Annotated in this window: 54 protein-coding genes and 1 pseudogene (1 of these 55 running past the window's edge); 9 read left to right on the top strand and 46 right to left on the bottom strand. The window is 39.2% G+C overall.

Annotation, left to right across the window (positions count from 1 at the left end; all coding sequences use genetic code 11):
• The 11 genes from CWB80_RS09925 to CWB80_RS09875 all read right to left on the bottom strand — a co-directional run.
• Positions 1 to 1,495, bottom strand: partial view of a tetratricopeptide repeat protein gene (locus CWB80_RS09925; RefSeq protein WP_138600873.1) — the 5' portion only. It extends 185 nt beyond the left edge of the window; only the first 1,495 of its 1,680 coding nucleotides appear in the window; the start codon lies at positions 1,493 to 1,495; its stop codon lies beyond the left edge, outside the window.
• 356 nt (positions 1,496 to 1,851) lie between these two features.
• Positions 1,852 to 4,899, bottom strand: a complete 3,048-nt coding sequence (locus tag CWB80_RS09920) for a DEAD/DEAH box helicase (RefSeq protein WP_138600875.1) — start codon at positions 4,897 to 4,899, stop codon at positions 1,852 to 1,854.
• Between the two features lie 22 nt (positions 4,900 to 4,921).
• Complete coding sequence (locus CWB80_RS09915) at positions 4,922 to 6,103, bottom strand: restriction endonuclease subunit S (protein WP_138600877.1); 1,182 nt, start codon at positions 6,101 to 6,103, stop codon at positions 4,922 to 4,924.
• A gap of 2 nt (positions 6,104 to 6,105) precedes the next feature.
• Positions 6,106 to 7,686, bottom strand: coding sequence for a type I restriction-modification system subunit M (locus CWB80_RS09910; protein WP_138600879.1), 1,581 nt, complete (start codon positions 7,684 to 7,686; stop codon positions 6,106 to 6,108).
• A gap of 200 nt (positions 7,687 to 7,886) precedes the next feature.
• Complete coding sequence (locus CWB80_RS09905; protein WP_138600881.1) at positions 7,887 to 9,455, bottom strand: GTPase family protein; 1,569 nt, start codon at positions 9,453 to 9,455, stop codon at positions 7,887 to 7,889.
• Positions 9,442 to 10,539 (bottom strand): YcjF family protein, encoded by a 1,098-nt coding sequence (locus tag CWB80_RS09900; RefSeq protein ID WP_138600883.1) that lies wholly within the window; start codon positions 10,537 to 10,539, stop codon positions 9,442 to 9,444. The genes CWB80_RS09905 and CWB80_RS09900 overlap by 14 nt, the downstream gene beginning before the upstream one ends.
• A 205-nt stretch (positions 10,540 to 10,744) precedes the next feature.
• Positions 10,745 to 14,197: a DEAD/DEAH box helicase family protein gene (locus CWB80_RS09895; RefSeq protein ID WP_249362558.1), complete on the bottom strand. Its 3,453-nt coding sequence runs from the start codon at positions 14,195 to 14,197 to the stop codon at positions 10,745 to 10,747.
• A gap of 46 nt (positions 14,198 to 14,243) precedes the next feature.
• Entirely contained in the window at positions 14,244 to 15,362 is a 1,119-nt protein-coding gene (gene csm6 / locus CWB80_RS09890) for a CRISPR-associated ring nuclease Csm6 (protein ID WP_138600885.1), read from the bottom strand.
• A gap of 372 nt (positions 15,363 to 15,734) precedes the next feature.
• Positions 15,735 to 16,181, bottom strand: coding sequence for a hypothetical protein (locus CWB80_RS09885; RefSeq protein ID WP_138600887.1), 447 nt, complete (start codon positions 16,179 to 16,181; stop codon positions 15,735 to 15,737).
• A gap of 111 nt (positions 16,182 to 16,292) precedes the next feature.
• Positions 16,293 to 16,616 (bottom strand): hypothetical protein, encoded by a 324-nt coding sequence (locus CWB80_RS09880; protein ID WP_249362556.1) that lies wholly within the window; start codon positions 16,614 to 16,616, stop codon positions 16,293 to 16,295.
• A gap of 1,005 nt (positions 16,617 to 17,621) precedes the next feature.
• On the bottom strand, positions 17,622 to 18,638 hold the full coding sequence (locus tag CWB80_RS09875) for an IS110 family RNA-guided transposase (protein ID WP_138600889.1): 1,017 nt from the start codon (positions 18,636 to 18,638) through the stop codon (positions 17,622 to 17,624).
• A gap of 272 nt (positions 18,639 to 18,910) precedes the next feature.
• On the opposite strand from CWB80_RS09875, the gene CWB80_RS09870 reads away from it, so the two are divergent.
• On the top strand, positions 18,911 to 19,954 hold the full coding sequence (locus CWB80_RS09870; RefSeq protein ID WP_138600891.1) for an IS110 family RNA-guided transposase: 1,044 nt from the start codon (positions 18,911 to 18,913) through the stop codon (positions 19,952 to 19,954).
• A gap of 486 nt (positions 19,955 to 20,440) precedes the next feature.
• Here CWB80_RS09870 and CWB80_RS09865 read toward each other — a convergent pair whose 3' ends face one another.
• The 3 genes from CWB80_RS09865 to CWB80_RS09855 form a co-directional block, all read right to left on the bottom strand.
• Positions 20,441 to 21,286 carry a hypothetical protein gene (locus CWB80_RS09865; protein ID WP_138600893.1) on the bottom strand — a complete coding sequence of 282 codons (846 nt, stop codon included), beginning with the start codon at positions 21,284 to 21,286 and terminating at the stop codon, positions 20,441 to 20,443.
• A gap of 497 nt (positions 21,287 to 21,783) precedes the next feature.
• Positions 21,784 to 22,068 carry a hypothetical protein gene (locus CWB80_RS09860; RefSeq protein ID WP_138600895.1) on the bottom strand — a complete coding sequence of 95 codons (285 nt, stop codon included), beginning with the start codon at positions 22,066 to 22,068 and terminating at the stop codon, positions 21,784 to 21,786.
• 625 nt (positions 22,069 to 22,693) lie between these two features.
• A complete protein-coding gene (locus tag CWB80_RS09855; RefSeq protein ID WP_138600897.1) occupies positions 22,694 to 22,966 on the bottom strand; it encodes a hypothetical protein in 273 nt (90 codons plus the stop codon).
• A gap of 165 nt (positions 22,967 to 23,131) precedes the next feature.
• On the opposite strand from CWB80_RS09855, the gene CWB80_RS09850 reads away from it, so the two are divergent.
• From CWB80_RS09850 to CWB80_RS22540, 4 genes are read left to right on the top strand one after another with little or no spacing between them, the layout of a single operon-like run.
• Positions 23,132 to 24,268: a PD-(D/E)XK nuclease-like domain-containing protein gene (locus tag CWB80_RS09850; protein ID WP_138600899.1), complete on the top strand. Its 1,137-nt coding sequence runs from the start codon at positions 23,132 to 23,134 to the stop codon at positions 24,266 to 24,268.
• 60 nt (positions 24,269 to 24,328) lie between these two features.
• On the top strand, positions 24,329 to 25,114 hold the full coding sequence (locus CWB80_RS09845) for a recombinase RecT (RefSeq protein ID WP_138600901.1): 786 nt from the start codon (positions 24,329 to 24,331) through the stop codon (positions 25,112 to 25,114).
• Positions 25,114 to 26,028, top strand: coding sequence for a hypothetical protein (locus tag CWB80_RS09840; protein WP_138600903.1), 915 nt, complete (start codon positions 25,114 to 25,116; stop codon positions 26,026 to 26,028). The genes CWB80_RS09845 and CWB80_RS09840 overlap by 1 nt, the downstream gene beginning before the upstream one ends.
• Entirely contained in the window at positions 26,029 to 26,205 is a 177-nt protein-coding gene (locus CWB80_RS22540) for a hypothetical protein (protein ID WP_155950874.1), read from the top strand.
• A 94-nt stretch (positions 26,206 to 26,299) separates the two neighbouring features.
• Here CWB80_RS22540 and CWB80_RS09835 read toward each other — a convergent pair whose 3' ends face one another.
• The 9 genes from CWB80_RS09835 to CWB80_RS09795 all read right to left on the bottom strand — a co-directional run bounded on the left by CWB80_RS09835 (position 26,300) and on the right by CWB80_RS09795 (position 36,607).
• The gene (locus CWB80_RS09835) at positions 26,300 to 27,535 is read right to left on the bottom strand and encodes a type II toxin-antitoxin system HipA family toxin (RefSeq protein WP_138600905.1); all 1,236 of its coding nucleotides are present in this window, start codon (positions 27,533 to 27,535) and stop codon (positions 26,300 to 26,302) included.
• Positions 27,528 to 27,803, bottom strand: a complete 276-nt coding sequence (locus CWB80_RS09830) for a helix-turn-helix domain-containing protein (RefSeq protein WP_036973834.1) — start codon at positions 27,801 to 27,803, stop codon at positions 27,528 to 27,530. Before CWB80_RS09830 ends, CWB80_RS09835 begins: the two co-directional genes overlap by 8 nt.
• A 554-nt stretch (positions 27,804 to 28,357) precedes the next feature.
• Complete coding sequence (locus tag CWB80_RS09825) at positions 28,358 to 29,062, bottom strand: hypothetical protein (RefSeq protein WP_138600907.1); 705 nt, start codon at positions 29,060 to 29,062, stop codon at positions 28,358 to 28,360.
• A 307-nt stretch (positions 29,063 to 29,369) separates the two neighbouring features.
• Complete coding sequence (locus CWB80_RS09820; protein WP_036973833.1) at positions 29,370 to 29,969, bottom strand: methyltransferase family protein; 600 nt, start codon at positions 29,967 to 29,969, stop codon at positions 29,370 to 29,372.
• Positions 29,970 to 30,094: 125 nt separating this feature from the next.
• Positions 30,095 to 33,205 (bottom strand): efflux RND transporter permease subunit, encoded by a 3,111-nt coding sequence (locus CWB80_RS09815; RefSeq protein ID WP_004588582.1) that lies wholly within the window; start codon positions 33,203 to 33,205, stop codon positions 30,095 to 30,097.
• Between the two features lie 60 nt (positions 33,206 to 33,265).
• Positions 33,266 to 34,201: an efflux RND transporter periplasmic adaptor subunit gene (locus CWB80_RS09810; RefSeq protein WP_036973832.1), complete on the bottom strand. Its 936-nt coding sequence runs from the start codon at positions 34,199 to 34,201 to the stop codon at positions 33,266 to 33,268.
• 14 nt (positions 34,202 to 34,215) lie between these two features.
• Positions 34,216 to 35,535, bottom strand: a complete 1,320-nt coding sequence (locus CWB80_RS09805) for a TolC family protein (protein WP_051501955.1) — start codon at positions 35,533 to 35,535, stop codon at positions 34,216 to 34,218.
• Positions 35,536 to 35,607: 72 nt separating this feature from the next.
• Positions 35,608 to 36,003 (bottom strand): hypothetical protein, encoded by a 396-nt coding sequence (locus CWB80_RS09800; RefSeq protein WP_004588585.1) that lies wholly within the window; start codon positions 36,001 to 36,003, stop codon positions 35,608 to 35,610.
• Complete coding sequence (locus CWB80_RS09795) at positions 35,990 to 36,607, bottom strand: cation efflux transmembrane domain-containing protein (RefSeq protein ID WP_036973831.1); 618 nt, start codon at positions 36,605 to 36,607, stop codon at positions 35,990 to 35,992. The genes CWB80_RS09800 and CWB80_RS09795 overlap by 14 nt, the downstream gene beginning before the upstream one ends.
• A 78-nt stretch (positions 36,608 to 36,685) precedes the next feature.
• Here CWB80_RS09795 and cadR point away from each other — a divergent pair, with 78 nt between their 5' ends.
• Positions 36,686 to 37,075, top strand: a complete 390-nt coding sequence (cadR, locus tag CWB80_RS09790) for a Cd(II)/Pb(II)-responsive transcriptional regulator (RefSeq protein ID WP_004588587.1) — start codon at positions 36,686 to 36,688, stop codon at positions 37,073 to 37,075.
• A gap of 128 nt (positions 37,076 to 37,203) precedes the next feature.
• The gene (locus CWB80_RS22535; RefSeq protein WP_036973830.1) at positions 37,204 to 37,770 is read left to right on the top strand and encodes a hypothetical protein; all 567 of its coding nucleotides are present in this window, start codon (positions 37,204 to 37,206) and stop codon (positions 37,768 to 37,770) included.
• Here CWB80_RS22535 and CWB80_RS09785 read toward each other — a convergent pair.
• From CWB80_RS09785 to radC, 9 genes and pseudogenes are all read right to left on the bottom strand, one after another.
• A pseudogene (locus CWB80_RS09785) lies at positions 37,730 to 38,155 on the bottom strand (tyrosine-type recombinase/integrase); the annotation flags it as partial. The gene CWB80_RS22535 and the pseudogene CWB80_RS09785 overlap by 41 nt on opposite strands.
• 134 nt (positions 38,156 to 38,289) lie before the next feature.
• On the bottom strand, positions 38,290 to 38,970 hold the full coding sequence (locus CWB80_RS09780) for a hypothetical protein (RefSeq protein WP_036973829.1): 681 nt from the start codon (positions 38,968 to 38,970) through the stop codon (positions 38,290 to 38,292).
• On the bottom strand, positions 38,963 to 40,003 hold the full coding sequence (locus CWB80_RS09775; protein WP_036973828.1) for a DUF262 domain-containing protein: 1,041 nt from the start codon (positions 40,001 to 40,003) through the stop codon (positions 38,963 to 38,965). The genes CWB80_RS09780 and CWB80_RS09775 overlap by 8 nt, the downstream gene beginning before the upstream one ends.
• 665 nt (positions 40,004 to 40,668) lie before the next feature.
• On the bottom strand, positions 40,669 to 40,818 hold the full coding sequence (locus tag CWB80_RS22530) for a hypothetical protein (protein ID WP_161805764.1): 150 nt from the start codon (positions 40,816 to 40,818) through the stop codon (positions 40,669 to 40,671).
• An 87-nt stretch (positions 40,819 to 40,905) separates the two neighbouring features.
• Entirely contained in the window at positions 40,906 to 41,133 is a 228-nt protein-coding gene (locus CWB80_RS09770) for a hypothetical protein (RefSeq protein WP_138600909.1), read from the bottom strand.
• Between the two features lie 66 nt (positions 41,134 to 41,199).
• Positions 41,200 to 41,442, bottom strand: coding sequence for a class I ribonucleotide reductase maintenance protein YfaE (gene yfaE, locus CWB80_RS09765; protein ID WP_036973826.1), 243 nt, complete (start codon positions 41,440 to 41,442; stop codon positions 41,200 to 41,202).
• Positions 41,439 to 42,563 carry a toprim domain-containing protein gene (locus CWB80_RS09760; RefSeq protein WP_138600911.1) on the bottom strand — a complete coding sequence of 375 codons (1,125 nt, stop codon included), beginning with the start codon at positions 42,561 to 42,563 and terminating at the stop codon, positions 41,439 to 41,441. The genes yfaE and CWB80_RS09760 overlap by 4 nt, the downstream gene beginning before the upstream one ends.
• Before the next feature lie 109 nt (positions 42,564 to 42,672).
• On the bottom strand, positions 42,673 to 42,831 hold the full coding sequence (locus CWB80_RS22525) for a hypothetical protein (RefSeq protein WP_171041514.1): 159 nt from the start codon (positions 42,829 to 42,831) through the stop codon (positions 42,673 to 42,675).
• A gap of 81 nt (positions 42,832 to 42,912) precedes the next feature.
• Complete coding sequence (radC, locus tag CWB80_RS09755; protein ID WP_138557223.1) at positions 42,913 to 43,407, bottom strand: RadC family protein; 495 nt, start codon at positions 43,405 to 43,407, stop codon at positions 42,913 to 42,915.
• 329 nt (positions 43,408 to 43,736) lie between these two features.
• Here radC and CWB80_RS09750 point away from each other — a divergent pair, with 329 nt between their 5' ends.
• A complete protein-coding gene (locus CWB80_RS09750) occupies positions 43,737 to 44,708 on the top strand; it encodes an IS481 family transposase (RefSeq protein WP_055022414.1) in 972 nt (323 codons plus the stop codon).
• On the opposite strand, the gene CWB80_RS23230 is transcribed toward CWB80_RS09750, so the two are convergent.
• Positions 44,663 to 44,878 (bottom strand): GNAT family N-acetyltransferase, encoded by a 216-nt coding sequence (locus CWB80_RS23230; RefSeq protein WP_408003019.1) that lies wholly within the window; start codon positions 44,876 to 44,878, stop codon positions 44,663 to 44,665. The two genes, CWB80_RS09750 and CWB80_RS23230, sit on opposite strands and share 46 nt — an antisense overlap.
• Positions 44,879 to 45,091: 213 nt before the next feature.
• Positions 45,092 to 45,958, bottom strand: coding sequence for a DMT family transporter (locus CWB80_RS09740; protein ID WP_055022413.1), 867 nt, complete (start codon positions 45,956 to 45,958; stop codon positions 45,092 to 45,094).
• 137 nt (positions 45,959 to 46,095) lie between these two features.
• On the opposite strand from CWB80_RS09740, the gene CWB80_RS09735 reads away from it, so the two are divergent.
• Positions 46,096 to 47,001 carry a LysR family transcriptional regulator gene (locus CWB80_RS09735; protein WP_055022412.1) on the top strand — a complete coding sequence of 302 codons (906 nt, stop codon included), beginning with the start codon at positions 46,096 to 46,098 and terminating at the stop codon, positions 46,999 to 47,001.
• Between the two features lie 258 nt (positions 47,002 to 47,259).
• Here CWB80_RS09735 and CWB80_RS09725 read toward each other — a convergent pair whose 3' ends face one another.
• The 12 genes from CWB80_RS09725 to CWB80_RS09675 all read right to left on the bottom strand — a co-directional run.
• Entirely contained in the window at positions 47,260 to 48,840 is a 1,581-nt protein-coding gene (locus CWB80_RS09725) for a VWA domain-containing protein (protein ID WP_171041513.1), read from the bottom strand.
• Positions 48,841 to 48,943: 103 nt separating this feature from the next.
• Positions 48,944 to 50,041: a DUF3150 domain-containing protein gene (locus CWB80_RS09720; RefSeq protein WP_138600917.1), complete on the bottom strand. Its 1,098-nt coding sequence runs from the start codon at positions 50,039 to 50,041 to the stop codon at positions 48,944 to 48,946.
• Between the two features lie 96 nt (positions 50,042 to 50,137).
• Positions 50,138 to 50,662, bottom strand: a complete 525-nt coding sequence (locus tag CWB80_RS09715; RefSeq protein ID WP_138600919.1) for a hypothetical protein — start codon at positions 50,660 to 50,662, stop codon at positions 50,138 to 50,140.
• Positions 50,663 to 50,724: 62 nt separating this feature from the next.
• Positions 50,725 to 51,777 (bottom strand): AAA family ATPase, encoded by a 1,053-nt coding sequence (locus CWB80_RS09710; protein WP_138600921.1) that lies wholly within the window; start codon positions 51,775 to 51,777, stop codon positions 50,725 to 50,727.
• An 85-nt stretch (positions 51,778 to 51,862) separates the two neighbouring features.
• Positions 51,863 to 52,183: a hypothetical protein gene (locus tag CWB80_RS09705; protein ID WP_138600923.1), complete on the bottom strand. Its 321-nt coding sequence runs from the start codon at positions 52,181 to 52,183 to the stop codon at positions 51,863 to 51,865.
• 9 nt (positions 52,184 to 52,192) lie between these two features.
• The gene (locus CWB80_RS09700; protein WP_036973819.1) at positions 52,193 to 52,804 is read right to left on the bottom strand and encodes a hypothetical protein; all 612 of its coding nucleotides are present in this window, start codon (positions 52,802 to 52,804) and stop codon (positions 52,193 to 52,195) included.
• An 89-nt stretch (positions 52,805 to 52,893) separates the two neighbouring features.
• A complete protein-coding gene (locus CWB80_RS22520) occupies positions 52,894 to 53,034 on the bottom strand; it encodes a hypothetical protein (RefSeq protein WP_155950871.1) in 141 nt (46 codons plus the stop codon).
• A gap of 268 nt (positions 53,035 to 53,302) precedes the next feature.
• Positions 53,303 to 53,896 (bottom strand): single-stranded DNA-binding protein, encoded by a 594-nt coding sequence (locus CWB80_RS09695; RefSeq protein ID WP_036973818.1) that lies wholly within the window; start codon positions 53,894 to 53,896, stop codon positions 53,303 to 53,305.
• A gap of 170 nt (positions 53,897 to 54,066) precedes the next feature.
• Positions 54,067 to 54,255 carry a hypothetical protein gene (locus CWB80_RS09690; protein WP_138600925.1) on the bottom strand — a complete coding sequence of 63 codons (189 nt, stop codon included), beginning with the start codon at positions 54,253 to 54,255 and terminating at the stop codon, positions 54,067 to 54,069.
• Positions 54,256 to 54,334: 79 nt separating this feature from the next.
• The gene (locus tag CWB80_RS09685; protein ID WP_036973816.1) at positions 54,335 to 54,652 is read right to left on the bottom strand and encodes a hypothetical protein; all 318 of its coding nucleotides are present in this window, start codon (positions 54,650 to 54,652) and stop codon (positions 54,335 to 54,337) included.
• A 566-nt stretch (positions 54,653 to 55,218) separates the two neighbouring features.
• The gene (locus CWB80_RS09680; RefSeq protein ID WP_138600927.1) at positions 55,219 to 57,051 is read right to left on the bottom strand and encodes a UvrD-helicase domain-containing protein; all 1,833 of its coding nucleotides are present in this window, start codon (positions 57,049 to 57,051) and stop codon (positions 55,219 to 55,221) included.
• Positions 57,052 to 57,059: 8 nt separating this feature from the next.
• Positions 57,060 to 57,671 (bottom strand): hypothetical protein (locus CWB80_RS09675; RefSeq protein ID WP_212751494.1); only part of this gene is annotated, 612 nt, incomplete at its 5' end.

Raw genomic sequence — 57,671 nt, 5'->3', positions numbered from 1 at the left:
AATCTGCTTGTTCGTATTCACCTGTTCCATAAAACCCATGATTGAATTCTGGTATATTGCGTTCATGTAATCTGTAGTTAAACAAGTATTTAGCGAACGCCGGAAAGCACTTTCTTAAAACACCATGGCTAAACCAAAGCTCAAACTCATGCTCAAGAAAATCATATACCTCCTCGAGTTCAGGTATCGACTCAAAAACTCGCAGTAGTCTAAGCGCCTGGCTCCAACTGCAATGACGACAGGTCGCATCGGTTGATTCACCAGGCCCATATGCACGACTGAATGTGATCCAATATCTTGATGATTGCAGCCACAATGTTTTAATTTCAAATGCTAATTGCAGCTCTTCAAAAGTGGCACCCGCATTCACCTCACGTTCCAAGGCTGTCTTGATATTGCTCCAACCTCTCGAAGTAAACACTTCTGTGAAAAATGCTAAAGTGCTTTTATCCCAATTAACTGAATCAACAAACTCAACCGCAACTAACTTTGCTCGCGCTTCGGGTTTTAATGTATCGGCTAAAACACCTCTTTCTTCTTCTGCTTCATCACATTCGTCAAGTGCATCATCCCATAAGTCATAAAAACTTAATTCATTAGCTGACTCGTTCTCTTCAAATGACGAGACCTCAAAGTCATCAAAATAGTCTTCTTCTATTTGTTGTTCAGATACAGACTCAAAATCATTATCAAACCAATCAAAATCACTGGTTGCTATGTCGTTTTCTTCGGTCCCATCAAGCTCTTCTTTGGCTAGTGGCAAACTTTTCAATTGTGTGTCACTTTGCTCGGTCGAATTGGATGACCCTTCATCGGCTTGCGAATGCTGCTTATTGTCTTGCTTTGACGTTACAGAAGTAATGGTGTCAGCATCATTTTGCAGCTCTAGCTTAGTCGGTTCACTAGGCTCAGAGCTAACAGGTGTCGATATGCTACCTTTGGTGCTATATACACCAGCTTGCTCACTATGAGCAGCAACCTGCGTTTGGCAAGCAACATCAGGTTTAAATGTGTCTTGGAAAGCACGTTCAGACTTAGGTTTGTTGTTATCTAGTGCATGTTTAAATTTGTTTTTAACAACAATTTTTGACTTTTCATCATGATCTTTTGGCTGAGGTTTAGGCTTTGTTTTTAAACTTAATGTTTTTCTGGGTGCAGGAGTCTCAACCAAAGGTTCGTCAAAACTGTACTCTTCTTCGCTTAGTTCGAGCAATTGCGCATCTAGATAGTCGAAATCGCTATCGGTAGGTAAATCCACTTGTGTACTTTGTAGATTTAGCAAGGTTTGTGTGTATTTACGAGCAACATCTAGCTGGCCGAGTTGTTTATATAAGTTAATTAAACTATTCAGTATCAACTCTGAATGAGTGTGTAACTCAAGAGCTTCTTGCAACAGTATAATTGCCTTTTGGTTTTCACCTTTATCAACTTTTTCGGCAACTTGCTTAAGCAGCGCCCTCTCTGCATGTGATTTATCTAACGTAAAATCAGCCATACGCACTCCCTGTTTGAAAGCAGAGTGTGAGCATCTTATGATTTTTAAATTTCGATAAATCGTACATCAAACAACCTTGTTATTTTTGCCAGAATCAACGACTCTGAGCACAGTTCTTCCCTTATTCCAATATGCCGAGTGTGCTGGAAGCAACTTTGCCAACTGTAATGCAGTTATGCCAATCTGAATTTGCATGTTCAATCCTTATCTTCTTATACAGTTTCCATACTAACTGAGTAGGTTCTCTATTAGTTTTTCTCAAGCTTGAGAGGTTGTCTTTGTGCCAAATCAACTCTACTTCAAACAGCCCTAAGGAAGTGATTGATTCTACTAACCTCTATTAAGACTTACCGAAACTATGGTGAAACAAAAACTTTCAACTCAATATCATTATCATGCGCCGTAGCTAGCCAACTATTTAATAATTGAAAAGCTTGCAAGGTTTCGCCATTCGCCTCTGAACCTAACTTTAATTGCCGCTCAAAATGGTTGGCAGAAAAGCTATTGGCAGCAACTATCCAAATTTCCTTTTTTACTGCTGTTGAGCGTCTTCTCATTGCAACGGTATCCCACAGCTCATTTAGCTTTTCTAATCTTTCCTGTTCATTTTGAGCCACGAAAGTAGCACCTTGGAAAATTCTAATTCTTTCAGCGATATTTTGTGCTGCTTCTGGAGCTGGCCAAGCTGTATGTAGCCTATTCCAATTTGAAGGCTTCAGTTCAGCATCGCTACTGATTAGCATTTCGATATTCTTTATGGCTTGAGACCCTACTTCAGCAAGTGCTCCTGCCGATGAACGCGGGTTTATTGAACTACCACATTTAACATGAACGAATGCTAACTTGTTTTTTGACGATACTATAAAGTCAGCAGGCTCGGTTCCCATATCCGTGTTAATTAGCAAGTTTGCATCAGGTATGTAGGGAGAAAATGGACCTAGTTCGCTTTTTGTTGGGTTGTCTAAACCATTAGCTTTTAACTGATCCACTAAATAGAAAATCGAATCACCGCTAAAGCCTCCATCAACAACCTGATGAGCACCATTTTGATATCCTTTCTCATCTAAGTTTGCGCCAGCAAGAGACTCTAGCCCGATAACAACATTTGCAAGGTTAGAAGCACCTAATTCAAAGCTATCAGCCACAGGAAGCGTTAATTGATAGAACTTACCATTTGAATAACTAATTCCATTCGCTAAAAGTGCTTTATGTAAGTGCTCGTTGAGAAAGTCTGTTATGTCTTGGTGTTCTCCACCTGCAAGTGAATATAGTATTTCCGCTTCTGGTGTAATTTCTAAATAAGGCTCCTCTTGCTTAAAGTTGACTAAGACTTTGCTTTCCTCAACACCATCTACAAGTAAAGCGCCGTTATCATAAATTAAATACAAAAACGAATTATCGAGTGTATATTCACTCCCTGCTATAAAAATACTTATCGGAGACTCAAACTCTGTTAAATCAAAAATCAGGCTGTGAGCTTCAAAATGTTCATCAACAGATATTGGCTTTGCATATGAATGTACTAAGGCATTCTGTATATTAATATTTGCAGATATGACACTATCAATGTCTGTAAGCCAATCATTAAGATCAGCCAAAGTAAACGATGACTCTTTTTGATCTGAGATTCGCCCAGAGTCTGCACCTACATAATAACTACCTTTCTTTTTATTGTATTGGTCATAGGTATCACAACGCATTGTAGCTAATCGATATGACGCATTGGCTTGCATATCAGCCATTTGCTCTAAATCTTTCCCTTTTACCGCGATGCTTTCAGGACGTTTTCTAGCAGAGCTAATTGATTTACTACTCGCTTCTTTCGTTGAGGCTGATTCACCTAATGACATTACCTTAAGCAGTTTATCTAGAGGTACCGCAGAGCCAAGTTTTAAATCTTTCTCACCATTAAATCTGCGACCTCGGCTATCATAAATTGCAACAACGTTGTTCGAGAGCTGTTTATACAACGTTATTTCAAGTGAAGGCTCAAAGAAAAACTGGTCAGTTAAAAACCGAGATTTATTAAATGCGATTGATATAACACCATGAATACCAGTTTCAGTCGCAAATATTCTCGCAAGTTCACCAGCATTATTACATCGCCAATATAGATGATCAGATAAAAGCTGAACGCTGAATCCCTGCGACTGATTCAAAAAACAAATTGATGCTGTTGGGATATTAAGAGAACTTTCCGGCTCGAAGGTATTAAGATCAAACTTACTTACAAAGCGGTTTCCATAGTAACTCACATCAGGAAATGCCTCTAGGTAACGCTCAATCAACTTATTACTGTCTAATGATGCTATGAATTTTTTAACTGATTCAGCGCTATCTAGTGAACGATCAAATTTTCTGTAGTTTTGCCACATTTGGCTATTTGCATCGCTTTCAATCTCCAAGATTTTAGGTTCAACATCACCGTACAGACGAACTACTCTTCCGATGGTTTGTACTAGTTCCCGACCACTATTAACTGCATAGGCCAAAAGCAATAACTTTGCTTCGGGAATATCGACCCCTTCATCCAGTTTCCTCTGGTGAATAATGACTTGGTAATCAGAACCTTTAAGGTTCGCTGGCACGGAAACCTTTACATTATCTCGGTCATCTTTAGTAAATTGTTCATGTATTGCTAATACTGAAAAGTCATCGTTTAACAAATCGTAATAGCGATTAATATCTTCGAACTTTTCACATTTGATAATGCACTTTGTGCCATCATTAGCCTCTAAGAAGTCTGTGATTTTCCCACTTAACTCAGCTAAAGTAATTGACTCAAAAGTTGGTTCTTTTAAAACACCATCTGTAAGCGCTCTTTCAAAGGTATAAATATAACTAGCGTCTTCGGTAACATCGAATTGGTACAAATCATTCCTGTAAGGAGTCGCTGTTATAACGACTTTATGAGCGTTAATACCACGTACCAAGGTGCTCCATACTGGAGATGGTTCGGCGTGCCCCTCATCAATAATAATAAGATCAATATTTTGCTTTAACAGCTCTAGCTGAGCATTATCGAAAGTTTGTAGCTTCTGGAATGTTGAAACGTACACGCCGCTTTTTGATGTATCGTTCACATCACTATAAACAGTCTTTAGTTTGATAACCTCACCTTCAACACGATCACTAAAGAACTTTCCATTTATTTCTTTAAAAAGTTGATCACACACAGCACGTCGGTGACATAAAACCAGCACCCGCTTTTGGGTTGCTTTGTGAGAGACAATACTAATTACACCCGATTTACCTGCACCTGTTGGCAAGCTAATAAGGCAAGAGTTAGCGTTTTCATTTAAAGGCTTTTTTAAGTAACTTAACGCCGTTTGAATACTTTCTTGCTGGCAGTATCTCAGACTTTGCCACAACTCTTCATTAACGATAAAACCACTTACATTCATTAAAACGTCCTTGTTGTTTTTCTTATAATTCGCCAACGAAAGCTTTTTGGCTTAGCGAATTGAAGCTCAATAGAGACAGGTCATTACTGTTTTTATTTTTAGCTTTAGTGCTCTGCTGTTTTAGAGCAATAGATGCAAATTTTTCTTGCATTTCAATTGGTGGGACTGGCACTGACAAATTATTAATAACATCACTGCTCAAGTTATCTGCTGTAGTTCCCCTTACTGTTCCTAGTAAAAACTGAGAAAATGCTTTTAAACAAAACAACAGATAATGCGAATTTAAATCTGCACGACATGAAAAGGCTTTCATGTCCTGATTAATGCTCACGGGCTTTGTTGTTAAAGCTAACGGAACTGTATGTTTTAATACTCCACTTCGAACAACCATCAAAACCGAATCTGTATCAATCAATTTTGTAGAGGAGCCTTTTATAGCTTCGCTTGTAATTTTGTCTTTACTAGAGCTGATATATAGCGACTTCATATCTTTTGGTGAAACCCAAGGAATATCGCCTCCCCAAAAACTATCATTGCTTTTGGAAGGAGTTCCTCCTCCCTTAATATTGCACAATTGTTTTAAAGGCTTAACTTCCCAGCCCATAGGGTTGGTTACAGGGTCGCCGAACATATCTAGAAAGACGCTGCGGAGGAAGTCGTCGGCGAGGTCGATGGCTTGTTGGCGTTTGCGGCGCACGTTGTCGGCTTTATCTAAAATCGCGGCAATACGTTTTTGTTTTTCGAGTGGTGGAACTTCGACATCTAACTTTGCTAAGTTCCCCCTTGAAATTCGTTGCCTAGTTGTTCCAGTCACAAATTTTAAAATCTGATTATTAAAACGTTCAGAGTTAATCAAATGCATTAACCAACGGCTGTCAATTTCATCCGAAGCTGGTCTAACAATACAAATGTCAACAACTGTTACACACTTGGTATTTAACTCTGGAAAAATACACGCTCTGCCTATAGGGTCAGGCATTCTAGCAATCAATATATCTCCTTCTTCAAGATACGTGCATTTTAATTCTTCAGCTTTCTCACTAGTCATAAACCTGTTAGATTTATCAATAAAAGTGCCCACACCAATATCAGCTAACTGTATTAGCCTAACATCACCATTTGGATTTTGATCTTTACTTTCTACCCAGTCACCATCAGAAAAAACTCCGTTAGCGGTAACTAAATCTTTGAATTTTTTCATCATGCTCAAAGCATACCCTCAAGTTCTTTTAAGTCGGCCAAGATTTCATTTTCCAGCGACACTAACTTACCTAATATTTCTTTTGGTGGATCGTACTGCTCTTCTTCATAAACCACCTCTTTATAGCGGTTTATTGAAAGGTCATATTTATTCGCAGCAATCTCGTCTTTACTCACCCAAAACGCTTTTTGGGTTTTATCATTGCTATCGCTGTCAGCTACTGCTTTATCACGGACTTTAAATTGCGCGACTAAATCTGGCAGATCGTTATCTTTAATCGGTGTGCGTTTATCATCTAGCGAGAAGCCATCGGCCTGTACGTCATAAAACCAAACATGATCTGTACTGCCGCCTTTGGTAAAAATTAGTATCGCGGTTGATACACCAGCGTAGGGTTTAAACACCCCACTTGGCAGTGACACTACGGCCTCTAGCTGGTTGTTTTCAACTAGTAATTGGCGCAGTTGTTGGTGCGCTTTTGATGAGCCAAATAATACGCCATCGGGTACGATGGTGGCGGTGCGGCCACCAATTTTTAGCATGCGCTCAATGAGCGCGACAAATAGCAGCTCGGTTTTTTTGGTTTTTACTTTACGTAAAATCTCAGGGCAGACGTCTTCTTCGTCTAGGCTGCCTTTAAATGGCGGGTTAGCGAGAATAATATCAAAGCCTTCTTTGGCTTCAGTTGCAAAGCGCTCTTTAAAACTTTGGCTTAGGGTATCTTGGTAATGAATATCGGGCTGTTTAATGCCGTGCATCACTAAGTTCATTGCTGCTACGCGTAGCATGGTGGCGTCAAAGTCAAAGCCGTGGAACATATCGGTGTCAATGTGCGCTCTGTCTTCAGGCTCGATTAAATCGCCTGAATAAAGAAGGTTCTCAATTTGCTTACCGTCGCTATCGAGCAAGGGGTTGCCGTCGGCGTCAAACATGGGCTCGCGCTCAATGCCTTCTTTGGAGGTGTACTTTTCCAACAGATATTCATAAGAAACCGACAAGAAGCCACCTGTGCCTGTAGATGGGTCGCAAATACGGCTGGTTTTATCTGGGTCCATCATCTCGACCATGGCACGAATAATATGGCGCGGGGTGCGGAACTGGCCATTAATACCTGCCGTGGTCAGTTTACTGAGTAGATACTCGTACAAATCGCCTTTTGTGTCTGAATCTTCAAGTGGCAGTGAATTAACCATTTCAACTGCACGCACCAGCAATGATTGCTTTTGGATCATCAATTGCGCGTCTTTCATAAACTCGTTGAAAATTGCACCTTCGGTTGACTCGCAGTCTGATGTTTTTGAGAAATACGGAAACAGCTCGTCTTTTACCAATTTATAAAGCTCTTCGGCGCCTAAATGGCGGAAGTTTTGCCAGCGTAAATGTTGTTCGTTATCGTCAAAACGGCGGTTAAATGGCTTTTTAGTACGGGCAGCGCGGCGCTCGTCTGCTTGCTCGTTCATATCGAGCATACGGGCATACATTAAAAACGTGATTTGCTCTACTACGGTAAGCGGGTTGGTAATACCGCCTGTCCAAAATTCTTCCCAAAGTTTATCTATTTTGCTTTTTAACTGACCCGTGATCATGGTATTCCTCATTGCCTGTTGGCAAATTTATATCTAATTCTGTTAATTTGGAGCCGCTATACGACTCACTCTGTATAAGTGCGGTTGTATTACACTTGTTTGTCTATCGTACTTTTTTAATAAATAGTTAATTGTCCAAGAAGCTACTGCTGTAAAAGAGTCAAATCAAATGCTCTGCTCCATTGATTGGCAAAAATATACTAGCGAAACTTTTCCGATACCCCTTTTTTGGCTGAGTTTATTGCTCGCCCAAATTGTTTACTAATTGGCACGCCACGCTCCATCGCTTCAATGCGCTGCCTATTTCTCTGTACATTATTTGCTTCAGCAATGCTGTCGATCAGTGTTTGTTGTAACCTCTCAACACCAAAATGAGGTTTATCTAGCGCAATAGACAGCGGCAAAGTCACATCTGGTTGCAAAAGGTTCTGATTAAAGTCGAGTGCTTGACCAATGATCTTAGTTTTCTCACATGTAGGTGCCTCGATTTCATAAGGCGGCGACCATTCATTAACAGGCTTGAGCATATCAACTTGGTTTACTACTAAGATTACTTTGGGCTTCTTCCTAGAGATGTTACTAAGGCTCGTATAAAACTCATCAAATTTCGCTTTCAACTGCTTATCAAGAGCACGCGCTGATTGGTTCGCTTTTAACACCCATACAATCACATCTGCTTGAACCATCTCATCAAGCATTCCCTGTTGTGTTTTCTCTTCTCCATCAAGCCCTTGTAGGTCGACCATCGTAACATCATTGTCATCAACGTACGTACTGTATGTGGTGGTACTATCAGTGGATGGAAGTACATCGACTTCGGCTACTAATGCATCTTTTAAAACATTTATTAAAGACGATTTTCCGCTGCTGGTTTGGCCAACTGTTACCACACGGATTGGTTCTAACTCACTGGCGAGTCGTTCTGTATCAGCCTGTGACGCATCAGAAGCTTTCAGATCGCTCTCTTCAATGCTGAAACGGCCACTGTACAAGTCAATGGCAACGGCAGCGACTTCATCAAGAAAGGCCGTTTTAGCAGCTAATTGTATATCATCAACCAAACCTTTGGTTAAAGAGCGACCGGTTTGTTCATTGGCGATATCAATCGCGACTTTCATTGGGTTGGTGTATGTCTGTCTTGCACGATTCACCCAAATAGCCACTTTGAATAGCTTCAGTCCTATCTCACCGTGCTTTTCATACGCATCGTAGCCCGCCTTAATATAAGAAACTTTAAGATACTCGACACCAGGAATGTAGGTTGTGATGACCGTTTTATATCTTCGGCTCACCTCTTCAAACAGCTTTAACCCCTCTGGAATCGAAAAGTCAAATGGCTCCTTGCCAAACCGAGTCGCCACTACACCCAACACATCTAACGCTGCTTTATCAAGATCGCCCCATTCGAGGTCAGACTCCAGGCGCTGTCTCACTAATTGCTTTGATTCATTCCAAACGGTGTGCTCTGTCTTTGACCAATCATCTGAGGCTTTCACCAAGCCGTCATCTATCCGCTTTAAATTCTCTCCTACATTACCATGTACAAGCTTTTTCCTTCTGCCATTGAGCACATAGAGAGGTAACATCACTGACAGTGAGCTTACTGCAATTGCTATTGACAGCTCTAACAAATAATCGTGCTTTGCTGCCAATACAACACCAAAACCCATAGTGATGAGGACTGGGAAAATAGTACTGATTACGAGTAAAGCCCAACGACCACTGGAGAGATCAAGCAATAGACGAAATAGGTTTTTAATCGCTTTCATAACCAGAGGCCACTTTTCCTTTCTTCATTGCGTCACGATAGAGATCTTGCATCTCTTGTTCAGAAACCTCTTCACCTCGGCTTTTGTGGTAAAAATAATAACAAGCTACTCGACCTAAACCATAAGTAGTACCAAAGCTCATCGCTGCAGCACCTAATGCTCCAACGGTTTGCCCCCAAACTGGCACGAATTTAACTAACTGCCTAGCTCCGAGCTTAACGCTATATTGAATCGCAAAGCTGCTGCCTAAAGTTCCTATGAGCTCACTAAAGGTCTGCATGTTCCATTCAACCTCATATTGGTTCGCTAAGCTATGGAGCATTTTGGCTTGAATAGCCGGCACAGATACAAGCCCAACCCCAGGGAACAAATCGCTTGTCGAGGCGCTCCCGCAATACCATAGAACCTCGTTTTTTAGCTTATCAAAATTTTTACTTTCCTTGGCCGAGTGCTCTTTATCTTCAACCATGACATTGATAATCGGCAATATGCTCGCAAGTTTATCGATCAGTAAATCGTAGTTATAAATCGAGCCATCATCGGCTTCGAAATCAACAATCACCGACTCTACATTCTCATCCCACACATCTTTTATCTTTTGTTGATTAAACGCAACTTGGCGCTCCCGTTCTTTCTCTGATGCAGTTAGCACTGCGGTATTAACAACCAACAATTTTTTTATTTTCTTTTGCTTTTTGATCTTTTTGAGAGCATTAACTACCGCAGATTGCTCTGGCTCATCCACCTTCATCACAATCACAAGCGCATGACAGGTATCACCCAATTTATCTAGATCTTCTTTAGGGTTATAGTCGGCTTCGCCTAGCCCTCGTGTATCCATAAAGCGCATAATTGGGCGTTCTTGGGGGAAGTCGTACTTTGACGCTGTCATGGTGCAAGGCTCAAAACCATTACCCACTTCAACTGATGACAAATTGGTAATGGCCTGAATCAAAGACGACTTGCCTGCACCTGTTTTACCAAGCAGCCACAAGGTAGGTAAGTTCTTGCGCTGAAACTCATGTGCTTTAGTTAAATCGGGGTTCCCGTTTGGATTGAAAAATTCCTTTATTGTTTCGAACATTCCACGCCTTAATATTAAAAATTGAAACAAAAGCCTTTTAATTTGTATTGAATAACAAAACCTGAATCTCTTGATAAATAATTCAAGCTTAGTTTCATTAAATGTCTTTACTATTTTATGGGAAGAACAGTTCGCTGTTCTCTCATCACTTTCTGTCAAATAAAGCTCAAACCTATTCATTGAAAGATATGAGCTACTTCAACGGTTATAACTCTTTATGTATCTCGCTTTTTGAATGTCCTAATTCTACATTAAAGCGGCTAATAAACTCAGCGATAACATCGGCTTGTTGCTCACTAAACACTCCGTCTAGACCAGAATCGTGCACACTAGTAAACGGCGCGTCGTAGAGTTGCTCAATATTAATACTGCCGTATCGAATTAAGTGGTTTTTTAGCATATTAAGAAAGCGTTGCTGTTTGGCATTCATATGGGTGTGCACTTGTTGAATAAAGTTGGTAAAGCTTTTTTCAATTGAGTCTCGGTCCATGCCTACTATGGTGCGCAAAATTGTATCGAGTGTGGCTGTCGATTCTGGGAAGAATTCTTTTAACGTGTTTAAATCAACATTGGGGTTTTGGGTATGTACTAAGGCATTTAGCTTAGCTAAATCGTCTTCACTTACCTGTTCGCCTGCTCGGATTTTTTGTAGCACACCGTCTTTTTCAAATAAGGGGGTAAGGGTTTTCTCAACTTCTTTTTTAAAGATTTGATAATCAATTGATACAATATTAGCGGCACGTTCTTTAATTTGATATTGCGCTGCGTCTTCTTTTATATCCAAGATCATTTCAGGTGTTCTGACTACAACCTCCTTATCTCTTAAATGAATCACAGCCCGCAATGCTTGTCGCGTCTCTTCTAGAGTCGAGTAGCTTAAATCTTGCCAATAACTCTCTTCTAAAATGGCAGCAATATAGGGTGCTTTGCTGCGTACTTCATTGATGTGCATTTGTAGGCTTTCGATTTTTTTCAGCACAGAAGTTTTAGCCAAATCAATTTTGCTTTTATCTGTGTATAGCAGTGTTTGCATTACTGTTATTTCAGTATCAAAACGGTAAGCCTCACTTTGCCCCATAATATTGCGCCACTGCATTAACGGTGCGATGGTGTCGTTCAGCATTTGTTTTATTGCGGGTGAGAATTGATTTAACGCCTTAATGTCTTTGCATTGCTCAACTATTTGCCAATTATCGCGCACTGCAATGGTGTTCATATCAAGCGCACCAATGTCTTGGTGAATCAAATTAATCACGGCTTCAAAGGTAGCCATGTCTGCTTTTTTAAGCGCACTTTCGGCTAACGTTAAACGCGCTTCGAAAAGCTTTTGAGTAAGCGATTTTGATTGAGATGGATCGATTTCTTCTGGGTCTTCATCAAAGTAACTAAAGTTTTCCCAATGATCAAAAATTAAGAAGTGTGATTTATCCATGCCAGGACCATATAAGTCTTTGCATAAACGCGTACCACGGCCAATCATTTGCCAAAATTTAACCTTTGATTTGATTGGTTTTGCAAATACAAGATTAACAACTTCAGGTACATCGATGCCCGTATCAAGCATGTCTACCGATACGGCAATACGCACACTGCCTTCTTCGGTTGATTTAAAGTCATCAATGAGCTCATCTGCTCGCTCATATTTAGAGTGAATAACGCGGCAAAAATTACTACCCAGTTGCGGATAGAGTTCGCCAAACAGGGTGGCCAATAACTCGGCATGCGCTATGTTACGGGCAAAGATAATAGACTTTCCTGGTAACTGGCCGTCGTTATCTCTTAGGCCTTTTTCCATTAAATTGCGAAGAATAACTCGGTTAGTGTCTTTATTTTTAACTGCCTCATCAACTTGCTTTGCATCAAAGTCTATTTCGTTAGGATCAATACCCTGCTCTTCTAACTCGGCTATTTGTTCATCAGTGAGTTTGTCGGCTTTAATGCCTTCGCGTAAAAACTTGGTGGTAAAACTCACAATTTTGTAAGGCACGAGATTTTCATCAGCAATGGCTTGCTCAAGTGGGTAATTTGCCGTTGGCATTTTGTAATCACACTCAAACATATTACAGGTAGAACGCGACACCATTTCAACAGGTGTTGCAGTTAAGCCTACTTCGAGCGCATCAAAGTATTTAAAAATATCGCCGTAGATATTATAAATAGAACGGTGTGATTCATCGGCGACAATTAGGTCAAAGTAACCAACATCATAGCTTTGGAATATTCGCATCATACCCGGGTAAGTTGCAATGAATACGCGAGCGTTGCTAGCCAGTTCTTTTTTGCTTTTACCCACCACATAAAGAGGCTCTTTGGTATGCTCGTTAAATGCGTTGGCGGCTTGTTTACGTAGCTCTTTACGGTCACATAAAAAGAGAACGCGTTTAGCATAACCTGCATCTAGCAGGCGCTTTGCCAATGCAATTGAAACACGAGTTTTACCCGTACCAGTGGCTTGTACAACTAAGGCTTTACGATGTGTTTGCAGGCGCTCGCACACACGGGTAATGCTTTCGATTTGGTAATCTCGACCTGCGACATTTATATCGATAGGCGTAGCTGCTAGGTCTTTTTTAAGATTGCGCTGTTTAATTAAGTACTGCAAGCTGTCTTTTGAGTAGTATCCGTATAAGCTTCTTGGTTGTTGATTTTGCGCATCGTCTAGTATTTTAATGTCGTAACCATTTGAATAAAAAATAATGGGGCGCTGGCCGTATTGCTTTTCAAGCGCATCTGCATAAATAACTGCTTGCTGGCGGCCTTTTTCAATGTTTTCGCGCGCGGCTTTTGCTTCAATTACTGCCAGTGGCTTGCCATCGTCATCGAGCAGCACATAATCTGCATAACCAATACCCGACGCGGTTGGTTGGTCGCTTACTTGCAGTTCTTTTACTACTTCGTCTGTATTTGATTTATCAAGTGATACATTCCACCCTGCTGCACGTAAGTCCATGTCGATTATGCGTGCACGAGTTTCTGCTTCATTAAAATCAAAGCTTGAGGTGATGTGTTTATTACGCGCTTGTATGGCAGAGAGTTTATCCTGATCAATCGCTTGTTTTAGCTTGGCCGCTTCAATTTGTGCTTGCTGCTGCGCTTTTTGCGATGCCTCTAATTCTTCTAATGCAAGTTTTAAGCGTTTTTCATTTTCAGCAAGCTGTTTTTTAAGTTGCTTATTCTTTTTAGCAAACTCTTTATCGCTTTGTTCATGAGTTTGTATTTGAGTCGGTGCTGTAAACTCTGGACATTCACTTTGTTGACCTTTTGCGAATGCCATAAATAAATAACTGGCAACAAAATAACTTTCTTTTAAGATCCAAATTGCTTGCTGCTGACTCACTTTTCCTTCATGTGCTGCTTGGTTACCACTTTTTCGAATCGCATGTAATTTTTCTATGATTAAATTGGGAACAGCTGAAGTAAATGCATCAGCTGTTAGCTTATCGAAGATATTCGAATTAGCGTATACAGGGAGTTTTAATTCTTTGTAAAAATACCCGACTACTCTTTCAGCAAAACAGCGCATTTTCACCAATGCACTTTGCGGATCGCTGATAGCATACTCTTCAGCAAATGCTGCAAGTTGGTGTAATTCAGGCCATCGTTGTTTGATATGTTCAAAGTTCATTGAGTGTTTCATTGTTGCTAATTCCTTTTTCATACTACTTGCTTGTACTATTTTTATACTTTTACAAGCTTGTAAAATGCTATACTAATATTATTTTTATTTTGTTATTTAGTGCATTAACTTGATAGATAGTCCCACCGTCAGCGGTGGTTGAGTCAATTAACAACTTTTGTGCTAACTCTACGGGCAAGGCATCATTAATTTTTTTATTAATTCTGCTTCGCGTTTGCTGAACAAACGTTTTTTCCATTGGCTTTAAGCCAGTTAAGTTATTAATTTTAAAATCTTCCGGCTCGATTCCAAATGTATCACGAAATACTCGTAAGTCAGTACCTAGCTCAGAAAACTGAGTTAAATAAGCCTCTGAATAACTTGTTGTATCTTCAAAATAACGATCAACATTGAGTTCGTACTGATCAAGTAACCATAAGTAAAATGCCATTTCTTTTGCCGTTAAGCTTATATCAATCCCCGCGAATGTTAACTGCTTAGCAGAAGGGTTTATAACTAATGAAATTACTTTTGAGTTGACTGTATTAAGACTTGCTACTGTTTTACTGAAAGATACATTTTTGATACTGGTAAGCACAGAGTTATCAATTAGGTTACGCATGCGAACATAAGGTATGCTCGTTAAAGTAATATTGGCATTTTTGCAATCGACCGATTTCCCTGCTTTATTTTTTACAAACTTTGAATGGGGAGTCGGGTACCAAAAGTCTTTTAGAAATTCAAAGCTCTCATCTACAAATACATGACTTAGAGTGTCTTGCTCACGCCCAAAGAGAGACATGGCATATCCTAAGTAAAACGCCATTGTTTTACGTCCACCTGCAATTGATGCATGTATTGCTGTATTCTCAAGTTTGGTTAACTCATCTACCTTACGGGTTATAAAATCTGCCATATAGACCTGATCGACCTCAGTGCTGGCATCAAAAACAGGTTGACCGTTTTGATCTTCAATAAGCCAAATATTTTTCTCAGAAAACTCAATCTCTGGCAATTTGTAGTCTGTTAATAACTGTTGAAAATGACCTTGGTTGAACAGCCCATCTACCAGCAAAGGTTTGGCACTTTGCGTTGTGATGACATAGATTTCGTTTGGCAGACTTTTGCCTTGCTTATGGATAGCAAACAAGGTTTCTGTAAGTACTTGAGGACTAGCCCCTGTGATGATGAGTAATATGTGTTTCATTCAATTTCCTTTTGATGAAACTGAATAATATCTGAATATTAAATAAAATCAAAAAGTATGAGACGAATGCTATTTTTATGATTTATTGACGATGTATATTTTGCGAACTTTCTTAATACTTAATTTTAAAAAAGGAGTAGCACGCTACTCCTTCATTGCCCTTAAGCCTCGCCTTACATTATTGTTGGCAATACGCTTTTGCATTACCACAATGGAAAAGTATATTTGCGTACAATTCCCTCACTAGTATTACCAGAGTGAACTCTGACTACCCAGACATTGAGTAGTTAGCCGGCAAATAACGGCTCGTGGCGTATTTCGTGAGTTATGATTAGGCTGCTATTTTTAAATGCAAAAATAGCTTTCTTTATCCTATGAATGCTTTTGTTTGATTTGCGATATGGTCTCTTTTATAGAATTTTGAGTACGCTCATTACTCAGCCCTGGCTCGAACTCACGCTCAATTTTTTCCTTAAAGTCATCATCGAAGTCATTCTCTAATTCCGTATCGAATAAATCATCAAAGCGCTCAGGGGTTTCGTTGCAAGGTTGATTATCGTAATCCGAATAATCAAAGGTGTCCTCCTGAATATCTTCAAGCAGAAAAACCATCATTTTATAAAACAACACTTTTACACCACGATAGTTCAGTTGCTTATTGGCATAAACATCTGGCTCGACAATTGACCAAAGCCCCTCAAAATCAGGATTTTCTTTGTTTAACATTAAATGATTAATTTTATGGTCGTTTTTGAGAATGATACTGCGGATTGAGTCAACTAAAGTTAGAAGATCCTGCGTTGATATATATCTGAACATAGATATGCTCCTTTATTTTTGAATGGGTTTTAGGCCGCAGTTACGGCTTTTAACTAAAAAGGAACGAGGAAGGGAAAATATTAAGAAAGCGAACCCAAGGGTTCGCCAGTTTTAACTTTTTTCGATGATTTCTAACCAGCTATCTTCAGCGTGACTGAAGAAAGTTGTTGGTTTAGTTAAAAATATCGCTTCGAACTCCACTGAAAATAAATGACAGAATTCTTTTATTTGCTCAATGTACAGCAGCAAAAAAGCATACATTTCTACACCATCTAAATAGCGCCCTGAAAAATCAGGATTATCATCAAATAGCTGCTTTGAGATGCTAATACCCAATACACGGCCTACCCTATCTCTGTGCATATAAATGTAATAGCTAAAGCTAAGCTCGATTAAATCGCTTTTAGACGCTTCATCAACATCTGCTAAAAGCAAAATGGTTGAATTGTCATCCCAAGGTGATTTACTCGCGCGTTGATACTCTCTGATGAATTATGATTTTGATGTACTCATGAGTTTCCTAGTTAGTGTTTGACCTAACACTAACTAGGCTTGCGTGATGGTAATGAATGGTAAGTAGCAGAGGTAAGTTTCATTTCTGTGTTACGCATTTATCATTCTGTGTTACGCATTTATCATTCTGTGTTACGAGTTAATGATGCTGTGTTACGTAGTAATTTAAGAGAAAATAAAGGAGGGAAAGCGTGTGGAAAAATGCATAAAATTGATAAAAAAGTCGATTTAGTTAATACAATTTGCTTTTCTATCAAACTTAGTTAATACTTAGCTTTGTTGTTGATTTGTCAAAAATCACCAACACAAAAAAGAACACAGCAAAATTCGACCATTTGTTTTTCCTCATTAAATTCTGGCACCTAGTACTTGTCGCAGTTAATACACTTGTTATTGATGAGTAATGCCATGACACACCTTTAAGCACGATAATGGAGTATTACCTTTAAAAGCTAATCTAGATTTCAAAAAGCAACGAAAATTGCAGCCGCGTAATATAGATTGCTGCGAATGAAGTTTCTTTGATCTAGATCAAGTTTAAAAGTAGTTAAGATTCTCTAATCCGATATTACAGTAGTAATGCAGTGAGATTATCTATCGAACCAAGCTATGTGATGAAATAAGTGAGAGGTTTTATGGTGACTAGATGAGTTTTCGGTATGGGCAGAGTCTTAAGGGCATAGCTCGTTTATGGACAAATGTATGGTACGCCCCGTTTTGCAAGTTAATAACTAAAATAACGGAGATGGTTTGCGCTAATGTATTCAGAGTCTATTAGAGACTAACATTAGTCCCAGCTCTACGATGAGATCTGCGCCAGATTGTCCTCAAAAACGAGAAAGCATTTTTCTTGCTGAACTGTCCACAAGGTCTTCAATCTGGTGGTCTAACCGTTTTGTCATCATTAATTATCATATGCAAACTGACTTAAACTCTAATTTCAAAAGGCTTCTTCGTGGTCATTACAGACCAAGCTATTCTTGCTATTTTATTTGCTAAAGCTACAAGCGCCACATTAAACGGCTTTCGACATTTTAAATCTATCAACCATGTTCCAAAGAACTTTTCTGCTGTTTTATCTCGCCACATAACGGCACGAGCTGCGTGAATAAATAACTCTCTAAGCTCCTTATTCCCTCGCTTAGAAATACCTAGCATTCTGGGCTTCCCTCCCGTTGAATATTGAAATGGCACTAACCCAAACCATGCTGCAAAATTACGACCATTGTCGAAATCCTGTGGACTGCCAACTGCTGAGATACAGCACGATGCAGTCATAGGTCCAACACCTGGAATTGTTTGTAATAACTGAGCTACATAGTTTTCTTTATTTAATGCTAATAACTTTTCCTCTTGTGCTTTAATCCACACGTTTAGCTGATTGTAATATTCATATTGAGTGGTTAGCTCTGCAATCAATAGCGGTGGTAACACTTCATTTTGGTCTGCTATCCATTGGAACAAGTTTTTCATTTGATGATGGCCTCTTGGAAAGCTAAGGCCAAACTCCAATAGTATCGAGCCAATTCGGTTCATACAGGCGGTTCTTTCTTTAATATAGCCAGAGCGAACACGTCTAATAACTATACCTAGTTGAGCTTCTTCTGTTTTGACTGAAACAAATCGCATGTTAGGCCTTGTCGCAGCTTCTGCAATTGCGTCAGCATCAATGTAATCATTCTTATGGGACTTAACATAAGGCTTTACGTATTGAGCTGGTATTAGTTTGACCTCATGACCAAATTGTTTGCATTTCCTTGCTAGCCAGTGAGCACCACAACAAGCCTCCATCGCAATGGTTGTTGATTCTTGGACAGATAGAAAATCGACTAACTTTGCTCTGGAATATTTATGACGAAAGACTTCACGGCCAGCATAATCGTGACCAATTAAATGAAAAGTTGATTTACCTAAATCAATACCTATGACTTTTGCAAATGACATGATGGTTTCCTCCTGTAATAGCCAACTCTATGAGTTTAGCTAATGGGTGGAGCGTACCATCTAATTAACGTTTTAGACGTCGGCTGTATTAAGTTAATTTCTATGGGCTAACGCTTGCGGCAATAAAATAGCTGGCTAAAATTAGCGAGGAACGAGCAAAAGCCAGCTGTTTTTTGTCCGTTTAAGCACCTTGATATTCATTGAGCCTCCTCCCCAGCATCGCGATTATTCGCTACGCTGAAAAGGCAACCAACCTTACAGGAGAAAGCTCAATGAACTTTTACAATAACATGCATCCATATTATTGTGGAATCGATTTACACGCGCGATTACTTTACGTCTGCATCATTGATAATACAGAACTTATCCTTGTTCACAAGAAAATTAAAGATGACCCAGAAGCACTACTAATACTACTTAAACCGTATACCGGTGACATTGTGGTTGGCGTAGAATGCATGCATTGCTGGTATTGGGTCGCTGACCTTTGTAAAGAACACACTATCGACTTTATTCTCGGTCATGCTTTATATATGAGGGCGATACATGGCGGTAAAGCCAAAAACGATAAAATAGATTCATATAAAATTGCCAAACTCATCCGTGGAGGAAACTTCCCACTTGCTTATGTGTATGACAAAGATATGCGTGCTATACGCGAGTTATTACGCCGAAGAACTAAAATTGTTCGCCACGGGGCTGATTTAAAAGCCCATGTCGCCAATACCGCCAGCCAGTACAATTTACCTGCCCACAACGTGAATTTAAAGAACGTCTGCGATAGAGAAAAGATGCGCTATTACTTCCCTGATCCCGTTGTGCAACGATCCATTAATTTAAATATGGCCATACTCGATTGCTACCACAATGAGCTTAAGCCTTTAGAACATTATATTGAACAAATGGCCAAGCAACACAATCCTGTCCGCCTTAATATCTTGCAAACAATTAATGGTATATGCCGCATTCTCGCACTTACCATTATTTATGAAATTGGTGGCATCAATCGCTTTTCAAGCGTACAAAAGTTCGCTTCATATAGTCGGTTAGTCAAATGTAAAGCAGAGTCTGCCGGCAAAACCTATGGCACCCAAGGTAACAAAATTGGCAATGCACATCTAAAATGGGCGTTCTCTGAAGCCGCTGTATTGCTGCTGCGCCACAATCATAACGCTAACAAATACCTTGAAAAACTACAAAAGCGAATGAGCAAAGCCAAAGCACTGTCAGCGCTTGCGCATAAGCTGGGTCGCTGTGTTTATTTCATGCTAAAAAAAGAGACGGTATTCGATGAAGCAAAATTCTTAAAGAGTTAGTCACGGTACTGAGTGAGCGGAGCACCTAACTGGATATAAGGCTGAGCATCAATCAATTGGGTGAGTTAATGACCAACAAAGTTTAACCTAATTATATGCCTACAGACCTAAGCCACTTGACTTGATTAGACGCTCAGTACGCGTGCATTAATACAATAAACAAAGTCGCTTACACCTGACTTGAGCCTTAAACTAACTAGATCACAATGATGAAGCCAGCCGCCTTGAATAGTGCCATGATCAGGTTAACCGATGAATGTCTAGTGCCCCAGAAAGCTCAAAAGGATATGAGAGAAGCCTGGCTGCGATGAGATCGCAATAAGAGAGCCTCTATATGTGTTTGCCGTAAGCTACTTGCTTAACAGCCGTATCGACAGACGAAGTAAACGAATTTGTTTATTGGTTTAGAATTGACCGTCAATGTATGAAACGGTCAAAAAGAATACTATTGCCTATTGACAGAGTTAAGGCTCATATGTGTTAGAGCTATTTTTTAAAGGCTTTAATTATGGTCTCGAATGTAGTTAAATTTTTATAAGTAAAACAAAATAAAACAACGTAACAAGCAATACATTTATTTAAATCTATTACTGTAATTTCATTCTCTAACTTTCCGTGTGCAATTAGGTTTCGTATTTTTTTTACTTCACGTAATAAGCCTTGAAACTCTCCCCAGATTGGCACTTGTTTTAGATCGTCCGTAGCAAATGATTCTTTCGCAACAATTTTAACTTTTAAATCTAGTGCTAAGTGCTCTAGTGCATCATGAAGTTCTGTATGAATCTTCAGCTGAATTACATCAAGTTTACTGCGAATAATTGCTTCCATTGCGGAAAAGTACGTAAAAAAAGCCATTTTTATATTATTTTCAGATTCTAATAAATATGCGTCAATAGCCAATTCTTTGTAGAGGCTTAAATTTACATAATCGCTTTTTAATAAGCCTGTTATGCAGATATCTGCTTCGGCATCCATGTCAATATCAGAGTAATCTCCCTGTAGGATGCCTCTCAAAGTTACTTTTTTTTGACGTTCATTTACCTCTTCAATCTCATAGCTTAAACCTCGTTCGTCTCCTAAATCAGTATGTAAATCACCATCGATAACAAAGCCGTAATCCTCTAGTTTAGCATTCATAATGAACGAATAATCTGTCGATAAATCAATATCATCTTCTAGAAAGTATTCTTTAAGTGAGAATCTATCATGTCGAATAAGATCAGGGTCTGGATAGGTATTGATCGTTACTCTTTCTGAGTGCTCACCTATTTCCTCAATTAAATCTAAATGCAAAATAGAACCGTCAGATATTCCTTGAATAATTTTTTGCATGCCTAACCTCTGGATAGCTCTAACAGCGTATTACCGAGAATTCCCGTTAACACTCAATGTGTAAATTTCCAGAATTATCAAAATACGATTTTTATTAATTTAATTATTAATAACTTACACATAGCCTAAAGGAATTACAATTGTTTAGACTCTCCTATAACCGTGAATTTACTTATTCGAGAACGGGTAAAATTACATTACGAGAATACGCATAAAAAATAGCTTTAAAATTAGCAACTTAAATGTTTATGAAAATTTTAACGAGAAGCTAATTATATTACATAACGAGAATTGATTATTTATTCATTAACACGTTGAGTGCCTGCTTCGCTCAAAGCTGCCATTAGAGGATTTACGTTAACTCATTTTGGGACATTTTCGATTTAGAAATGGCAGCGTATCGACTGCGCTAGCTGCCATTTTAGTATGATACTTTAATACTTAGTATGATACTTTAATACTTAGTATGAATCTTTATTACTTGGTATGAGACTTTATTACTCTCTCACAACTTTGAAACAAGGGTGAGTTGCCCAAACTCCTTCTACATGGCGCTTTTCATATGCGACACTGAAGCCTGTTATCAACCTGCCATTTAATTCATATCCGGGCGAATTATCACAGTACCGTTCAAAAACATCTTTTAAAGACTCGAAGAGTTCGCCATTCTCTATTGTACCCTCTGGTAACAGCTCTACTTTTTGATTATTAAAATAATCAACAGCATAACCTTGTCTTTCAAAGTGCTTACCAGCGAAACTCACAGGTTTTGACCTTCCCATTAATCACACCTCTTATACTTGAATTAATATGCTACCCCAATACAACTCTACAAATGCTTGCTCTTAATGATCAAGTTATTATCGTTAACCTAATTGCAGATAGTTCCACGTTTTTAGTTTAAGACCCTTAGCAAATTCTTTGGCTTCATTTTTAGAAGGAAAGCCAAAAACTCCGGCACCCACTAAAGCTAAAAGTGCTTGCTGCTTATTTTTTATTACACTTGGTGAACATTCCCCAACTACATCACCATCAGCGTCATAAATGCAGTTTGTCTACTCAATTTCAGAGACTAATATAGGTATTCCATTTTTGTTATAGAATTTATATGGCTCTTTCAACGTCGTAATAAACCACATCAGGCAACTCCTTAATAAATAGAATTAATTTACAGAGTTCGACTTTTCATCAAATAAAGACAGCTGTAGCCGCTGAGTTGTTTCTAATAAATAATTTATCTGATTAATTAGAGTTTGCGCTGTGACTCCAAATGATATTGTCAGTAGAGTGCTTGAGTGTAAGTTTTCATTTTTTCTGAATAACTTCAACCCAGGTACTGATTCATTGATTTCATTTATTGTGATCAAGTTAATGAATCTGTATTTTTCGCTAAAATTAGCGACAATATTACTCACCACATGGCGTTTCTTCATTCCATTCTGTAAGTGGTATAACGTCCACTGTGAATGTAGAGGTTGCACACTCTATACGCTGTATTATGCCATCCACCGTCAAAATATTCTGAATGGTTAGATCCTCGAAATAATTTTTTATAATTTCGACCATTTCACTTGGTAATAAATCGGTTATTTGATGGTGTGCTTCAACACTAAAATGAGTATCAGGTAAATCAGCGCTAAGGTTTCCAATAATATCTTTTAATGCTTTTCCTTCGAACATCGAGTTTCCTAGTTTAATTGTCCATAATAGCAATCTATATAAAATTAAAGATCGCGCTCAATTCTCATCATTAACTTTGAAGATAGGTTTTCTTCTTCAGTTCAGCACGAAAAAATCTCTATGACATGATGTTACTACTTTAAATAAGTAGAGCAAGGCAAGAACATGGCATCAGCAAATCTAAAAGTTCAAGAAACAGAAAAACCTACAGAATGGTTTAACACTATTCTGCCTGCATACGATGATTTAGGTAATCCAAACTTTTTGGACTCTAATGGTGATCTTGTTGAAGGTATTTATAGCGGTGTGCCAAATTCTGTTTACCACGAATTAGATGCTCATAGCTCATCTCTGATTAAAGAGTTAGCGAAAAACACACCAGCTCATGTATTTCGTCAATATTTTTCTAATGAGGAAAGAAAACGAACTGCTGCACAAAGAAACACTCTTGATACTGGCACTTATGGTCATGAGTTAATATTAGAGCCAATTGGTTTTTATGATCGCTATTTCCGTGTACCTCTTGCCATTGAGTATCCTACAGCGCTTCACACAAGTGCTGAGCTAAAGGACGCATTAAAAGCCGCAGGTCAAAAGGTCTCAGGCACTAAATCAGAGTTAGTTAAGCGCTTGTTAGATGCTAAACCAAACACCCTAATTTTTGATGATTTGATTGCGAAATCCATAATAAAAGGCGCTGGAGTCAAAGCCTACAACGAAGCTGTAAAAATGGTGGAAGATAATAAGTGTTCTAGCCTATTAGCTGCTTTCAACGATGGAGCGCTTTCACACATAACCCATAAGACACCAATAGATGGTTTAGTCTGGGATGACGCCCATAGAATTTTGGATACATTCAAATCTCACGCTAGAGCTAAGCGATTAATTTCAAATGGTTTTGCGGAACTTACTGTAATAGCGCGAGATCCTGACTCTGGATTAATGCTTAAAGTAAAATTCGATTACATTAACAAGCATGCAATTGCCAGTGATGTTAAGTCTACTCGTTCAGCCAATCCAAATAAGTTTAGATTCCAATGCCGAGACCTTCGATATGACGTTCAAGAGAGTTTCTATAAGTATGTTGCGAATTTAGCAGGTATTCCCGTTAAATTGTTTGCTTTTATCGGTGTTGAATATTTAGAGGCTGATATATGCGAGGTTTTTGAGTTGAAACGTACCCGCCAGATGATTGCTCATAATGACATGAAGAAAGCAATTGCAACTCTTAAAGAATGTTTAGATAGCGAAAACTGGTATGGATACACCAAAAACGATGAGGTCGTTGTTATTGACTGGTAATAAGCGCGATTTTTTAAATCAAATATTCTTATTACATATCTAAGTTCAACGGTGAGCGTTATGAGTTTATCACTTCAAGAATATCAAAATTTATTGTATGGAAAATTAACAGCATGCAAAGGCCAGTTTGATGCTTGTCTTTCCGAAAATGGTTATAAGCTTGACTTTAATACAGAGCTAAACTACGTCTATCAAATCGTTATGTCTGGATTAAACGTGGAATACAGCTTCCCTTACACTCCAGTTGAGTCCGTAATCACTTCATTTTTAAAAGCTGCAAAAATAGGCCTTTCACTTTGCCCTACTGAGCAGCTTTGCTTTTTAAAAACTGAGTATAGTGAATCATCAGGCCAATATGTGACTCAATTAGGATTAGGCTACAAGGGAATTCTTAAACTTGCTTACCGTTCTGGAAAAGTAAAACAAATTAATGCGAATGTTTTTTATGAAAAAGACAATTTCCAATACAACGGTGTAAATTCAAAAGTTACCCACACTACAACCGTTCTATCTAAAGCAATGCGTGGACAATTAGCCGGTGGCTATTGTCAAACTGAGCTAATTGATGGTTCTTTTAAGACTACAGTTATGCCTCCTGAAGAAATTTTAGCTATTGAAGAGCAAGGTAAGGCGATGGGCAATGAAGCGTGGCTTTCAGTGCATGTGGATCAAATGAGGGAGAAAACCCTTATTAAACGTCACTGGAAGACTCTCTGCCCTTGTATTTATAGAGATAGTGTTATGAATGACCCAATGTTGTTTGATGATCAAGATTGTCAGCACAGTTCCAATCAGCAAGCTTATGAAGAACAATTCGAAAGTGCTTATTCACGCGAGGCGTACTAATGTTATCAGTTCAAATTGAAAAGCTAATCAAATCTGCTTCAGACAATATTAAACAGTGGGAAACATTGTTCAACTTGGCTTCACATTCTCATTATTCCGCTTTGATTAAAGAGTGCGCCCTAGATGACGTTGTTGCGACAATTAAAGATGTGGATATGTTGATCGGCTCTCTGAGTCCTGAGCTGCTTAACCTGGTAAACATAAGAGTTAGGAAACATCCCTACACTACTGCATATTGTCTGTTTCCTGCACTAAATACAGATAATGTAATTGCCTACCTTGAAACTCAAGGTATTGTAAAAAGCTATGAACTTGCAGTGGTTTATGACAACGATAAGTTTTCAATTGATGTTAGCTCAAACAAAGTATCTCACGTTAGAGGCGATAGCACTCAGGAGGCTTCATACTCTGGTTGCTATTTATTATTAGAGTTTGAAAATGGTACAAGCAAAGTTTGGTATATGGATGAGTATGAAATGCACTCTGCTTTTGATGCATGGCAAAACAAAGTATTTGGGGGTATGGATGTATTCAACAATACACTTGAATGGGCTGGTTTTGCATTAATTCTTCGTGCCTTGAAAACACTGGACATGCAGGATAGCGTAATTAGCCATCCAATCTTACCCGTTTTAAAAAGCCGATTAACTTCATATTACTCTGATTTCTTTAAGTACTACAAAGAGGCCAATAACGATAAGTTTGCTAGCTGCGTAATTACTTCACAGTACGTATCAACAGAAGGTGGAGAACTTGAAGAAGCATTAAAAAAACTAGATGACATCATTGAACCACCTGCAAATATTATCGTACTAGGCCAACATAACCGCCAAGTGAGTAATGAAGATACCGAAATAAAAGAAGCATCAGAAGATCAGTGTGAATTTTATAACCTTGATTTTGGAGTTATCTGAATGATTAAAGTTGAGTCAGAAATTTTAATTCAAATAGCTTTTAAGGAAGTGGAAAACGGTAAACCAGTTAACTTTTGGTTTAGCCCAATTCAGCATAAATATAAGCTAAATTATGATGAAGCTGGCACCGAAATTTGTCAGATAAGTCAGCTTTCATATTTTTGGTATGGGCCTTAACAGGCGGCTCCTATTTTAGACTAAAAATAGTATAGATCTCTCAACTTATCTGACATTTGCAAAATAAGGCATGACAATTTTAATTATCCTGTATTTAAAGCGCCTTAAACTTTTCTATCATATCATTATCAATCTCATTGATTAGATTAGATGACAAACCTAAATGCTTGGCCTCATGCCTAAACGAGCGCGTTGCTTCAAATATTTCTTCAGCCATAGTCATAATCGCTTTTTTTGAAGACAACCCCGACTGAGCAGCTAGCTGATTTAGTACATTCTTTGGTGTTTGGCCATTACCACCAAAAGCCGTCATATGCTCTTTGTAAGGACTTGGGCTGTAAACAATGTCGTAGAAAGGTGATAGCGTCCAAACATCGGAGTCACTGGCAAGAAAACTGAAGTTCTTACTATGATCATCTTGGTTAACAGTTAAATAGTTAAACATGCAACGCTTAATGAGCTTCTGAGACTCTGTAACACTGCACATGATGCGCGTAGCTTTTACTAAATCCACATAGTCCAAAGAAGGTTCTCGAAAAGGGGCATCTAATAACCCACAAGCAGAAATCATATGAATTCGACCACCTTGCTCTGTGCAATCAAATCGCTCCTGCTCTAGCCAATATCTTCCATTACCCGCATCAATTAAATCAAACTCAGGAACCTCGATGCCAACATTACGAGCAATTTGCATGTAGCAATATTCAACTATTGATTCAGAGTGCTTCAAGTCAAACTTTTCTGATGTAAGCTTTACTATAAGCTTTGTGCCTTGTACGTAGTCTAATGTTGAATATTGACCATTCGCTAAACGCGTAACGTTCATTTTTGGCCTAGCACCACCCGATCCACCCGTTTTCATCAAGTGCTCAAGCAAAGCTGACTCAGTGCCTTCAAATTCTTCAATCGCAGCTCGACCGAGGGTAATAATATCAATTGAATCCTTGGACTCATCAAGTAAATCTAACTCTGGCTCATAGCTCAACGCCCCCATACATCTCTCACCTAGGTAGGCCAAACGCTCTAAAGCGGTAACTGTTTTTGGGTTCTGATTGTTCTGCCTAAATACACGATCCATGAGATAAAGACCCCAACCATCAGGGAGGCTGTCTGCAAAAACTCCATGGATGCCATAATGCGGTTTTCTAGGCGCAGCTTGTAGGCTTGTGTCTGCTTTTAAATTGAACGGGGCCAAAGAAGTAGAGTGAGCGTTTAAATACGTCTCGTCAAATTGAAAGAAGCTTTGTTGACTATTTTCAACAAGCTTGCCGACAAGCACCTTTTCACCGGTGCTAAGCTTACGCCTTACGGTTAGGGCAGATTTAAGCATGTCGTAGCACATCCTCTATTGATTTGAATTCAGGCTCACACGACTTTGTCAGCTCTTTCACTTTTTTCAAGTCTCCGACGGTCTCATAAAGCATTAGAAACTGACGCAATGAGATGTTACCAGATGATTCAAACTTTCGGATCGTCGCATAAGGCACGCCAGACAGATCGGCTAACTTCTGAACACTGAGTTTGTCTTTTTTTCGAGCTGACTTGATAAACTCTTTGAGATCCATCTGCAAATCATAAGCAGTATAAAGGGATAACATACACACCTCCAAATATGTCACTATAGTATCAATTATAGCATAAATAATGACATTATTTGTTACTATTGTGTCACATATGAAATGGTATTGAAGATTGTTTCATCAAGAGACAATATAAAAGCCATCACCGATGGTGAATAAAATTGCTGTTATAGTAACAAAAAATAAGATTATCAGTTGAATTTGTTACTATAGTATCAAAAAGTATCAAGATTAGAATTCTGCCTTATAAATTAATCTGTGTATTCACTGCTTTTAATAATTAAACCTACATCTCCCATTATTTCTGGTGGTGGCTTTGGCTTTAGGCATTGATCCTATTGGTATTAAAAAGGGTTCTACAGAGACTCTTCTAGTTAAATTTGTGTAAGAGTTGAACGGGTGAATTTAATAAAGGTTCAAAATAATTGCTACTACCAAGTCTCAATCGAGCTACAACTGAGTATTTGAGTATTAAAAATCACACTAGGGAGCTTGAGCAGTGACAATCTTGACCATAAGATAAGAAACTCATCTTTGGACAAAAACGTTTTAGAGTATTTATTTGGTAATTCCTAATCAGCCGACGTGTCAGCGGTCGGCTGCATTTTCTTGTAAGCTTTATAGTGCAATACTCTAGTGTTTACACCTAAATATTCATAAGCCGCAGCAGCCTTCATTACCAAATCTTCGTCTCTACACAGAAAAAAATGACAAAATGAAGCAACACCTGCATGCGTCATATCACTAAAGGATGCCCGAAATCTTCTATCTTCTTTCATTTTTGAATCACGATAGTAACCGAGAAAATTTAACTGGTGATAGACTGCGTTGACTTTCTCTTGAATAGTTCTTTCTCTATCCGAATCTGCTTCAAAGCTACGAGGTTTCACTCCAAAAAATGTTTCTATACCAATTCCTGAGAATTCTTCAATGCCTGATAAAATCTGCCATATTTTTTCCACCACGTTTGGCGGTTTTACATTTTTTAATATAACTGGCCCAATTCCCGTTTTGGCCTCGAACTCTGAAACTGGGGATTCGCCTCCTTCATCAAGTTCCTCTGCTACTCTCGAAGATTGACTGCTCATCAACGCAGGCAAATCTGCAATAAGCTTTTTGATACTTTCTATATGTATGGTTTCATCTAGCGCAATTTCGTCAATTCCCTCTAAAGCTTCCATCATGTACTTTTGTAAATCAACAGAACCTTGCTGAAAGATTTCTCCAAAAGACTTATCTGATTGTCCCCCGTAAAATGTCATGAGCATCTCAGACATGCCAAAATCGCCACTACAGCTTTCCGATTGATTTGCTAAAAAGCGCTTATAGGTATCACTTGCTAGATGTAGTGGCTCGCGAACATAATCCCTCTGACTTGATTACATCGTACATTTTGGACTCACATTAAGTGAGAATATGACCGGTGCCTGACTCACTTTAATTGACAATGAACTCACGCTAATCGAGAACGGGCTTGCAAACATAATCAGTCGGCTCACTTTATTTAAGAATAACGACAGTTCATAAAAATGGACGTTAAAAGATACCGTTCGTTAGTTTATGCATATAAAGCAGCCTGCGCCATTACTTATTTAAGCGTGAAAGCTTAGGTATGTATCGGTTAGTGTCAGACTTATATTTTAGAAAATCATCGCCATGCACTTTCTTCAAATAAGGCTCTTCAATTTGTCGAACAATCACTTCAATGCAAATCCAACATACAAAAGCACATGCCCAAAGCAGCAAATGTGGGAACGTTATACACACCCCTGCCCAAAATAGAAAAATACCAAAGTAAATGGGGTTGCGAGACTTTGCGTAAATCCCGTGGGTAATAAGTGCAGTCGTTTCTTGCTGGTCAACGCCAATACGCCATGAATCTCCCATTTGAATTTGAGACAACAAAGTTACAGCAATTCCGCAGGCGCCAATCAAGGAGCCGAGAAGCTGAAATGGAATTGAAGGAACAAATAGTAGGGGCGCACGTCCTAAGTAACCAAAAAGAACTAGACCAAATGCAAAGCAAAACGTAACCACGAATATAGCCCCTGGTACAATTTCTATTAATGGTGCGTTTATAGATGCTGCTCTTATACCAAAATCACCATTTCTCTTATATTGAACAAAGCTTCTACCGAGGACGGCTAGCGCCAAAAAACTACTAATTAAAATAAGCGAAACCATATCTATCCTTATCGTACATGACGTTAAGAATATGATTGTAAAGTCTATACTTAATAAAGAGTCAATAGGTACCTAAAAATCGTTCAGGTAAAACTTGGGCATTTACGAATAAATGCCCAAGAACACTACTGATCCCCTTTACTATGCACGAGTCGATAGAGTACAGGCAGCACTACCAGTGTTAGCAAGGTTGACGATATTATCCCGCCGATGACCACCGTGGCCAAAGGCCGTTGCACCTCTGCACCTATGCCCGTATTGAGCGCCATGGGCACAAATCCAAGGCTTGCCACTAGTGCTGTCATTAATACCGGACGCAAGCGAATAAGTGCCCCTTCAACAATGCTATTCACTAATTCTCCGGTTTCTAGCAAACGTTGCTTGATGAAGGACAGCATTACCAATCCGTTTAATACGGCAATCCCAGACAACGCGATAAATCCTACCGACGCGGATATGGATAAAGGCATATCCCTTAACCAAAGAGACATTACACCGCCTGTTAATGCCAAAGGGATACCTGTGAAGATAATCAACGCATCGCGTATAGAACCAAACGCAATTACCAGCATTGTCAAAATCACAAACAACGTAACCGGTACCACAATCGTCAATCGTTGACTCGCACTTTCGAGCTGCTCAAAGGTTCCACCATAGTCGAGCCAATAACCAGCAGGTAAATCTACTTCATCATTAATTCTCGCCTGAGCTTCTTCAACAAAAGTGCCAATATCTCTGTCACGCACATTTGCTGTGACAACAATACTACGTTTGCCATTCTCCCGGCTTATTTGGCTAGGTACTTCTTTAAATGCAAGTGTGGCTAATTCGCTTATTGGTACATGCTCACCAGAGGGCGTGACTATGGGAACGCTCTCAAGCTGAGTGAGTTCATTTCGAATGTCGTCGGCATATCGCACGACAATTTCAAAGCGTCTGTCGCCCTCAAAAATCATTCCAGCGGTTTCTCCACCTGTCGCAGCATTGAGCCATAACTGCAAGTCGGCTATATCCAAACCAAAGCGTGCCAATTGATCAGGCTTTGGTGTGACGGTGAAGATTGGAATGCCTTCTACCTGCTCAAGCCTCGCGTCATCAGCTCCTTCAATCGTTGAAATAACGGTCAAAATGTCAGAAGCAGATGCAAAGAGCGTATCTAAGTCATCCCCAAATAGCCTTATCCCCAAATCTGCCCTTACGCCACTAATCAATTCGTTAAAACGCATTTGTATAGGTTGCGTAAATTCATAATTATTGCCGGGCAAAGTAAACAAGTCCTCTTCAAACGTTTTCACTAACTCAGCTTTTGTCATTGATGGATCGGGCCATTGCTCCCGAGGCTTTAAAATAACAAACGTATCAGTAATGTTTGGTGGCATAGGGTCGGTGGCGACCTCACCCGTACCCGTGCGACCGAATACCGTCTGTACTTGCTCATACTGCATAAGTTTCGCTTCAAGAGTTTTTTGCATTTCAACTGCTTGTTCTACCCCAGTCCCAGGGATGCGTATCGCTTGTACTAAGATATCACCTTCATTGAGCTGGGGAATAAACTCGGAGCCTAATTTACTGCCCATCCATAAACTGCCGACAACCAAAGCACTCGCTGCTACTACCACTAGCCATCTAAAACGCAGCGCTCCGGTTAAAACAGGACGATAGACTGCCTTTGCACCTTTAATAATTGGGCTTTCTTTTTCGCTAATTTTACCTCTCATGAAAATTGCTATCGCCGCAGGCACTACGGTAAAACAAAATACCATTGCGGCAAGCAAAGCCATTATCACGGTCGCTGCCATGGGGTGGAACATTTTACCTTCGACGCCAGTGAGCGTGAACAAGGGGATATAAACAATGGTAATGATCAATACACCAAACAAACTGGGACGTATGACTTCATTAGTGGCTTCATATACAACATTCAGCCTTTCTTTGAGCGGTAGAGTAGCGCCGTTTTGTTTCTGGGATTCGGATAATCGTCTGATACAGTTTTCAACAATGATAACTGCGCCATCGACAATCAAGCCAAAATCCAGTGCGCCTAAACTCATCAAGTTAGCAGACACATCTGTTTTGACCATGCCCGATATCGTGGCAAGCATTGCCAAGGGTATTACAGCGGCGGTAATAAGTGCAGCTCGCACATTCCCAAGCAAAACGAATAGCACAACGATGACAAGTAAAGCGCCCTCGACGAGGTTTTTCTGCACTGTGTCGATGGTTTTGTCAACGAGGCTTGTCCTATCGTAAACCGCTTCAAGGATTACGCCCTCGGGTAAGCTTGTTTTAATGGTTTCGAGCTTACTGTCCACAGCTTTGGCGACCGTACGAGAGTTTTCTCCCACTAACATCATTGTCGTGCCAATCACTGTTTCTTGGCCATTTAACGTGCCGGCTCCAGAGCGCAGCTCTTTACCGAGGTTGATTTGGGCGATGTCTTGAATTTTTACCGGTACGCCATCAATGATCTTAACAACCACTTGGCCGATATCGTCAATGCCCTTAAGTTGGGCTTCCGATCTGATCAGTACTTGTTGCCCATTTTGTTCTACAAAACCAGCGCCTTGATTCGCATTGTTGCGTTCTAGCGCACTGAGAAGGTCACCTGTACTTATCCCAAAGTTTATCATTGCGACTGGATTAGGATTCACATGATATTGCTTTTCAAATCCGCCTATCGCATAAACCTCGGTCACCCCCTCAACAAGCGACAATTGGGGCTTAATTACCCAATCATGGATCTCCCTTAATGCCATAGCATCATAGGGTTGACCGTTGTCCTGTCGCGCCTGAGGCTCAGCACTTAACGAGTACATGTAAATTTCCCCCAAGCCTGTGGAGATAGGGCCCATTTCAGGGGTTAACCCTGTTGGCAATTGCGCCGCGATGGCGGTGAGACGCTCGTTGACGAGATTTCGTGCGAAATATAAATCAGTGCCCTCTTTAAACACGACTGTGACTTGCGACAAACCATAGCGTGATATCGAGCGGGTATACGATAAATTAGGCAAACCGGCCAGCGAGGTTTCAACTATAAACGTTATGCGTTGTTCAGTCTCCAAAGGCGAGTAACCTGGGGTTGCGGTATTTATCTGCACTTGCACGTTGGTGATATCAGGCACAGCATCAATCGGCAATTGTTTGTAACTGTACATACCAAAAAAGGCGACAAACAAGGCGAACAACATCATGACACCACGTCGCTCAATGGATAGACGGAGTATTGGTGCTATCATGTTCTCACCTCACCGTTTTTATGGACTTGGCTTTGCTTTTGACAATAAATGCGCAGGTAATTAGTCATCATCGCCCGCCTCCATTTTTAATAAATCAGCTTTTAGTAGATAGCTATTTTCTACAACGACTTGCTGGCCTATTTGAACGCCCTTCACAATCTCTACTAAACGGTTGTCCGTGTTCCCAAGCTTTACTTGGCGGGGGTAAAATCGCTCCCCTTCTTTGACAAAAACAATGGTTTGCCCATCTAACTCTTGTATTGAACTTTTGGGGAGAGCCAGATTGACTTCTTGGAACCCAATCTGAATATAACCCTCTACCATAGCGCCTAAAGGCCAATAACCACTGCCATTATCAACGTTCACAAACGCGATAGAATAAGGTTTGTCATCAGGTGAGGACGTAATGTGGCTTATACTTGATTGTTGCTGCAATTCCTCAAGCCTTAAAGTGACTTCCATATCAGCGGCAATACGAGTACGTTGTTTGGGGAAAATAGCCAATTGAGCAATTGCGCGAGAGTAATTAGCAACAGAAAGCAGTACTTGACCGTTGGTGAGCTCACCATCATTGGCGTGTCTAGCTATGATTTTTCCAGACATCGGTGAGGTGATTGAGTATTGATTTAAACTCTCGTTTGACTCAATGATTGCCAGTGTGTCACCTTTTTCTACTTTATCTCCAATATTCACCATGATACGTTTTACAACACCGTCGAAGCGGGCACGAATATGACTCAGTGACGCAGGATCATGAACTATCCGCCCAAAGGTTCTGGTTGTGAGCGATAATGTTCCTGATGCGGCCGATGCAGTCACGATATCGTGTTCAAGCATCCGTTCTTGAGATAACACTACGTACTCGGGTCTTTCTTCGGCTTCCTCATCGTCATCATCAGCCAGGGCGACAGAAGCAAACAGTAAAGTAACTAGCATGACTAACATGCCAAGCAAGTCACGTGCGCTAGTAACTAATGTAAATTGTGATTTATTCATTATTTTTTCTCTATTCATTGTGATGATTGAGCAGACGTCGAGGGAGAGTCAGAAAACACGGGAATTCCCGTAAGTGCCTCTAGATCTGCGCTTCGAAGGTGAACTAAGCCTGCGGCTTTTATCATAGTTCGTTGCATATCTATGAGTTGCTGTTGCGTTGTCACCCACTCTATGTAGTTGTAGCGACCACTTTCATAGCCATCCCGCGCCAATTTCAATGCAGATTCCAATGTTGGGACGACATTGTCTTGAAGGGTCGTAACAGTGAGCAAGGCTTGGTCTTTTGCGCTAATGACTTGATTTAATTGGCGAGTAAGTTCACGAATTTTCGCTTGTTTTTGATAGTCTATACTGTCAAGCAATGCGCGCTGTTGTTCGTATTCACCTAGATTCCGCTGCTTGGTATTTAACGGCACCGAAATACTGGCGACTAACGCTGTGTCATCAATTCCCTGCATTCTTCGGATACCGGCTTCCCACGCAATGTCGAACTGCTGACTGGCCTGAACCACTCTCAATCTGGCCTCTTGTACCCGATAGTTATCAGCATAAAGCAGAACGTGTGGATTGCTTTGAAGCTGTGAAAGCATATGTTCAAGTGATAGTGAATTTGGAAACGATAACAGTGTCCCTTCAACTTCCGCAAACGCAGCGTTAGTGTCACCCCACATGATGGCCAGGTCGCGTTTATACTCATTGAGTTTTTGTTCACTTATCAATAACGACAAACGCGCCTGCGACAACGCTGACTCTGCACGTTTTTTCTCAAGTGGTGAAGAAGCCCCCGCTTCAACCCGTGTAGAGACTGTCTGAAGCATTGTGCGAGCCAGCATTTCAGCTCGTTGCTCAGTCTTGTGCAACGCTTGTTGGACAATGACATTGATATATCGTCGAGTTGTTTCACCCAAGATGTCCAGCGTGCGAATGCGCCGTTGTGTAAGCAGTTGTGCTTTTTTTGAACTCACCACATTCATTCGGCCGCTGACTTTATCTCCAAGCTCGATGACCGACGATAAGGTCAGTGTCAATTCGGCATCTTTGATACCAGACACTTCGCCTGTTCCCAACACATTTTCAACTTCAACCCCAACAGACATTTCAGGTCGTAAGCTGGCCATTTTTGATTCACCATCCAAAGCCGAAGATTTAAATTCGAACACAACTAAATCTGGGTTGTTTGATAATGTGCGTTTGAGCGCATTTTCAAGCGTGATTGAAGACTTTTGCGCATTGGCAGATTGAACAGATATGCTCATGGTTACCAGTGCAGCAGATATCAATTTCAGATACGCTGAGCTAGCTTTTTTTATGCCCAATGGGCGTGAAGAACTCATAAAAGAACCTTTTGTTCATAAGATAACGACATACATGGAAAGCACCCATGCAAACATATAGGAGGGAATGGATTAATGTTGAGGTGGGCGCAAAAGGCCTTCGACTAGGCCGTCAGTGACGTTGCGGGAATAACTGTATTGATTGGTATATAACGGTTTAGATACGTCATTTATTGGGTGCTGTGCCAGAAACTTAATCTGTCCACATTGACACAGCACACAATGGAAACACTTAGACTCTTCACTCGACGTATTATCACCAGCATTTACATTTTTTTCGGGAACATCATAAGTGCCTATCGACTTTGATTGTTCAGGGACTGACGATACCTCCGCAGGGTAGTCATCGCATTGAGCGGCGAACGAAAAGCCCGATTGACACATGAGCAAAGTAATAAGTAGCCATGCCAACCTACGCAGTTTTGATGTGCAATTAAAAATTGGCATTTTCTTATCAACTTTGCGCATTAAGCGCTCGCTGTCTTTCATTTCCAGCATCTTCGAGGATCATTTTTGCCCCGCGCAACACAACGCACGAAACTATCACACCGATAACCAGATCAGGCCATCGAGAATCGAGCCAAAACACCAAAACGCCAGCAAAGATAACACCTAAGTTGGCAATCACATCGTTGGCTGAAAATATCCAGCTTGCCCGCATATGCACTTCTTCATTTCTTTGTTTGCGTATGATCACAAGACAAATGACATTAGCAACCAGTGCAACTGCCCCCATAGCCATCATTAGTCCCGATACAGGTTCGCTACCGTAAATTGACCGTCTTACAATATCAATGATAATCAACACACCCAGTGCCATCTGAAAAAAGCCGCTAATTCTAGCCGCATTGGCTTTGTGCAATAGCGATTTACCAATAGCATAAAGGGCAACACCATATACAACTGCGTCGGCGAGCATATCAAGTGAATCGGCTATTAATGCGGTTGAATGAGCAAGCAACCCGATCCCCATTTCTATAACAAACATTGTCGCGTTTATTCCCAAAAGCCAATACAAAACCTGTCGTTGAGACTGGTCTTTTATTTCAACTTCGCACCCACATCCGCTCATTAGAAACACACTCTTTACTGATGAATAGTATGAGTATAAAGTCTATACTTGGTATAGAGTCAACGGTTAGGAGAAAAAATGAAAATTGGTGATGTCGCAAAGACGACAGGTTGTAGTATTCAGACCATTCGTTTTTATGAAAAGAAAGGGCTATTGCCTGAGCTCAAGCGCTCAAGTGGAAATTATCGTGTCTACGACAAGGGGACTATTGAACAACTCCTATTTATTAAACAGTGTCGTTCATTGGATATGTCTATCATGGAAGTAAAAACGCTCATGGACAGTCGTTCGAAGCCAGATCAGAGCTGTTCAAATATCAATACGTTAATAGCTAAGCATTTATCAGACGTCATTATTCGCATTGAAGAGCTAAACGCATTAAAGTCATCACTCGAAAATATGGCGTCAAAGTGTGATCAAAACAAAACCATTAGGGACTGTGGCATTTTAAATTATTTACACACTTAAAAGTGTAAGAAGCACACAGTTTCACTGTGCGCACTCGCCTCAACGTGTATCTATCGGCTAACATTCGTCATTTGTGTAGATTTATAAGGCAAAAATCAATAGCCTGAACTTTTGATACTGAGTCAGCCATGCATATTCATTTGTGGCCCTACAAAGCGATTTACATCGGAATCAGTCCTGATAATGATGTTCATGCACATCATGCTGTCCAAATTTGCATTGGTTTAGACAAAGACATCTCGGTTCAAGATTACAAGGCACAAAGTATTCACACCGGACAATGTATTGTGATTTTCGAAGATGTCCCTCACAAGGTTTTGGCACAGGACAATCAGATTGTAGTCATCTATTTAGAGCCTGAAGATAGGAAAAACCAACAATTTCTCAAAGCCTTACGTCAAGCCAGGAGTGATGGAATTAATACTCTGCCGCTTACTAGCAAAGAATTGGGATCCATTTCTCAGCATCTATTTACTGACGTCGATATCGACAAAGTGTGGAAAACAGTAAATAAAGCGGTAGGGCTAGTCTATAGTCCTGCGCTTTCATCGCGCCCTGAGGATAAACGGGTACGAGCGGTCATCGACATTATTGCTTCGCAGAGAGGTTGTGCAATCGATATGGCGTTTTTATCATCGAAGGTTTTCTTGTCCCCAAGTCGCAATCAAGTCCTAATTGCTCAGCCCAGCTCCTGATGATAGACCTGTAATATGAATAGCTTATTGGTTGATTAGAGCGACGTATACTCCGAAACAAATAATCACTGGGTTGCAATTTAACTTCTTGAATCCAATGGATAATACTTTGTTGTGTTCTCGGAGTTATCTCAAATTGAACTTCGATCCCAGTTTTCTTCTGCGTTAATTGAACCCTTTCAAATACTTGATCGAGAGTAGTGACGTCTCGAACTTTTAAAGAGAGTAAGTCACATGATCTTAGCTTGCTATCTATAGCCAAATTCAGTAAAGCTAATTGCATCAAGTTGTTTTGAATTTCAATTCGAGTGCGAATACGCCAAATCTCTTCAAGCTTGAAAGGACGTTTCACACCAGTAGCATTGTGGTTTAGTTCTGGTTTCATAGTGACCTCCTATTTAAAAGTCACTATGAGGATAGTGGATGTATTACTGATTAGGATTTGGAAAGAAATGAATTTCGAAAAATCGAGCATTAGCAATCCATGAATAACTACTGGTATGGCAAAGCAGTTGCTTTTTATGCCACAGTATCCGCAACAAAATATCGTTTTTCAGCACAATAAGAGGCAAACGAAGAAGTAATGTGAAGACATAAAAGCTTTATACTGCGTGCTTTATTATCTAACTGCGTAACGTTAAACCTTCGCCCTATAGTAATTGCGGTCTCTCTACCATGAGCTATCGCGTTACGGTGATCCTTGACTTCGGTTAAGACAAAGTGCTGCACACCTTCTGGCAGTGGTGAGCGTTCTAAATCAAAAAAATTCCACACGTTCTCTAGCTGTTTAATAGAAATATTCATTGAGCCACCTGATGGAAAAACAGAACTGTCAACATTAGTCACTTCAGTATCACTTGTTACTGCGAGAACAAGTTTATGACGATTTTCCCACACTTTGGAGGCTCCGCACTCTCGAAGAGCTTTAAAATGAGAATCAAACAGCGAGCACAATACCGCACTTTTAAAATGATTGGCAGGAGCTTCTTCTTGCCCAATAACTTCTAATGCTCGTGTGACTGATTGTGTAATTGCGAACTCAAGTGCTGCATACATTGCAACAAACACCAAGCCTTTCTGAGCACGATAGAAGTCTGAATTTTTAGTTTCTTCAGTCAGTGCCTCATCTGACAAATACTCTAGTATTGAATCTAGTTGCCTCAAGCGATTCATAACACCAGCATCAATATCATTAAACATTATCTACAAACCTAACTCGACAATACTCGACTCTTTCGCGTAAGCGAGGCCCTGAATTTGTGGCTCCAGTTGTCAAGCGGCGTAACTCTTCATCATCAATCCAGTTGGCTACATTTGATCCGCTAATATCAACTCCTTCTTCAATAGCATCGGCAGCTCCAATAGCAATGGCTTCAAAAAGCACTTGTGGTGTACTTCCTTTATTGCCGCGTTTAATTCCATTAGGTAAGACAGCTCTTAGTGATTCAAATGTTTTTTCAAACAGCTCTCTATACTTCTTATAGTTAAAATGTACCGATGCATCGGCCATAAAGTCATTTAGAAATATCTCTACACTGTGTTTAAAATCATCACGTTTTGTTTTGTAAGCCAAAAACTTCAAAACAAGCTCTTCTCTGGTACCGTCTTTCGCTTTAGTTGATGACACATTAACAACTTTGTTGAAGTCATCATTTTTTGCAAGTTCAATGATAAAATCATTAAATTGCCCTCTAAATACACAAGCTCGAATTTCTTGAGGAGTTAATTTGATTCCACCAGTATTCAATCTCTCAAAGAGGTCGAATCGTACTTTTAGATCACTTTTATCGCTTAGTGTTGTTACCTTAAGCGGACGTAAACTGAACTTCAAACGAAGTGAATGAGGCAGATCATTAAACGTTGCTCCATTGAACTCAGACAGGATATCTAGCCCCTTAAGTTTAAGAGGCTTATCCAGCCCAAAACTTTCTATTTGCTCTGGGGTCCCACAAAAATGAATCAATGAGTTAAGCCTTTGTACGCCATCTATTAACTCCCAAGATCCATCTCTATTTGCAGCCATGAACAAGTTAGGAATAGGTATTCCCAATAAAACAGATTCTACAAGTTTAGACTGGTTATCTTCGGGCCAACGAAATTGCCTTTGGTACTCAGGAGCAATGTTGATAATTGATTCATTCGCCATAGAAATCAACTCTTTAACAGATATATCAAATGAATCAAAATCTACTTTCCTAGTCTCTTGATCGAGTTGATTCATATAATCTTTCATGTGTTCTCCAGTGAGCTATCTAAGTTTATTCCAGTGTAACAACAACTCATATTTTAGTCGATATTAGTCAATAGGTTAGTGAATGGTGACTAGAAACACTATCTAACAATTCATGGAGGACTGAGGGCTAAGCTCACGTCGATATTCTTGTAAACTCTCACATTACAAGACACCACAACGATTAGAAAAAGCATTCGTAAAGTGCAAAGAAAAAGTGTACTAGCACACAATGGGGCAAAAACGTTTTAGAAATGGCAGCGTACCGATGCAATCGCTGCCATTTTAGGATGATAGTTTAATACTTGGTATGAATCTTTATTCTACTCACACTCTTGGAATTGATTGAAATTTTTCTATTTTCAGCAATATAGAAGAGCTTCGCGTCTACCCCTTACTGGTTATTGTTCTAGGCGCAGTAGCTCCTCTCTTCAAATTTTGACAAAAAAAAGACCGATTAACGGTCTTTTCTTATTTTATTTTTTGCTTATTCGGTGGTGCATCCATAAATAACTACCGAAAAAAACTACATTACCAAAAATGAAAAAGGTCAAACCAATAGCTTGGATTTCATTCATCTTGATCGTCCTCCTCGGAACCATTTAGGAAAGTTATATAGAAACCTATCACAACAGATGCCAACATACAAACAAAAGCAATGACTAGCTTTATAAGTCCTTGAATTTGAATTTCGTAGCATGTTTTGTTGTCGAAACCACACGGCCAAACATATCCGCAAAACCACTAACAGAGAGCTCTGGAATATAGCCAACAATTGTTGCTAATAAGATTAGTTCAACCATGATCTTATTTAGCATTTTGTTTTTCATAAGCAATTCATTTGAATCTCCTCAAAGTAAATTTGAGGGTTCACACCCTTGAGGGAGTAATCCCCCAAGGGTTGTTTATGCTTCAAATAGCAATTCTGCCGTTTCACAGGCATTTGCGATTGTCACATTGTGTATCACAAGCAAATCTACAGTCTTTCTATATTTTTCAATTAATAAAAAGTGAGTAGTTTTTGCTATGAAGTGTCTGATAACCATATCTGGATAGTATCCATTACGGTATGCTGCGAAATGACGTAGCTGAGAATCACCAGCTTTTGCCATTTCAATATGATGTTTACTCATTGCTCCTCCAAAGAAAGGGGGAGCTTCCCAAGCGGGGGGCTCCCCGCATGGGTTGGTTGTAAAAATCTAAAAGGTTACTTCAACCTCAATGTCACCTTTTGGCTTACAAACGCAAGGTAATATCTCACCTTCATTTGTAAAGCCAATTGGTTCATCGATATATTCGACATTGCCCTTTAGTAATTTGATGCGACACGCCCCACAAAAACCTGATTTACAGTTAGATGTAGGGGCAACACTATTCAGCTCTAAAGTCTGTAATAGTGTTCCATTTGTGTCATTGTAAACTTGACCAGAAACGCTAATCATTTGACACCTCCAGTATTAACAGAGATGTCAACAGGTAAGCGAAATGAAAAAGCACTAGGGCCTGCTAAGTTGTAGGTGTCCAGCCAGTCCATACTTTTGCTGCCATTAGGTATATCTAAAGGTGGCATATAAATATCAACAAACTTTCCTTCTCTACGTAGCCTCGCAGCTAATGCTTCTGCTTTTTCTTGACCTGCTCCAGATGCATCCTTATCAGCAAAAATTAATACTGAAGTCACACTATCTGGAATTTTTACCATTTTTAGTAATGTGTCCGAATAGCATGACCACATAGGACAACCTGTAGCCTCACGAACAGCTAATGCAGTTTCAATTCCCTCACATACGCCAATAAAGGTGTTATCACCTTCAGTTACTGGTGAGTCAATTTTAATTGAACATCCACCAATATAGCTGGGCGGAGGCATTAACATCTTCGCATTAGGTACATCTGCTTTTAAGCCTTGCTTGTTAAGGAAAATTCGATGAATCGTGATCCGATTACCATCTGGATCAGTCATTGAACCTAGTAAACCATGAAGTTTCTTAGGTTTAGACTGACCATCTCCCCACCAAAGCTCATCAGCATACCCAAGTGTATACGGTAAAGTTTTCGCATCAGTTTTAAGTCCACGGCTGTTCAAGTAAGCTTGTATCCGACCAGATTGATCATGAGCTGCAGGAATAGCGTGTTGAAATAGCTTCTCAAGTTTTGCAACTCGTTTTGCTTTTTCATCATCGTTAATACCTTTTGGCTGTGAAGCTTTCACATTTTTAACGTATTCGCGCGAGATGCTTGATAAGTCACCACCACAGATATCGATTATTTTGTTTAAAGCGTGGCTTTTTGAGCAACTCTCCATAAACGCAATTACATCTATTCCACCGGGTAAAGCACCTACATCGTTATGGTATGCACCACCGGTATCAACCCAATCTCGGAAAAGGCGAAACTTAGTTCTTCCGTTTCCAGTTTTTGGGCATGGTACTTGTGGTGAACCACCGTGGTTATTTGATTTTGAAACTGCTTCATTAAGTCCTGGGTAGGCTGAGTAGACAGAAGACCACCCGCCATTTGACTTAACTAAAGCAAGTACTTTATCTATTTTTGATTCAATCATTACAACTCTCCTATTCCTCAAGACGACCCTAAAGCGTCCTGAATACAAGGCGCTTTAGGTGGTCGCCTCGAATAAAAAGAAGAGTTAGCCCTAAGGCTAACTCATACGTTTAGCCTTGAGCTTGAGCTCGTTGTTGACCTTCAAATAAAGGTCCCCACTTAGCACGTAATGAAAGAATCGTTTTACCGCCAATATGTATCTCTCTCACTTCAGTGTTAGGTATTGACGATGGGATTGGCATAATTGCCTTTTTAATTGAATTATTCATACGTATCTCCTCCAAAGAGTACAAAAAAGGGGATACGCCCCTTATGGGAAGTATCCCCACAAGGAATGGTTTTAATTTGAGTTAGATAAGACCGCGCTCAGCAAAAGAGACAATATTTTCGCCAATAATGATGTGATCTAACACTTGTACATCAATATGATTGAGTGCATGTTGGATCTTAGTGGTTATTAGCTTGTCTGCTTGCGATGGTTCGGCAATACCTGATGGGTGGTTGTGCGCTAAAATGACAGAAGATGCATTCTTTTTTAGTACACTTTTTACAATCTCCCGAGGATAAACACTTGCAGCATTTATCGTTCCGGTAAACAGTATTTCTTTGTCTATAAGTCTATTTTGGTTATCAAGATAAAGCATGTAAAAGACCTCATGCTCCAATCCCTTTAAATGGACCTCTAGATAATCTGTGACTTGGGTAGGGCTCTTAAAAATAGCACCTCGTCTCAGCCTATTGTTTAGAAGCTTCTTGGCTGTTTCAATAATTTCATCAGAGCTAAGCTCTGACGTGATTATATATTTACCAGTTTCTTCATTTAGTTTTAAGTTAGAAATAGTCATTGTCTCCTCCAAAGAAACATTAAGCGGAGACAATTACCCAGAGGATAATAATCCCCTATGGGTTGATTTAAGTTTGTTGAACACAAGCAAGCTGAACTCGCTTATGCTAAATCTAGGGTTAAACCCAAAGTAACAACGAGACGTCGGTACTTGTTCTACACAAATACAAGGATCTGAGTAGCTTTTATGCTTTATCAAAATTAATTACCTTACGGTAAATTTGATAGCAAGGTGCCATCATTAAATTAATGATAAATGCAAAAAAATCAATTTGGCTTATATGTAGTAGTGTGTGTGATTCATAGACATCCTTTCTATACTTGGATGTTATGAACGATGAAATTCAACAAAGACTTAAGTGGATAAAGCTTTATCAAGAAACAAACAACGCAGGTTTAGTTTGTCTGCGTTGTGGAATATCTAGGCCAACATTACGAAAGTGGTGGTCTAGGTATCAAGAGCAAGGTCTTGATGGCCTTAAAAGTTTGAGTAAAAGACCCCACAGTTCACCAAATCAAAAAATGTCTCCAGAATTGGAAGCTAAGATTTTAGTCTTAAGAAAATCTAGAAACTTAGGCGCTCGAAGAATCCAAAGTGAGTTGCTTAGAAATGAGCAAATTAAGTTAGGGCTAGCTACTATTCATAAAGTGCTTAAAAAGCACCAAGTTGACCCTATAGTTATTTATCGTAGAAAGCTTGACTTCAAAAGATACTCTAAGCCTATTCCTGGCGAAAGAGTTCAAATGGACACCTTTAAAATAGCCCCTAATTTATACCAGTACACAGCTATTGATGACTGTACACGCTATCGAGTGTTAAGGCTTTATAAGCGACGTAGTGCCACTAATACCATTGACTTTGTAGAGTCTGTAATTGAAGAAATGCTATTCCCTATACAGCGATTTCAGACAGACCGAGGTACAGGATTTTTTGCTGAAAAAGTGCAAAAGTTATTAATGAGATACAAGATAAAATTCCGACCAAATAAGCCAGCTTCACCGCACCTTAATGGCAAAGTTGAACGCTCTCAAAAAACAGATAAAGCTGAGTTTTATGCAACTGTTGATTTGGAATCTGAAGATATTCACGAGCAACTTTCTGAGTGGCAGCACTATTACAATTGGGAGAGACCACATAGTGCTCACAATGGAAAAACGCCGATAGAAAGGTATTTTGAAGTTAGTGAACAAGCGCCATTTTCAGATGAAATTGAGGGGTTTTATCAAGCGCATAATGAACGTGTTCAATTATCCAATTACAGAAGGGATTTAGAGATCGCAAAATTGAAACGATCTCTATGAATCACACAGATTTCTAAAATTGTCTTTGCCCCAAATTTTTCGAAGAAAGGAGCTGAAAGATGACTGGCGGCGATATCTATAACTTTCATGTCACTGTCCTTTGCCATTTTCTTAGCGTAAGACATCATTGCCGTTCCGATGCCATTAGCCTGCACCCGTGGAGAAGTCACAATCTAAGTGATATGAGCACGGTTTATTTTAGGATCGATATCCAGCCCAAAGACAGTCTTCTAAATAAGAGTTACTATAGTCACAAAATATCAAATTATTTTCAGTCATAATATTCCAAAAATTAACTAGTTATTATTTATCCCACATGGGAGTGCAGTTAAACGCTCGTTCCCAAACGCGGTCACGTTGGAAAGTTAGATTAACTTTACCATTTATATTATTTTACTTGTTTGCTTTATCTTTGCTTCTATCTTGGCTAACCAAATCAGCGGAATAATAATTAAAGAAGATCCTATAGCCAAGCTCAGGTCCGGTATTTCATCGAACCACAGCACCCCTACAACTACAGCACCTAATAAACCAGTGTATTCGGCACTGGAAATTTTACTGGCTTCGATTGCTCTATATACCAATACACATATACCAGCATAAATTAGGATAAAAGTGTTGGAGCCTGTTGCCGTTAACATTGGAGTCCAGTCCCAAGGTTTGCCTTCCCATAACGCCAACCCAAGTGCGGCTGGGATACCTACTAGGTTGGTGAGCATTAAAGTTTGGAACACATTATGATGCTGAGGTAATTTACGAACCAATAAATTATTTACAGCCATAGTCAATGCGACGACAAGGGCGGCAATCGCTGCCCAATTAATTTGTGTTGGTTTGACCACGATAAGTACGCCGATAAAGCCCAAAACAGCAGCAGCAATTGAGTGGCTAGTCAGCTTTTCCTGAAACAATATCATGGCTAACGGCAGCATAAGCAAAGGCGCTGTATAGAAAATAGCATTTACGGTAGCTAACGGCAGAGCGCCCAGAGCGAATACCATAAATATTGTCCCTAATAACCAAATGTGGCCACGTATAAAGTGCCATTTGAGGCCAGCGAAGAGGCTTTGTTTATTACTGAGTAGACAAAATGGAAGTAGAATCAGCACTGCGGTCAATTGACGAAATAATACAAATTGGTATATGGCAGTATCTGCTGGCAGAGTTTTTATCAAAGCGTCAGAAAAAACACCAATTATATTTCCGATGATAAGTAATGTCATCGCGAGTCCGACAGTTATTTTGGGCATTTCATTACTCCTGCTACATTCTAGAAAATGTCAATGGAACTGAATTAATAGAGTTACGTTTGTAAAACGGTTAGCGTATTCCATACCTTATATGATGTATAATGTTTAAAATTTTTTTAGTATGAGCTAAATTTATAATGAAGTTGCCTCCATTACGTGCCCTGCAATGCTTTGAAGCTGTTGCGCGACTTAATAGCTTTTCCAAAGCTGCTGAGCACCTCAATGTGACTCAAAGTGCGGTTAGTCACCAAGTTCGATTACTCGAAGACTATTTGGGTGGAACTCTGTTTAACCGACAGGGGCGTTCTTTTTCCTTGACTAAGGTCGGGGAACGTTACTTTGAAGAAGTGACTAACTCATTAGGAAATCTATCAAATGCCAGTCAAATGATACGTCACGGGAAATCAGGCAATCTTCGTTTGGCTTTATATAGCTCTGTGGCGGTGAACTGGTTGATACCGAAGTTAGAAGATTTTAGAAATCAGCACCCAGAAATAGAAATAACTTTAAATATGGTCGGGGATCAACCGGATTATAATGACCAATTTGCGGATTGTTTTATTTCAGTGAATCCACCGGAACGTAACTTTGTCAATCAATTCATGTTTACTGAAAAACTTTATCCCGTGTGTGGAAAAAAGCTTTGGCAGCAGTTAAGAAATAAGCCTCTACCTGATTCATTATGGCAACACCCGTTATTATCAGTACAATACTCAGATACAAATGAAAGTCTTGGTGACGACTGGTTACGTTGGTGTATGAGTGGTAAATTTGAATTACCCAAAGACGTCAAAATTAATCAATTTAGTCATGTCTTACTTGCCGCTGAAGCGGCTCGATATAATTTGGGAATTACCCTCATTAATAATTACATGATGGATGATCAGGATCGCCAGCAAAGTCTTGTGCGCATACCTATGCACGAGCTTAATACCGGAGATAACTTCTATTTTGTCTATAAGGAAACACGAGCTAGGCAACCTGATATTATGAAATTAGGTCGTTGGCTTAAACAGCAGTGTTATGAACTGGAATCAGCTTAGCTATTAAATTAGAGTTGAAGGTGAATACTAGCTACTTAGAAGTAGCTGTCAGCGTCCGTTTAGTTTTGTTAGTTGCCAGTCAAAATGAGTTTGCCAGAGGCCTTTATTGGCTATTCACTGTCAGTTTTAATTCAACTCTATAAATCAAATCTGGCAGATCAAGTTAAGACTTATTCACATGATGATTGTTCAGCTTATAGCCGCATTTTAAAACATTGTGTTTGCTTTAAAATGCGTCCAAAAGGGCGCATTACTTGGTTAAGCAATTAATTTATTTTTAATTACTTGTTTTAGAATTGAAGGTAACTCTTCAACGGTTTGAATGTTGAGTAATTCCTGATTCTCAAAGCCATAAAGCATTCCAGTGTTTATGCCAATGCATACAATTTGGATACCTAGAAGTTCCGACATTTCAATCGACTTTTCTAAATACTTTAGATCGCTTGCTTGACCATCAGTAATGATAAAAACAACTTTCTTTTGCTCGACACGAAGTGACAGCCTACGAATTACAGAATAAAGACTTAACCCTGTATGTGTTCCGCCTCTACTACTGACTCTAAAGTTATCTTTAACGGCTTTAGTTGTTGATTTAAAACACTTTGCTTCATATAGGTAACCGGCACTGAAATATATGCATTCACTATTTACGCCTTTCAACTTATCTATTGCTAAGTTAATTGCAAGCGCAGAAGTATTAACACCATTCATATCATCAGCACTCATTGAACTAGACCTGTCTACGAGAACTGATATCGCCATTGTTGGAGCTTTAGTAATTCTTTCTGATTTAAAAACATTAAAATTACCAGCTTTTACTCCAGCAAGTCTATTTGCCTCAACAGTTCTACCTTGCTTAGAAAAATTCACACTTTTTCGGTCTAACCCATAAATTATTTTATGGAGTTCTCGACTTATAGGTGTTGAAAGTCTCTTAGCTTGGTTTAGCGCTGCAGTACCAACTGTGCCACGATCATTTTTTGATATTAAAGGAGCATTGAATTCAATTAGTTGCTCCATATCATTACTTGATCTTACTTCATCGGCCATTTTCTCTAGCTCGTTATTAACTTGTTCATGCAAATCTGCCATGAGCTGACTTTCATCGGCGTTTAGGCATTCATTTACAAAATTAATAACTTGCTGGCTAACATTTGAGTTTTGACCTTGGCTATCGCCTGAGTCATCACCTTGGCTATCGCCCGGTTCAAACTCTATTTTTTTAAGTAATTGAATGATCTGTTCTGTAAGTTCATAACTATGTTGGTTAGATTGAAGCGTTGGTATCGTATCCAATAACAAAATTAAATCTTGTACTGGTTTTTGGCCAATACAATCAGTTAATAAAGCTAATGCAATTTCACAGAACTCCTTTAGTTGTACTTGGTTGTTAATTTTATATCGACCATAATATACAACTACAGCTTGCAGCAGTAATGAAGGTGGGAAGCTATCAGTTGGTTTACTGAACCATCCCTTTTTAATACCTTGAGTAACCATCTTAGATAAATTTAAGATGGCGCCCGGCCACTCCAGACAAACCATTCTTTCCATACGAATATCCTCAATGCCATTTCTAATAGCATTGAAAAATCCCCCTTTTTCATACGACTTAGCTGTCCATGTTCTATCGGTCCATCGTAGATGTCCTACTTCATGATCAATAGCGCCTTCCAAAAGTTCGAGATAATCGGGGTTTTCAAGATCACCTACGGGTAAAGTAATGCTGTTGTAATCTGTATAGCATCTGTTACCAGTTAAGTTAATCGTAATGTCACCACGGTTACTCATTACTCTTGAAAGCATTCTAAATCGTTTTAATAGTTTTGATTTATTCATTTGCATCTCCTCCAGAAATGTTTAAGAGGGGGATACACCCACAAGGGGTGAGTATCCCCTGTGGGTTTAGAATTAAAGGAAGCTAGATTGCTTCCTTAATTTGTTACCAATTAAATCCAAAATCACCTAAAGAGTTGTTACGCTCCGCGGGCTCGAAAAAAACGGTTTCTTCTTTAGGCGCTAGGTCAAATTCAATTGAATTTTCTTGATCAGCTATTTCTAAAATGATTGAACTCTCAGAAGCAGTTTCACTAGATTTACCTGAAACGAAAAGGCTCGCTACGTCGGTATCCTCATGTGTAATTACTTCCGGCTCTGGTGTTGCACTATATTGAGGTTTTCCTTCAGCATGAAGGCGAAGTGTGTCTTCATTACTCATTACGAGTAACCAGTTGGTTAACTCTGAAAATGAATGACCTTCAATGTAGCCACTAGAAGGTAAGTTATTTAAAACCTCCTGTATTGTACTAACCACGTTTTCAATACCATTATCTACAAATGATAAATCAATAAGTTTATTCATCATTCTTCTAAATGGTGAACGTACTTTTTGGCTTACGCGATTAACTGGCGCTTTGTCTTTAAACCAGTTTGTTTTATATACACTGCCTGCTTCTTTAGCGATTTCTTGCCAAAGAGTTTCTGCAACATCGTTTTTGATATCGTCTTCATCATCATCAAAAAGCGCTTTCATAGCCAAAGGCTTTGTAAACGACAGTTTGAATTTTGATTGGAACTCAACCTGAGATAAAGCATATTTATAGATCAGTGCAGCGATATCTGAATTTTCAGCCATATGTTGATTAACTGAAATATCATATTCAGCAATTAATACTGATACTTCATCTTGCCAATCACGCTTTATTCCATCAAGCTCTGACTTAAGCTCATCTAACCTGGTCGTTGGGACAACCGTAAAGTCTCCATACTTAACACCATAACTATTAAAAGTTCGTGTAAGCCGGTTGTTGTACTTCGTTGTAAGCTTCAGCTTGCTTCTAGGAAACCACTGTAATTTACTCCCCTTGATTTGATTAGATGATACTTTCTGACCATCTAGTTCTATCTTTGCGTTCGGTAAAGTAGATTCACCACATGGCGATCTTAATTGCCAACCTAACAAACATGCTCCATTTTTAAGTGAAATGTTTTGTTCTGTTAACTCTTTGCCGTTTGCGATTGCTTCGTTTGATAAAGACATGTTGTCTCCTCCAATTTAATATAAAAAAAGGGGAGACTTCCCTGTTGGGGAAAGTACTCCCCAAAGGGTTGGTTGATTAATAGGACATGTGATTGGTTACATCACTTCAATATCCCATGTATTTTGATTAAAGTGGCCTATTCCCATAAGTGAATAACCTCTTTGTTCTTTATTTTTGGCAAGAGCATTTCTCTCACCGTTTACAGATATAAAAACCCATTTCCATTCAGTATTATCATTCTTGAACAACACATATGTCGTATTTTGGAATGATGTTACAGCCCAATATTTACCTTCACCGGCATGATGATAAACATCAAACGGGTTATTGCATTTCAGGTTACCTTGAGCATTGAACATAACTTGAGCTCGACAGTTTACAAAGTCACAGCTCTTCATTTTCTCATCCGAATGAATAAGAAAATAAGGATTGCCGTTCCTAATGTAATCAATCTTATCGGTTGCCTGAATTAACTCAGACATACTCATTGCTTTAATGTCTCTTACATTGTCAATTTTAAGTGGGCCTTTCCCCCCTTCAATGCGGAGGTATTTACCATTTGATGGTTGGTAGCTAAAACCAATAAAACGACCATTTTCAACTTCAAAGCACTCAAACACTGTGTCCCCTCTCTCAACTTTTAAGTTAGCCGAGTCAGAGGATGTGTTAGTGTTTGAGATGGTTACTTTTTTTGAATTAACTCGCCAAGTGGTTTTTTAATATCATCACCCCATACTCGTTGAACAACAGAATTAACCTCTTCAATTTCATCATTATCAATGGAACCTAAAAACGAAAATTCAAATGACTCATATGGAGAACGATTGGCACCAAATGTCATCATGTAAAAACCCCAGTGGACTAAAGTTCGTGTTGAAAAAACACACCCTAATCCATTATCGATGTTGCCATCGTGATCTTTACCTAATGCAGCTGTTCTTAAAGAGTCAGCTGTTTGTACCATAAGCTTGCGAATCGACAATGTTAGTTTCGGAAAATTCTTTTCCAAAATTTCCAACTCAACTGCTTTGCTTGGATATTTAGTTTTTAACCAACCAAAACGCGAACGTAATGCTTGGTCTAAACGCTGTGAAGTAATATACCTATCACTATCCCCACCACCGGTAGTATTTGCTGTAGCAGCTATTCGACAGTTAGCATGTTTGTTTATGGTTTCACCGAAAACACTAAGTGTCCAAGGCTTGCCTTCAACAAACAAATGAAGCGATGTTGATAAATCTTCATTAGCTTTATCCACTTCATCTAAGATAACTAAACCACCGTATTTGTATCCGCATGCAGCTTGGCTGTATCGCTTGCGAGTGACATTATGACCTTTTCCATCAACAATTAATTCATAACCACCCTCTAAACGCTCACCACTCATGGCTACGGTTACTTTTTCAATAAAAACAGGCTCATTAAAGCGATCTGCAATGAATAGTAATAACTCCGTTTTACCTGTACCTGTTTCACCCACCAAGCCAAGAGGCTTCGGTTGAGCGGGCGCAAGCCACCATGCTAACGCTTTACGAAGAGTTGCTTCATCAGGCGTATAATGCATGTCAGCTTTTTGACAATTTGGGTGGCGGTGTTTACGAATTTTAATCTTGTATTGATTAGGGTCGAAGATTTCAGGAAAACGCTCATGAGCATCAACTTCTATCATTTCGTTATAATCAATTTTAGTTGCAGGTTTAATTGTAGATACGTTTGATTGTGCTTGAGTATTCATATTGTGTCTCCTCCAAATAGATTTTTGAGGGACACTTATCCCGTCAAGGGTGTAGTGTCCCTTGATGGGTTTGATTTCTTAATATTTAAAATGGTACTTCTAAAAAGTCTATATAACTTTTTTCATAAAGATGAAGGTTTGGTAAGTCTAGAACAGAACAATATTCAAATGCTGCTTCTGTTTCATCCTCAACTGCAAGGTCTAGCATAAAATTCACTTGAGCCTCTGCTGCTAATTCCTCAGTTGCATAACTGGTAGAATTCCAAACTTCAACTGAGTCTGGCCAACCATCAATATGACCAAAGTGATAGCCTTCATCACTCTGACCTAATAGCAGTTTTCGCTCAGTAACATTATCATCAAGTAGAATCCAAGTATAAGACTCATGAGTAGGATAAATTTCCATTATCAACTCCTAAAACTTTAGATCATGCCAAGGAGGGATGTCTGGCCCTTCTAAGTCACTATAAAGATGAGAGTTAGACGATGAGCAATTGCTACCATTTAAGATGAAGTGCTTGTATTCACAAAGAGCTTTAGCGTATTTGTTAGTTACAAGTATTTCATTAAGTTGATTATACTGTTGTAAGATCTGTGGTACTGCAATTCTAATTAAACAAGCATCTAAATCTAGAGACTGGCATACATAATCAAAATTTGCAGAGCAAATCCATTCAAGTTCGTCGTTTAGTATCTCTGAATTCGCTTTAGCATATCGAAGCATACCAAGTGAACGATACAAAATACTTTCCCATAACGCCTTAATGTTCTCGTCTGACCAATGAATGTAATATTCACCTCTTGCAGCATCCAAACAATCATCCATTAAACTAAAAAATACATCCTGCCCAAGAGCAACTTTACCAACTCGGTGAGCTGTTATGATATCTTCGTCTAACGAATGGCACGTATATTCAGCATTTACTGACAGAAAGTGATCAGTTTTTCGCTTCGGTTTAAACTGCTTCTTTCTTTCAAGTTCTGCATTTATTTGAGCTTTGGTTATGGCCTTTTTTGGTCTAGCCATGATGTTCTCCTCCAAAGAGATTTTTAAAGGGAACATCCCCAGCAAGGGAAAATTCCCTTGCTGGGTTGGTAGATAGGTTGAGTTAGAAGTTAACCGTGGAAAACGCGGTTTGACTCTTGATATAAACGGCTTGCGCGAATAGCTAACTTGTTAGATCTATTACGTTTTGCTCGTTTAATTAATTTGCGCTCACGACGACGTAGATATGCGCCGATTGACTTGTTATTCATAAGCTCCTCCAAGTTAAAAAGCTGAAGGACTAACCTGTGAAGGTTAAACCCTCAGAGATTAAGACAAGCAACGAAGTTGCTTGGTGTGCACTCACAAAATAGATTTTTGCTTTTCAACTTGATGTTGAGAGTGCGTAACTAATATTCAACTTTAACTGCCATAGCAGAGTTATTCGCGAGAAGCGAAAAGGTATTATGAATATTAGAAAAAACAAAAGTAACATCCTTGTCATGCAAATTCCTAGGCTAGGAAACCTTATCTAGCTTGTTATTGTTGACTACCGCCATACCCTCCTGGTTGAGGTTTAGGAGCAAAACCGCCCTGCGATTGCGGATAGTGTATTGGTGCGCTCTGGTCTTGCTGGCTGCGCTGATAGTTTTGTGCATTATTTTGCTGTTGACTATGATGCTGAGGCGCACTTTGGTAGTTTGAAGAACTATTTTGTTGTGGGTGACCATTTTGTTGGTTCTGATTGCCAATTAAGCCAGAGGCTTTTAAACATTCCACTTCAACTTTTCTAAGATGTTGAATTAGCTCGATAGCTTTAATCTTTGTTGAAGAGCGGTTTTGCCCACCATTATCAGTCCACTTTTCTTGAACAAGTTTTCCTCTTAAAGTTACTTCGTCCCCTACTTCAATAGCTGGTTTAAAATTCTTTAAAAACCGACTATCCACTTTGACATCAAAAAAGTAAGTTCTGTCAACCCACTCACTTTGTCCGTTAGGTTCGTTTGACTTCTTAAAGTAGCCGTCATCACAAGCAATTGTCACAGTACCAAAATACCCATCTTGACCATTTCTAATATCAAGACTCGCGACTCTACCACCAAGCCTTGCTGAATTATCTTTTGCAGTACGCATATATAAGCCTTTTATAAAGTTATAAAATCATCACAACTGATGTAGATATAATTACATAAAGAAAATATCGCGCGACTTAATCAAAAATAACGGCAATATTCACCGTAACCCTTTGAATAAACTCTAATATATAAAGCCCATTCAGAGAGTAAGGTTTACCCTACTATCTGTTAAACATCCCATTCACATACAAAATCGCTTTCGCCAATTAAGCCACTAGAAATGGCCTTTTGCTTTACAGCTGATAGGTAGTCTGGTTTGTCTAAATGATTAACATCAATCTGTTTTATCTCACCCGTGAATAATGTAAGTGTTGATGTTGATTTGTCGAAAATATGAATAGCGGAATCTTCAAACATAGGTTTCTCCTTATTGGTTATACCTAAGCATCCTGCTTCAAGCTGCATAGGTATAACCAGTAAGGAAATTCACAGGGAGCTAATGCTCGCCTGTGAAAGTTGATTTAATCAGTGGATGACTCATATTTGCTTCAACAAAGAATTCAAAATTAACAAGGTTCATTCCAAGAATATTACTATGTGAAATACTCTCATCTGAAAACCTAATTTCACCGGGAACAGCGAATACTTTGTCTTTGTTGAATATCTCAGTTGCTATTTGACTGGCCTCGTTATGTGTTTCAGCTGTTGCTAAAACTTTTAACGTTAACCTGTCATATACAATGCAATATACACTCTGAATCTTTAACTGATTGTGATTGTTGTAGCCCGAGTAGGTTGGAATTAGTTTATTCAAATTAACCCCAGCTTGAACTAGCTATTGATAGAATTGGCTTAACGATAATGCTGTGAATTTTGATTGCAACATATGTGCACGCCAGTAATATAAGAATGATATCCATAATCTCCTCCAATGCATTTGACCGAAAACGCAGAACTAAAAATAAGTAGATCTGTATAGCGGTCGCATCGAATGAGATTTCGATTCCTATACAGAAGAGTATCCCGTATAGGAATTGGTTAGGTATTTGTGAAAGAATCACTTCAACCGTCTTAATACCAAGAAGGTATTAACGCTGAGATTTAACTTCAACAGCTAGAAGCCACTTTAAATACCAATAGGCATAATTATGCATAGTGCAAAAATCAAAGACCTAAAAGGTAAAGTGGATTGAGAAATCATTATTGGAAATTTGTATTCCGATAATGACTCAGAGGAGTGGTTGTGACGTTGATAGTCTGTGTTGATTGATTAACCCTAAAGGCTGAACCTTTAGGGTTATAATCAATATAATTGCTTATAAATTTTTAGTCAACAATACAAAAGATTAAATTTCCAGAAATAAGTCAAACAACATTTGATTAATCGTTAGTGTAGTAAATCTCTTCGATAAACTCGCTTGGAAAACAAACATCATTAATATCTGATGTTATTGGCGGGCTATATTCGTAATCTTTTTTGAATAGTGCCAATTCACCCACATCCTTTAAATCATCAATATCAGCCTTATTTAAGTAGCTATGAATAAATAACCGTTGCTCAGCGCGTGTCATCCCAACAAACAGCAAACGTCTTTCCTCATCGATTGGTGACTGCATATTTGGCATTGTTTCATGGATAACATCAAAAATAGCCACATTAGTCCACTCTAGGCCTTTAGAGCCATGGTATGTGGTTAAAGTTACTACTGATTTATCAATTTCAGATTTGCTGTTTTGCTCTTTAATTTTATCTGAGTAAAGCTTAATTCTTTCGAACCAAGAGCCTGTTTTGGTCTTGAGCCCTTCAAGAAGTAATGTTTCAACAGCGCATTTATTCAGCTTGTCGCCTTTTGAGCGGCGCTCTATGATGAAATCAATCAACAAATCAATTCTGGTGTTTATCTCTTTAGAATCATGAGTATTTTCAAATAAATAATAATTTGAATAGAACATTTCAAAAGCCGTTCCATTAATTGATTGACCATAATTATTTAGATATGACTCAATATCAGAATTACTCTTGATACTTTCAGAAATTAAAGGAATTAGGTTCTCATCCTCTTTTAAGTACCCTAAAACTTCTGACAAATGGTAGTGTGCAAACTTATTTAAAAGATAAGAACACAGTTTAATTACAAAATCACCAGCGCTTGTTTTAAAAATACTTGTTTGATTGTTTCTTGAATACGCTACTTCATGTTCTATCAGAAACTCTTCTATTGAGTCCAATGCAACATTAGTTCTGCTTAGGATCGCCCACTCACCATCATATTTACTGTAGTTCTCCAAAAATGTTAACAGCATACTTTTTTTAAATTTATGTATGTATGTTTTAACAGTGCCACCAATTTCCTTCCCCGAAACCATACCTTTGGGAATTCTATCTTTATTAAATTCTATTAGATTTTTACTGGCATCTATTATTTCAGGTCTACATCTAAAACACTTTGCAAGCATATGAATATTGGGTTTAAATTCATCTTTAAACTTAAGCATTGTTTCATAACTTCTAGCGCCTCTCCATGAGTAGATACTTTGATCATCATCTCCAACAGGTGTTAGATTAATCCCTCCGCGCCCCTGCAGGGCAATCCACTCATATTGTAGTAAATCTGTGTCTTGAAACTCATCAATCATTAGGTCTGTACAATTTAATAGCGGTATTTCCCCACTTAAAGTTCCTTCTACCGCGCGCCTGGTTGCGTCATCTAAGTCATAAAGGTGGTTCTTTATCTTTAACTCTTGATAACATTCTTTAACTAGCTTAACAGCGTCTTTATCAAACCCTTTTTTTTCATCTAATGGCTGATCATTCAAAATGCTCGTAATGTCATTGAATGTTACTTTTAACTCCGGTAGTAGGTGCTCATTTTCGATGTAATTCTTCAACCTATCAATAAAGTTGAAGTATGTTGCTCCAATTAGTAGCTTACCTTGCATGAGTTTCTTTGTTTGGTTAAGAAACTGCCTGTGAAATGTAGTTACAGAAACTCTATTTATTGATGATTGTGGAAGAGCTATTTCCAACCTTTCTTGCATTTCGTTGACGGCCGCATTTGTAAATGTAACGAGAATAACCTTCCTGTCATATGATTTTTTTAGTACGTTTTTTACTTTTTCAATTAATGTTTTTGTTTTACCACTACCTGCTGTAGCAAGAATCAAAGAGTGATTATTAACATCGTTAGCTGCTGATTCTTGCTCTAATGTCATCGTCAATGTTAGCTCTCCAACGTTCTTTTGATTCGTAATGATTCAGCTATGTAATTATTTGCCTCTAGATTGTCAGCCAAATCTAATAGCTCTGCTTTTTCTTCCTTTGTAAATGAGCTCAAATTGGAATTTGTACCTAGAGACAAGATATTTTCCGCTTTTAATAATGCATCATTGCTCATTTCTGTATTATCAATAACTTGCCTTAATCCAACCTCTTGTGACTCGGTCCTAGTGACTTCACCACCAGCTACAGGATGTAGGCCAGAAGGGTTTCTCTCTTCAAATGAATTTTCTCTATTGCTAACCATCGCTGCTTCACCAGCGTTTGTTTCATTAAAACTTAGGTTCTCAGAACTAGAGTTGTTCACAACTGAACTTTCATCTGAGTTAGATTGTTCAAAAGACTCACCTTTCTGAGAAGAATTAGAAGCAATTAACTGTGATTGAGTCTGCACATTATCACCGCTTGTGTCAGGTTTTAGACTAGGCTCAGCAACAATAGAACCACCACTTGCCGATGCCTGAAGGTTTTCTGATTGGTCTGGACTCACAGGACTGCTTTGCAACTCTGGACTAGCTGTGCGATCACTTAAACCGCTCTCACTCTTGAGCCTCCC

Origin of the sequence: Pseudoalteromonas sp. S1650 (genome assembly GCF_005887195.1) — a bacterium.
Classification (GTDB): Bacteria; Pseudomonadota; Gammaproteobacteria; order Enterobacterales; family Alteromonadaceae; genus Pseudoalteromonas; species Pseudoalteromonas simplex.
This window is presented reverse-complemented; position numbering and strand designations above follow the sequence as displayed.

What these genes read in the sequence shown, in the direction of transcription:
- CWB80_RS09895 (WP_249362558.1), bottom strand. Translation starts at nt 14,197, where the DNA reads ATGAAAAAGGAATTAGCAACAATGAAACACTCAATGAACTTTGAACAT.
- CWB80_RS09700 (WP_036973819.1), bottom strand. Translation starts at nt 52,804, where the DNA reads ATGGCTAGACCAAAAAAGGCCATAACCAAAGCTCAAATAAATGCAGAA.
- CWB80_RS09810 (WP_036973832.1), bottom strand. Translation starts at nt 34,201, where the DNA reads ATGAATAAATCACAATTTACATTAGTTACTAGCGCACGTGACTTGCTT.
- CWB80_RS09905 (WP_138600881.1), bottom strand. Translation starts at nt 9,455, where the DNA reads ATGAAAGCGATTAAAAACCTATTTCGTCTATTGCTTGATCTCTCCAGT.
- csm6 (WP_138600885.1), bottom strand. Translation starts at nt 15,362, where the DNA reads ATGAAACACATATTACTCATCATCACAGGGGCTAGTCCTCAAGTACTT.
- CWB80_RS22530 (WP_161805764.1), bottom strand. Translation starts at nt 40,818, where the DNA reads ATGCTAAATAAGATCATGGTTGAACTAATCTTATTAGCAACAATTGTT.
- CWB80_RS09860 (WP_138600895.1), bottom strand. Translation starts at nt 22,068, where the DNA reads ATGGGAAGGTCAAAACCTGTGAGTTTCGCTGGTAAGCACTTTGAAAGA.
- CWB80_RS22540 (WP_155950874.1), top strand. Translation starts at nt 26,029, where the DNA reads ATGATTAAAGTTGAGTCAGAAATTTTAATTCAAATAGCTTTTAAGGAA.
- CWB80_RS09835 (WP_138600905.1), bottom strand. Translation starts at nt 27,535, where the DNA reads ATGCTTAAATCTGCCCTAACCGTAAGGCGTAAGCTTAGCACCGGTGAA.
- CWB80_RS09795 (WP_036973831.1), bottom strand. Translation starts at nt 36,607, where the DNA reads ATGAGCGGATGTGGGTGCGAAGTTGAAATAAAAGACCAGTCTCAACGA.
- CWB80_RS09900 (WP_138600883.1), bottom strand. Translation starts at nt 10,539, where the DNA reads ATGTTCGAAACAATAAAGGAATTTTTCAATCCAAACGGGAACCCCGAT.
- CWB80_RS09725 (WP_171041513.1), bottom strand. Translation starts at nt 48,840, where the DNA reads ATGAATAAATCAAAACTATTAAAACGATTTAGAATGCTTTCAAGAGTA.
- CWB80_RS09870 (WP_138600891.1), top strand. Translation starts at nt 18,911, where the DNA reads ATGAACTTTTACAATAACATGCATCCATATTATTGTGGAATCGATTTA.
- CWB80_RS09705 (WP_138600923.1), bottom strand. Translation starts at nt 52,183, where the DNA reads ATGGAAATTTATCCTACTCATGAGTCTTATACTTGGATTCTACTTGAT.
- CWB80_RS22535 (WP_036973830.1), top strand. Translation starts at nt 37,204, where the DNA reads ATGCATATTCATTTGTGGCCCTACAAAGCGATTTACATCGGAATCAGT.
- CWB80_RS09710 (WP_138600921.1), bottom strand. Translation starts at nt 51,777, where the DNA reads ATGAATACTCAAGCACAATCAAACGTATCTACAATTAAACCTGCAACT.
- CWB80_RS09820 (WP_036973833.1), bottom strand. Translation starts at nt 29,969, where the DNA reads ATGGTTTCGCTTATTTTAATTAGTAGTTTTTTGGCGCTAGCCGTCCTC.
- CWB80_RS22525 (WP_171041514.1), bottom strand. Translation starts at nt 42,831, where the DNA reads ATGAATAATTCAATTAAAAAGGCAATTATGCCAATCCCATCGTCAATA.
- CWB80_RS09845 (WP_138600901.1), top strand. Translation starts at nt 24,329, where the DNA reads ATGAGTTTATCACTTCAAGAATATCAAAATTTATTGTATGGAAAATTA.
- CWB80_RS09850 (WP_138600899.1), top strand. Translation starts at nt 23,132, where the DNA reads ATGGCATCAGCAAATCTAAAAGTTCAAGAAACAGAAAAACCTACAGAA.
- CWB80_RS09805 (WP_051501955.1), bottom strand. Translation starts at nt 35,535, where the DNA reads ATGAGTTCTTCACGCCCATTGGGCATAAAAAAAGCTAGCTCAGCGTAT.
- CWB80_RS09750 (WP_055022414.1), top strand. Translation starts at nt 43,737, where the DNA reads ATGAACGATGAAATTCAACAAAGACTTAAGTGGATAAAGCTTTATCAA.
- cadR (WP_004588587.1), top strand. Translation starts at nt 36,686, where the DNA reads ATGAAAATTGGTGATGTCGCAAAGACGACAGGTTGTAGTATTCAGACC.
- CWB80_RS09800 (WP_004588585.1), bottom strand. Translation starts at nt 36,003, where the DNA reads ATGCGCAAAGTTGATAAGAAAATGCCAATTTTTAATTGCACATCAAAA.
- CWB80_RS09830 (WP_036973834.1), bottom strand. Translation starts at nt 27,803, where the DNA reads ATGTTATCCCTTTATACTGCTTATGATTTGCAGATGGATCTCAAAGAG.
- CWB80_RS09690 (WP_138600925.1), bottom strand. Translation starts at nt 54,255, where the DNA reads ATGTTTGAAGATTCCGCTATTCATATTTTCGACAAATCAACATCAACA.
- CWB80_RS22520 (WP_155950871.1), bottom strand. Translation starts at nt 53,034, where the DNA reads ATGAATAACAAGTCAATCGGCGCATATCTACGTCGTCGTGAGCGCAAA.
- CWB80_RS09720 (WP_138600917.1), bottom strand. Translation starts at nt 50,041, where the DNA reads ATGTCTTTATCAAACGAAGCAATCGCAAACGGCAAAGAGTTAACAGAA.
- radC (WP_138557223.1), bottom strand. Translation starts at nt 43,407, where the DNA reads ATGACTATTTCTAACTTAAAACTAAATGAAGAAACTGGTAAATATATA.
- CWB80_RS09875 (WP_138600889.1), bottom strand. Translation starts at nt 18,638, where the DNA reads ATGTCATTTGCAAAAGTCATAGGTATTGATTTAGGTAAATCAACTTTT.
- CWB80_RS09695 (WP_036973818.1), bottom strand. Translation starts at nt 53,896, where the DNA reads ATGCGTACTGCAAAAGATAATTCAGCAAGGCTTGGTGGTAGAGTCGCG.
- CWB80_RS09780 (WP_036973829.1), bottom strand. Translation starts at nt 38,970, where the DNA reads ATGTTTAATGATATTGATGCTGGTGTTATGAATCGCTTGAGGCAACTA.
- CWB80_RS09815 (WP_004588582.1), bottom strand. Translation starts at nt 33,205, where the DNA reads ATGATAGCACCAATACTCCGTCTATCCATTGAGCGACGTGGTGTCATG.
- CWB80_RS09775 (WP_036973828.1), bottom strand. Translation starts at nt 40,003, where the DNA reads ATGAAAGATTATATGAATCAACTCGATCAAGAGACTAGGAAAGTAGAT.
- CWB80_RS09915 (WP_138600877.1), bottom strand. Translation starts at nt 6,103, where the DNA reads ATGATGAAAAAATTCAAAGATTTAGTTACCGCTAACGGAGTTTTTTCT.
- CWB80_RS09840 (WP_138600903.1), top strand. Translation starts at nt 25,114, where the DNA reads ATGTTATCAGTTCAAATTGAAAAGCTAATCAAATCTGCTTCAGACAAT.
- CWB80_RS09740 (WP_055022413.1), bottom strand. Translation starts at nt 45,958, where the DNA reads ATGCCCAAAATAACTGTCGGACTCGCGATGACATTACTTATCATCGGA.
- CWB80_RS09855 (WP_138600897.1), bottom strand. Translation starts at nt 22,966, where the DNA reads ATGTTCGAAGGAAAAGCATTAAAAGATATTATTGGAAACCTTAGCGCT.
- CWB80_RS09920 (WP_138600875.1), bottom strand. Translation starts at nt 4,899, where the DNA reads ATGAATGTAAGTGGTTTTATCGTTAATGAAGAGTTGTGGCAAAGTCTG.
- yfaE (WP_036973826.1), bottom strand. Translation starts at nt 41,442, where the DNA reads ATGATTAGCGTTTCTGGTCAAGTTTACAATGACACAAATGGAACACTA.
- CWB80_RS09825 (WP_138600907.1), bottom strand. Translation starts at nt 29,062, where the DNA reads ATGTCTGAGATGCTCATGACATTTTACGGGGGACAATCAGATAAGTCT.
- CWB80_RS09760 (WP_138600911.1), bottom strand. Translation starts at nt 42,563, where the DNA reads ATGATTGAATCAAAAATAGATAAAGTACTTGCTTTAGTTAAGTCAAAT.
- CWB80_RS09910 (WP_138600879.1), bottom strand. Translation starts at nt 7,686, where the DNA reads ATGATCACGGGTCAGTTAAAAAGCAAAATAGATAAACTTTGGGAAGAA.
- CWB80_RS09680 (WP_138600927.1), bottom strand. Translation starts at nt 57,051, where the DNA reads ATGACATTAGAGCAAGAATCAGCAGCTAACGATGTTAATAATCACTCT.
- CWB80_RS09885 (WP_138600887.1), bottom strand. Translation starts at nt 16,181, where the DNA reads ATGTTCAGATATATATCAACGCAGGATCTTCTAACTTTAGTTGACTCA.
- CWB80_RS09865 (WP_138600893.1), bottom strand. Translation starts at nt 21,286, where the DNA reads ATGCAAAAAATTATTCAAGGAATATCTGACGGTTCTATTTTGCATTTA.
- CWB80_RS09770 (WP_138600909.1), bottom strand. Translation starts at nt 41,133, where the DNA reads ATGAGTAAACATCATATTGAAATGGCAAAAGCTGGTGATTCTCAGCTA.
- CWB80_RS09735 (WP_055022412.1), top strand. Translation starts at nt 46,096, where the DNA reads ATGAAGTTGCCTCCATTACGTGCCCTGCAATGCTTTGAAGCTGTTGCG.